Annotated in this window: 48 protein-coding genes, 1 tRNA gene and 3 rRNA genes (2 of these 52 only partly in view); 32 read left to right on the plus strand and 20 right to left on the minus strand. The window is 54.4% G+C overall.

The features are described 5' to 3' along the window. The 5 genes from yihS to ompL all read left to right on the plus strand — a co-directional run. Positions 1 to 506 carry the final stretch of a sulfoquinovose isomerase gene (yihS, locus tag ACR42C_RS22725; RefSeq protein ID WP_320721006.1) on the plus strand. The gene continues 736 nt to the left of window position 1, outside the view, so only the last 506 of its 1,242 coding nucleotides appear in the window; the start codon falls outside the window, past its left edge; it ends in the stop codon at positions 504 to 506. 16 nt (positions 507 to 522) lie between these two features. Continuing rightward, a complete protein-coding gene (locus tag ACR42C_RS22730) occupies positions 523 to 2,547 on the plus strand; it encodes an alpha-glucosidase (RefSeq protein ID WP_479984596.1) in 2,025 nt (674 codons plus the stop codon). 45 nt (positions 2,548 to 2,592) lie between these two features. Next, positions 2,593 to 3,975 carry an MFS transporter gene (locus ACR42C_RS22735; RefSeq protein WP_316380686.1) on the plus strand — a complete coding sequence of 461 codons (1,383 nt, stop codon included), beginning with the start codon at positions 2,593 to 2,595 and terminating at the stop codon, positions 3,973 to 3,975. Between the two features lie 43 nt (positions 3,976 to 4,018). After that, positions 4,019 to 5,443 carry an MFS transporter gene (locus ACR42C_RS22740; RefSeq protein WP_006808724.1) on the plus strand — a complete coding sequence of 475 codons (1,425 nt, stop codon included), beginning with the start codon at positions 4,019 to 4,021 and terminating at the stop codon, positions 5,441 to 5,443. A gap of 74 nt (positions 5,444 to 5,517) precedes the next feature. After that, positions 5,518 to 6,204 (plus strand): porin OmpL, encoded by a 687-nt coding sequence (gene ompL / locus ACR42C_RS22745; protein WP_003861929.1) that lies wholly within the window; start codon positions 5,518 to 5,520, stop codon positions 6,202 to 6,204. A 51-nt stretch (positions 6,205 to 6,255) separates the two neighbouring features. On the opposite strand, the gene typA is transcribed toward ompL, so the two are convergent. Continuing rightward, complete coding sequence (gene typA / locus ACR42C_RS22750; protein ID WP_028014891.1) at positions 6,256 to 8,079, minus strand: ribosome-dependent GTPase TypA; 1,824 nt, start codon at positions 8,077 to 8,079, stop codon at positions 6,256 to 6,258. Positions 8,080 to 8,457: 378 nt separating this feature from the next. On the opposite strand from typA, the gene glnA reads away from it, so the two are divergent. The 4 genes from glnA (at position 8,458) to ACR42C_RS22770 (ending at position 12,731) form a co-directional block, all read left to right on the plus strand. Further along, positions 8,458 to 9,867, plus strand: a complete 1,410-nt coding sequence (gene glnA, locus ACR42C_RS22755) for a glutamate--ammonia ligase (RefSeq protein WP_008501856.1) — start codon at positions 8,458 to 8,460, stop codon at positions 9,865 to 9,867. A 169-nt stretch (positions 9,868 to 10,036) separates the two neighbouring features. Continuing rightward, on the plus strand, positions 10,037 to 11,086 hold the full coding sequence (glnL, locus tag ACR42C_RS22760; RefSeq protein WP_116343739.1) for a nitrogen regulation protein NR(II): 1,050 nt from the start codon (positions 10,037 to 10,039) through the stop codon (positions 11,084 to 11,086). Positions 11,087 to 11,097: 11 nt separating this feature from the next. Then, positions 11,098 to 12,510, plus strand: coding sequence for a nitrogen regulation protein NR(I) (gene glnG, locus ACR42C_RS22765; protein WP_028014893.1), 1,413 nt, complete (start codon positions 11,098 to 11,100; stop codon positions 12,508 to 12,510). A gap of 110 nt (positions 12,511 to 12,620) precedes the next feature. Beyond that, positions 12,621 to 12,731, plus strand: a complete 111-nt coding sequence (locus ACR42C_RS22770; RefSeq protein ID WP_023331639.1) for a YshB family small membrane protein — start codon at positions 12,621 to 12,623, stop codon at positions 12,729 to 12,731. A 67-nt stretch (positions 12,732 to 12,798) separates the two neighbouring features. On the opposite strand, the gene hemN is transcribed toward ACR42C_RS22770, so the two are convergent. Then, on the minus strand, positions 12,799 to 14,172 hold the full coding sequence (gene hemN / locus ACR42C_RS22775) for an oxygen-independent coproporphyrinogen III oxidase (protein ID WP_479984597.1): 1,374 nt from the start codon (positions 14,170 to 14,172) through the stop codon (positions 12,799 to 12,801). A 188-nt stretch (positions 14,173 to 14,360) separates the two neighbouring features. Then, positions 14,361 to 14,876, minus strand: coding sequence for a Der GTPase-activating protein YihI (gene yihI, locus ACR42C_RS22780; RefSeq protein WP_116343735.1), 516 nt, complete (start codon positions 14,874 to 14,876; stop codon positions 14,361 to 14,363). 577 nt (positions 14,877 to 15,453) lie between these two features. Between yihI and yihA the strand changes: the two genes are divergently transcribed. Continuing rightward, positions 15,454 to 16,083, plus strand: a complete 630-nt coding sequence (gene yihA, locus ACR42C_RS22785; protein ID WP_116343734.1) for a ribosome biogenesis GTP-binding protein YihA/YsxC — start codon at positions 15,454 to 15,456, stop codon at positions 16,081 to 16,083. A 98-nt stretch (positions 16,084 to 16,181) separates the two neighbouring features. Here the strand turns inward: yihA and spfP are convergent, their stop codons facing one another. Together spfP and polA are read right to left on the minus strand one after the other, a co-directional pair. Beyond that, the gene (spfP, locus tag ACR42C_RS22790; protein WP_071892919.1) at positions 16,182 to 16,229 is read right to left on the minus strand and encodes a small protein SpfP; all 48 of its coding nucleotides are present in this window, start codon (positions 16,227 to 16,229) and stop codon (positions 16,182 to 16,184) included. 166 nt (positions 16,230 to 16,395) lie between these two features. Continuing rightward, positions 16,396 to 19,188 carry a DNA polymerase I gene (polA, locus tag ACR42C_RS22795; protein WP_163330995.1) on the minus strand — a complete coding sequence of 931 codons (2,793 nt, stop codon included), beginning with the start codon at positions 19,186 to 19,188 and terminating at the stop codon, positions 16,396 to 16,398. 440 nt (positions 19,189 to 19,628) lie between these two features. Between polA and ACR42C_RS22800 the strand changes: the two genes are divergently transcribed. After that, positions 19,629 to 20,537, plus strand: coding sequence for an acyltransferase (locus ACR42C_RS22800; RefSeq protein WP_166712640.1), 909 nt, complete (start codon positions 19,629 to 19,631; stop codon positions 20,535 to 20,537). Positions 20,538 to 20,560: 23 nt separating this feature from the next. On the opposite strand, the gene dsbA is transcribed toward ACR42C_RS22800, so the two are convergent. The 3 genes from dsbA to ACR42C_RS22815 all read right to left on the minus strand — a co-directional run bounded on the left by dsbA (position 20,561) and on the right by ACR42C_RS22815 (position 22,543). Continuing rightward, the gene (gene dsbA / locus ACR42C_RS22805; RefSeq protein ID WP_028014899.1) at positions 20,561 to 21,184 is read right to left on the minus strand and encodes a thiol:disulfide interchange protein DsbA; all 624 of its coding nucleotides are present in this window, start codon (positions 21,182 to 21,184) and stop codon (positions 20,561 to 20,563) included. A 27-nt stretch (positions 21,185 to 21,211) separates the two neighbouring features. Then, positions 21,212 to 22,198, minus strand: a complete 987-nt coding sequence (locus ACR42C_RS22810; protein ID WP_233003669.1) for a serine/threonine protein kinase — start codon at positions 22,196 to 22,198, stop codon at positions 21,212 to 21,214. Positions 22,199 to 22,273: 75 nt separating this feature from the next. Beyond that, entirely contained in the window at positions 22,274 to 22,543 is a 270-nt protein-coding gene (locus ACR42C_RS22815) for a YihD family protein (protein ID WP_008501866.1), read from the minus strand. 68 nt (positions 22,544 to 22,611) lie between these two features. On the opposite strand from ACR42C_RS22815, the gene mobA reads away from it, so the two are divergent. Continuing rightward, entirely contained in the window at positions 22,612 to 23,196 is a 585-nt protein-coding gene (gene mobA / locus ACR42C_RS22820) for a molybdenum cofactor guanylyltransferase MobA (RefSeq protein WP_116343730.1), read from the plus strand. Continuing rightward, complete coding sequence (gene mobB / locus ACR42C_RS22825) at positions 23,193 to 23,696, plus strand: molybdopterin-guanine dinucleotide biosynthesis protein MobB (protein WP_479984598.1); 504 nt, start codon at positions 23,193 to 23,195, stop codon at positions 23,694 to 23,696. Before mobA ends, mobB begins: the two co-directional genes overlap by 4 nt. 99 nt (positions 23,697 to 23,795) lie before the next feature. Here mobB and rrf read toward each other — a convergent pair. The 4 genes from rrf to ACR42C_RS22845 form a co-directional block, all read right to left on the minus strand. Next, positions 23,796 to 23,911, minus strand: a 5S ribosomal RNA gene (gene rrf / locus ACR42C_RS22830). A gap of 70 nt (positions 23,912 to 23,981) precedes the next feature. Next, positions 23,982 to 26,886: ribosomal RNA gene (locus ACR42C_RS22835) — 23S ribosomal RNA — on the minus strand. A gap of 182 nt (positions 26,887 to 27,068) precedes the next feature. Then, positions 27,069 to 27,144, minus strand: a tRNA-Glu gene (locus ACR42C_RS22840). Positions 27,145 to 27,229: 85 nt separating this feature from the next. Next, a 16S ribosomal RNA gene (locus ACR42C_RS22845) occupies positions 27,230 to 28,769 on the minus strand. Together the 16S, 23S and 5S rRNA genes with 1 tRNA gene alongside form the textbook arrangement of a ribosomal RNA operon. Positions 28,770 to 29,221: 452 nt before the next feature. Between ACR42C_RS22845 and ACR42C_RS22850 the strand changes: the two genes are divergently transcribed. Continuing rightward, positions 29,222 to 29,929, plus strand: coding sequence for a FadR/GntR family transcriptional regulator (locus tag ACR42C_RS22850; protein WP_116343677.1), 708 nt, complete (start codon positions 29,222 to 29,224; stop codon positions 29,927 to 29,929). Further along, a complete protein-coding gene (gene mdtD, locus ACR42C_RS22855) occupies positions 29,926 to 31,359 on the plus strand; it encodes a multidrug transporter subunit MdtD (protein WP_116343676.1) in 1,434 nt (477 codons plus the stop codon). Before ACR42C_RS22850 ends, mdtD begins: the two co-directional genes overlap by 4 nt. On the opposite strand, the gene rbsR is transcribed toward mdtD, so the two are convergent. From rbsR to kup, 7 genes are all read right to left on the minus strand, one after another. Then, positions 31,325 to 32,317, minus strand: a complete 993-nt coding sequence (rbsR, locus tag ACR42C_RS22860) for a ribose operon transcriptional repressor RbsR (RefSeq protein WP_116343675.1) — start codon at positions 32,315 to 32,317, stop codon at positions 31,325 to 31,327. The two genes, mdtD and rbsR, sit on opposite strands and share 35 nt — an antisense overlap. A 3-nt stretch (positions 32,318 to 32,320) precedes the next feature. Then, complete coding sequence (gene rbsK, locus ACR42C_RS22865; RefSeq protein WP_395313964.1) at positions 32,321 to 33,250, minus strand: ribokinase; 930 nt, start codon at positions 33,248 to 33,250, stop codon at positions 32,321 to 32,323. Between the two features lie 108 nt (positions 33,251 to 33,358). After that, positions 33,359 to 34,249 (minus strand): ribose ABC transporter substrate-binding protein RbsB, encoded by an 891-nt coding sequence (rbsB, locus tag ACR42C_RS22870; RefSeq protein WP_013099394.1) that lies wholly within the window; start codon positions 34,247 to 34,249, stop codon positions 33,359 to 33,361. Positions 34,250 to 34,276: 27 nt separating this feature from the next. Then, on the minus strand, positions 34,277 to 35,242 hold the full coding sequence (rbsC, locus tag ACR42C_RS22875) for a ribose ABC transporter permease (protein ID WP_047360514.1): 966 nt from the start codon (positions 35,240 to 35,242) through the stop codon (positions 34,277 to 34,279). Positions 35,243 to 35,246: 4 nt separating this feature from the next. Next, entirely contained in the window at positions 35,247 to 36,752 is a 1,506-nt protein-coding gene (gene rbsA, locus ACR42C_RS22880; RefSeq protein ID WP_479985221.1) for a ribose ABC transporter ATP-binding protein RbsA, read from the minus strand. Between the two features lie 7 nt (positions 36,753 to 36,759). Further along, positions 36,760 to 37,179: a D-ribose pyranase gene (gene rbsD, locus ACR42C_RS22885; protein WP_116343673.1), complete on the minus strand. Its 420-nt coding sequence runs from the start codon at positions 37,177 to 37,179 to the stop codon at positions 36,760 to 36,762. Positions 37,180 to 37,460: 281 nt separating this feature from the next. Beyond that, positions 37,461 to 39,329 (minus strand): low affinity potassium transporter Kup, encoded by a 1,869-nt coding sequence (gene kup, locus ACR42C_RS22890; RefSeq protein WP_116343672.1) that lies wholly within the window; start codon positions 39,327 to 39,329, stop codon positions 37,461 to 37,463. Between the two features lie 221 nt (positions 39,330 to 39,550). On the opposite strand from kup, the gene ravA reads away from it, so the two are divergent. Together ravA and viaA are read left to right on the plus strand one after the other, a co-directional pair. Beyond that, a complete protein-coding gene (gene ravA / locus ACR42C_RS22895) occupies positions 39,551 to 41,047 on the plus strand; it encodes an ATPase RavA (RefSeq protein WP_479984599.1) in 1,497 nt (498 codons plus the stop codon). After that, entirely contained in the window at positions 41,041 to 42,492 is a 1,452-nt protein-coding gene (gene viaA / locus ACR42C_RS22900; protein ID WP_479984600.1) for an ATPase RavA stimulator ViaA, read from the plus strand. Before ravA ends, viaA begins: the two co-directional genes overlap by 7 nt. On the opposite strand, the gene asnA is transcribed toward viaA, so the two are convergent. Beyond that, positions 42,493 to 43,485, minus strand: a complete 993-nt coding sequence (asnA, locus tag ACR42C_RS22905; RefSeq protein WP_116343669.1) for an aspartate--ammonia ligase — start codon at positions 43,483 to 43,485, stop codon at positions 42,493 to 42,495. Between the two features lie 151 nt (positions 43,486 to 43,636). Between asnA and asnC the strand changes: the two genes are divergently transcribed. The 15 genes from asnC to glmS all read left to right on the plus strand — a co-directional run. After that, entirely contained in the window at positions 43,637 to 44,095 is a 459-nt protein-coding gene (gene asnC / locus ACR42C_RS22910) for a transcriptional regulator AsnC (protein ID WP_008500198.1), read from the plus strand. A gap of 90 nt (positions 44,096 to 44,185) precedes the next feature. Further along, on the plus strand, positions 44,186 to 44,635 hold the full coding sequence (mioC, locus tag ACR42C_RS22915; protein WP_116343668.1) for an FMN-binding protein MioC: 450 nt from the start codon (positions 44,186 to 44,188) through the stop codon (positions 44,633 to 44,635). A gap of 374 nt (positions 44,636 to 45,009) precedes the next feature. Further along, on the plus strand, positions 45,010 to 46,899 hold the full coding sequence (mnmG, locus tag ACR42C_RS22920; protein ID WP_032644275.1) for a tRNA uridine-5-carboxymethylaminomethyl(34) synthesis enzyme MnmG: 1,890 nt from the start codon (positions 45,010 to 45,012) through the stop codon (positions 46,897 to 46,899). Positions 46,900 to 47,006: 107 nt separating this feature from the next. Continuing rightward, on the plus strand, positions 47,007 to 47,630 hold the full coding sequence (rsmG, locus tag ACR42C_RS22925) for a 16S rRNA (guanine(527)-N(7))-methyltransferase RsmG (RefSeq protein ID WP_316380845.1): 624 nt from the start codon (positions 47,007 to 47,009) through the stop codon (positions 47,628 to 47,630). A gap of 616 nt (positions 47,631 to 48,246) precedes the next feature. Beyond that, on the plus strand, positions 48,247 to 48,627 hold the full coding sequence (atpI, locus tag ACR42C_RS22930; protein ID WP_008500194.1) for a F0F1 ATP synthase subunit I: 381 nt from the start codon (positions 48,247 to 48,249) through the stop codon (positions 48,625 to 48,627). An 8-nt stretch (positions 48,628 to 48,635) separates the two neighbouring features. Then, positions 48,636 to 49,451 (plus strand): F0F1 ATP synthase subunit A, encoded by an 816-nt coding sequence (atpB, locus tag ACR42C_RS22935; protein WP_014881883.1) that lies wholly within the window; start codon positions 48,636 to 48,638, stop codon positions 49,449 to 49,451. Between the two features lie 49 nt (positions 49,452 to 49,500). Beyond that, the gene (gene atpE / locus ACR42C_RS22940; RefSeq protein WP_000429386.1) at positions 49,501 to 49,740 is read left to right on the plus strand and encodes a F0F1 ATP synthase subunit C; all 240 of its coding nucleotides are present in this window, start codon (positions 49,501 to 49,503) and stop codon (positions 49,738 to 49,740) included. A gap of 48 nt (positions 49,741 to 49,788) precedes the next feature. Continuing rightward, positions 49,789 to 50,259, plus strand: coding sequence for a F0F1 ATP synthase subunit B (gene atpF, locus ACR42C_RS22945; protein ID WP_003862370.1), 471 nt, complete (start codon positions 49,789 to 49,791; stop codon positions 50,257 to 50,259). Positions 50,260 to 50,273: 14 nt separating this feature from the next. Beyond that, the gene (gene atpH / locus ACR42C_RS22950; protein WP_003862369.1) at positions 50,274 to 50,807 is read left to right on the plus strand and encodes a F0F1 ATP synthase subunit delta; all 534 of its coding nucleotides are present in this window, start codon (positions 50,274 to 50,276) and stop codon (positions 50,805 to 50,807) included. A gap of 12 nt (positions 50,808 to 50,819) precedes the next feature. After that, positions 50,820 to 52,361 (plus strand): F0F1 ATP synthase subunit alpha, encoded by a 1,542-nt coding sequence (gene atpA / locus ACR42C_RS22955; RefSeq protein WP_006808751.1) that lies wholly within the window; start codon positions 50,820 to 50,822, stop codon positions 52,359 to 52,361. A gap of 51 nt (positions 52,362 to 52,412) precedes the next feature. Beyond that, entirely contained in the window at positions 52,413 to 53,276 is an 864-nt protein-coding gene (atpG, locus tag ACR42C_RS22960) for a F0F1 ATP synthase subunit gamma (protein ID WP_003862364.1), read from the plus strand. 31 nt (positions 53,277 to 53,307) lie between these two features. Next, a complete protein-coding gene (atpD, locus tag ACR42C_RS22965) occupies positions 53,308 to 54,690 on the plus strand; it encodes a F0F1 ATP synthase subunit beta (protein ID WP_003862362.1) in 1,383 nt (460 codons plus the stop codon). Between the two features lie 20 nt (positions 54,691 to 54,710). Then, positions 54,711 to 55,130 carry a F0F1 ATP synthase subunit epsilon gene (locus ACR42C_RS22970; protein ID WP_006177560.1) on the plus strand — a complete coding sequence of 140 codons (420 nt, stop codon included), beginning with the start codon at positions 54,711 to 54,713 and terminating at the stop codon, positions 55,128 to 55,130. Positions 55,131 to 55,268: 138 nt separating this feature from the next. Beyond that, positions 55,269 to 56,639 carry a bifunctional UDP-N-acetylglucosamine diphosphorylase/glucosamine-1-phosphate N-acetyltransferase GlmU gene (gene glmU / locus ACR42C_RS22975; protein WP_316380812.1) on the plus strand — a complete coding sequence of 457 codons (1,371 nt, stop codon included), beginning with the start codon at positions 55,269 to 55,271 and terminating at the stop codon, positions 56,637 to 56,639. Between the two features lie 242 nt (positions 56,640 to 56,881). After that, positions 56,882 to 57,671: the beginning of a glutamine--fructose-6-phosphate transaminase (isomerizing) gene (glmS, locus tag ACR42C_RS22980; RefSeq protein ID WP_233003449.1), read on the plus strand. Its footprint extends 1,040 nt past the window's final position; the window shows 790 of its 1,830 coding nt (coding positions 1-790); its start codon is at positions 56,882 to 56,884; its stop codon lies off the right edge, out of view.

Here is a 57,671-nt window from a genome sequence, read left to right on the forward strand (position 1 = left end):
CGGGGCACTGGATCGAATGGGGCCGTCTGATGCTGCACCTGCGCGCCGCGCTGGAGGCTTGCTTTGAAACCCCACCGGAGTGGCTGCTGGAAGATGCGAAAGGGCTGTTCCACGCCACCATCCGCGACGCCTGGGCACCCGACGGGGCCGATGGGTTTGTCTACTCCGTGGGCTGGGACGGTAAGCCAATCGTGCGTGAACGCGTGCGCTGGCCAATCGTCGAGGCGATGGGCACGGCTTATGCGCTTTACACCGTGACCGGCGAGGCGCAGTACGAAGCCTGGTATCAGAAATGGTGGGATTACTGCATCAAGTACCTGATGGACTACGAAAACGGTTCCTGGTGGCAGGAGCTGGACACCAATAACGAAGTGACCACCAAAGTCTGGGACGGCAAGCAGGATATTTACCACCTGCTGCACTGCCTGGTAATCCCCCGCCTGCCGCTGGCACCGGGCTTAGCCCCTGCCGTAGCCGCTGGTTTACTGGATAGCCTGGCTAAATAATAAAGACGGAGTGTTTATGCGTACCCTACACAATATTGACCTGAAAAATAACGAAAGTGGCTTCACCCTGCGCTGGCAGGACCGTCTGATTTTATCCCACACCGGGGATGCCCCTTGCCTGTGGATTGGCGCAGGCGAGGCCGATATCGAGATGTTTCGCGGCAACTTCAGCATCAAGGACAAGCTCAACGAAAAGATTGCCCTGACGGACGCGACCGTCACGCAGCAAAGCGCAGGCTGGGCGATCCGCTTTACCCGCGGCGACGCGGTGAGCGCGACGCTGCTGGTGGGCGTCGATGCGCAAGGCCGTCTCGAGCTGAAGCTTAAAAATGACGCCCCCCGCTATAACCGCATCTGGCTGCGGCTGGCGGCGCAGCCGGAAGATCATATCTACGGCTGCGGCGAGCAGTTCTCGTACTTCGATCTGCGCGGCAAGCCGTTCCCGCTGTGGACCAGCGAGCAGGGCGTTGGCCGCAATAAGCAGACCTATGTCACCTGGCAGGCCGACTGCAAAGAGAACGCGGGCGGCGACTACTACTGGACCTTCTTCCCGCAGCCCACCTTCGTGAGCACCCAGAAGTACTATTGCCACGTGGACAACAGCTGCTACATGAACTTCGACTTCAGCGCGCCGGAGTTCCACGAGCTGGCGTTCTGGGAAGATAACGCCACGTTGCGCTTCGAATGTGCGCAAACTTACGTCGATCTGCTGGAAAAACTCACCGGCCTGCTGGGGCGTCAGCCTGAACTACCGGACTGGGTTTACGACGGCGTGACGCTGGGTATTCAGGGCGGCACCGAGGTGTGCCAGCAAAAGCTCGACGCTATGCGCCGGGGCGGTGTGAAGGTAAACGGCATCTGGGCGCAGGACTGGTCCGGCATTCGCATGACCTCCTTCGGCAAACGCGTAATGTGGAACTGGAAGTGGAACAGCGAACTTTATCCGCAGCTTGACGAGCGTATTGCGCAGTGGAAACAGGAAGGCGTGCAGTTCCTCTCCTATATCAACCCATACGTCGCCAGCGATAAAGATCTCTGCGAAAAAGCGGCAACGCGCGGCTATCTGACCAAAAACGCCGACGGTAAGGACTACCACGTCGAGTTCGGCGAGTTCTACGCGGGCGTTATCGACCTGACCAACCCGGAAGCCTACGGCTGGTACAAAGAGGTCATTAAAAACAACCTGATCGCGCTGGGCTGTGGCGGCTGGATGGCCGATTTCGGTGAGTATCTGCCGACTGATACCTTCCTGCACAACGGCGTTAGCGCGGAGATCATGCATAACGCCTGGCCTGCCCTGTGGGCAAAATGTAACTACGAGGCGCTCCAGGAGACCGGCAAGCTCGGCGAGATACTGTTCTTTATGCGTGCGGGCTACACCGGTAGCCAGAAGCACTCGGTGATGATGTGGGCGGGGGATCAGAACGTCGACTGGAGCCTGGACGACGGTCTGGCGTCCGTCGTACCTGCGGCCCTTTCGCTGGCGATGACCGGGCACGGCCTGCACCACAGCGACATCGGCGGCTATACGACGCTTTTCGAGATGAAGCGCAGCAAAGAGCTGCTCCTGCGCTGGTGCGACTTCAGCGCCTTTACGCCAATGATGCGCACCCACGAGGGCAACCGCCCTGGCGATAACTGGCAGTTCGACGGCGACGCGGAAACCATCGCGCACTTCGCGCGCATGACCACCGTCTTCACCACCCTGAAGCCGTACATCAAAGCCGCCGTCACGCAGAATGCGAAAAGCGGCCTGCCGGTAATGCGCCCACTCTTCCTGCACTACGAAGACGACGCGCGTGCCTACACGCTGAAATATCAGTATCTGTTTGGCCGCGATCTGCTGGTGGCGCCGGTTCATGAAGAGGGTCGCCACGACTGGACGCTCTATCTGCCGCAGGACAGCTGGGTCAACGCGTGGACCGGGGAAACCTGCGATGGCGGTGACGTGACCGTTGATGCCCCGCTCGGCAAGCCGCCGGTGTTCTACCGCCAGCACAGCGACTGGGCAGATCTGTTTAGCACCTTACGTCATATCTGATAAGGCTCGCCCGCAGGGAAACCTGCGGGCAGACGGAGAATAATAATGAGTCAACATACTTCCGATCCGGCAACCCTACGCCTGCCGTTTAAAGAAAAACTCGCCTACGGGATGGGCGACCTCGGATCTAACATCCTGCTGGATATCGGCACGCTGTATCTGCTGAAGTTTTACACCGACGTGCTGGGCCTGCCGGGCACCTACGGCGGGATCATCTTCCTGATTGCGAAGTTCTTTACCGCCTTCACCGACATGGGGACCGGGATCATGCTCGACTCCCGGCGCAAGATTGGCCCGAAAGGGAAATTCCGCCCGTTCGTGCTCTACGCGGCGTTCCCGGTGACCCTGCTGGCGATTGCCAACTTCGTCGGCACGCCGTTTGAAATCACCGGTAAAACGGTGATGGCGACGGTGCTGTTTATGCTGTACGGCCTGTTCTTCAGCATGATGAACTGCTCCTACGGCGCGATGGTGCCGGCCATTACCAAAAACCCGGACGAGCGCGCCTCGCTGGCCGCCTGGCGTCAGGGTGGCGCCACGCTGGGCCTGCTGCTCTGTACCGTGGGCTTTGTGCCGGTGATGAACCTGATCGAGGGCAACGACCAGCTTGGCTATATCTTTGCCGCGACCCTCTTCTCGCTGTTCGGCCTGTTCTTTATGTGGTGGTGCTATAAGGGCGTGACCGAGCGTTACGTCGAGACGCAGCCTGCAAATCCGACGCAAAAGCCGGGGCTGCTGCAGTCGTTTCGCGCCATCGCCGGGAACCGTCCGCTGTTTATCCTGTGCATCGCCAACCTGTGCACGCTGGGCGCCTTTAACGTCAAACTCGCCATCCAGGTCTACTACACGCAGTACGTGCTGAACGACCCGATCCTGCTGTCGTACATGGGCTTCTTCAGCATGGGCTGTATTTTTATCGGCGTCTTTATGATGCCCGGCGCGGTGCGGCGCTTCGGCAAGAAAAAGGTCTACATCAGCGGGCTGATGATCTGGGTGGCGGGCGATCTGCTCAACTACTTCTTCGGCGGCGGCTCGGTGAGCTTTGTGGCGTTCTCCTGCCTGGCGTTCTTTGGCTCCGCGTTTGTGAACAGCCTGAACTGGGCGCTGGTATCCGATACCGTGGAATACGGCGAGTGGCGCACCGGCGTGCGCTCAGAGGGGACGGTCTATACCGGCTTTACCTTCTTCCGGAAGGTATCCCAGGCGCTGGCGGGCTTTTTCCCGGGGATCATGCTCACCCAGATCGGCTATGTGCCCAACGTGGTGCAATCCGCCGGAACGGTTGAAGGGCTGCGGCAGCTGATATTTATCTACCCGAGCCTGCTGGCGATCATCACCATCGTGGCGATGGGCTGCTTCTATAACCTCAACGAGAAGATGTATGTGCGCATTGTTGAAGAGATCGAACTGCGCAAACGTACGGCCTAAATGACGAGATAGAGCGCCCGGCTGGGCGCTCTGAGGATCGACCATGACACATAACAGTGATCCGTTAACCCTGAAATTGAGCCTGCGAGAGAAGTGCGCCTACGGGATGGGCGATTTTGGCTCGAACCTGATGCTGTGTATTGGCACGCTGTATTTGCTGAAGTTTTACACGGACGAACTGGGCATGCCTGCGTTCTATGGCGGCATTATTTTCCTGGTGGCAAAGTTTTTTACCGCGTTCACCGACATGCTGACCGGCGTGCTGCTGGACTCCCGACGTAACATCGGCGCGCGGGGAAAATTCAGGCCGTTCATTCTTTACGCCTCCGTTCCGGTGGCGCTGGTGGCGACGGCGCAGTTTATGGCCAACGACTTTAGCCTGACGGTGAAAACGGCCCTCGCCACCGTGCTCTTCATGATGTTTGGTCTCTGCTATAGCCTGATGAACTGCGCCTACGGAGCGATGGTCCCGGCCATCACCAAAAACCCGAACGAGCGCGCGCAGCTTGCGGCATGGCGTCAGGGCGGCGCTACGGTGGGGCTGTTGCTCTGCACCGTCGGCTTTATGCCCATCCAGGCGCTGTTCGTCAGCCAGCCCTCCCTCGGTTATCTGGTGGCCGCGCTGGTGTTCGTTACCGGCGGCCTGTTCTGCATGTGGTGGTGCTACAGCGGCGTGAAAGAACGCTACGTGGAGCTTACGCCCGATCACCATAAGCCCGGCATTCTGAAATCGTTCTGCGCGATTTTCCGCAATCCACCGCTGCTGGTGCTGTGCATCGCCAATCTGTGTACCCTCGCCGCCTTCAACATCAAGCTGGCGATCCAGGTTTATTACACCCAGTACGTGCTGAACGATCTGCATCTGCTGTCGTGGATGGGCTTTTTCAGCATGGGCTGCATTCTGATTGGCGTGTTTCTGGTCCCCGGCGCGGTGAAGCGCTTTGGCAAGAAGCCGGTCTATCTGGGCGGGCTGACGCTGTGGGCAGTGGGCGACGTGCTGAACTTCTTCTGGGGGACCAGCTCCCTGCTGTTCGTGCTGTTTTCCTGCATGGCCTTCTTCGGCACGGCATTTGTGAACAGCCTGAACTGGGCGCTGGTGCCGGATACCGTCGATTACGGCGAGTGGAAAACCGGCATTCGCGCCGAAGGGTCGGTTTACACCGGCTATACCTTCTCGCGCAAAATCTCCGCCGCGCTCGCAGGTTTCCTGCCCGGCATCATGCTGACCCAGATTGGCTACGTTCCCCATGCGGTACAGAGCGCGGGCACGCTGCTGGGTTTGCGTCAGCTGATTTTCCTCTGGCCGTGCGGTCTGGCGATTGTCGCCGCCGTGACCATGGGGCTGTTTTATAAACTCAACGAAGCGCGCTTCGCCTTTATTATCGAGGAGATTGGAAAACGGAAAAAACAAACCGCGAATACCCCTGAGATAACCACCAACAATAAAGCGTCAGCAGTCACTTTATAACTATAAATCCGGCCATTATGTCCTTCCTGTTTATCAGGAGGGAGGCCTTTCTGTACCTGATACATGGACAAATTATGAAAAGAATCATCACTGTACTGATCGTGTCGTCTGTGTCCTGCCCGGTATTTGCCGGGGCCTATGTCGAAACCCGCGAAGCCTACAATACGGCTTCTGAGCTGCACGAGGTGATCCTGCGTGCGGGCTATAACTTCGATATGGGCGCGGGGCTGATGTTTACCAACGCCTATAACGTGGGCAAATGGGATGAGCTTAAGCACAGCTATAACGAAATAGAGGGGTGGTATCCGCTCTTTAAACCGACCGACAAACTCACCTTCCAGCCCGGCGGGTTGATTAACGACAGCAGCGCGGGGTCCGGTGGCGCAGTTTATTTAGATACCAACTACAAATTTACGGACTGGTTTAATCTGACGTTCCGCTATCGCTATAACCATAACAATTACGATACGCCGGACTATAACGGGCAGATGGATAAAAACGACACGCACGAATTTGCCAACTACTGGAATTTCAAAGTGACGGATGCGTTTTTCTACACCTTTGAACCGCACTTTTTCCAGCGGGTGAATGATTACCACAGCAAAAATGGCAAAGATCATCACTGGGAAATTACCAATAAATTCAGCTATAAGATCGACAGAAACTGGCTGCCGTACCTCGAATTACAGTGGCTGGATAGATGGAATGACTACAACCGGGAGCAGTACCGAATCCGCCTGGGGTTACGGTATTCGTTCTAATAAAAAAGCCGCTGAGGGATCAGCGGCTTTTTTTACTACGGATTGACCGTATTAGTCTTCTTTCGCACCGCGCATAGCACGTTTACGATCGTTCTCGGTCAGGTGACGCTTACGGATACGAATTGACTGTGGCGTCACTTCTACCAGTTCGTCATCATCGATGAACTCCAGAGCCTGCTCCAGCGTCATCTTGATCGGCGGAACCAGAACCGTTGCTTCGTCAGTACCGGACGCACGCATGTTGGTCAGTTTCTTACCGGTCAGGCAGTTTACGGTCAGGTCGTTAGAACGACTGTGAATACCGATGATCTGGCCTTCGTAAACTTCAGCACCGTGACCCAGGAACAGCTTACCGCGATCCTGCAGGCCGAACAGCGCAAACGCAACCGCTTTACCCTGACCGTTGGAGATCAGCACGCCGTTGTTACGCTGGCCCACTTCGCCCGGACGAACGTCGTCGTAGTGGCTGAAGGTGGAGTACAGCAGGCCGGTACCGGAGGTCATGGTCATGAACTCAGAACGGAAGCCGATCAGGCCGCGGCTTGGGATCACGTAGTCGAGACGTACGCGGCCTTTGCCATCTGGATTCATGTTTTTCAGGTCGCCTTTACGCTCGCCCAGCGCCTGCATCACAGAACCCTGGTGCTGCTCTTCAACGTCCAGCGTGACGTTTTCGAACGGCTCTTGTTTACGGCCGTCGATTTCGCGGAAGATAACTTTCGGACGGGAAACCGCCATCTCGAAACCTTCACGACGCATGTTTTCGATCAGAACAGACAGGTGCAGCTCACCACGACCAGAAACGCGGAACGCATCAGCGTCTTCGGTTTCTTCAACGCGCAGCGCAACGTTGTGCACCAGCTCTTTGTTCAGGCGGTCAAGGATCTGACGAGAGGTAACGAACTTACCTTCTTTGCCACAGAACGGAGAGGTGTTGACGTTGAAGAACATAGAAACGGTTGGTTCATCAACGGACAGGGCTGGCAGCGCTTCGACGTTCTGCGGATCGCAGATGGTGTCGGAGATGTTCAGTTCACCCAGACCGGTGATCGCGATGATGTCGCCCGCTTCAGCGATGTCGCTCTCGATACGCTCAAGACCCAGGTGAGTCAGTACTTTACCGACTTTACCGTTACGGGTTTTGCCTTCGCTATCGATGATAGTGACCTGCTGGTTAGGCTTCACTTTACCGCGCTTGATACGGCCAATGCCGATAACGCCAACGTAGTTGTTGTAGTCGAGCTGGGAGATCTGCATCTGCAGGGTGCCTTCCAGGTCAACGTTTGGCGCAGGGACACGGTCAACAATCGCCTGATACAGCGGGGTCATGTCTTCAGCCATGTCTTCGTGGTCCAGACCTGCGATACCGTTCAGTGCAGAAGCGTAAACGATAGGGAAGTCCAGCTGCTCGTCGGTCGCGTCGAGGTTAACGAACAGGTCGAATACCTGGTCAACAACCCAGTCAGGACGCGCGCCAGGGCGGTCAACTTTGTTGATAACAACGATTGGCTTCAGACCATGGGCAAAAGCTTTTTTGGTCACGAAGCGCGTCTGTGGCATTGGGCCATCCATTGCGTCAACGACCAGCAGAACGGAGTCTACCATGGACATTACACGTTCAACTTCACCACCGAAGTCGGCGTGCCCTGGGGTATCAACGATGTTGATACGGTAGTCATTCCATTTAATCGCGGTGTTTTTCGCGAGGATAGTAATCCCACGCTCTTTCTCCAAATCGTTGGAGTCCATCACGCGTTCTTGGGTTTCGGCACGTGCATCAAACGTACCGGATTGCTGCAGCAGCTTATCAACCAGGGTAGTTTTACCATGGTCAACGTGCGCGATGATGGCGATGTTACGCAAATTTTCGATCACAACTTTGCCTCAGGCATTTAGAAATAGCGCGTTATTGTACACGGATTAATCGCACTACAAAACAGGATCACAAACATCCCCCGCAAACAAGTATTGCAGAGATGCTTTGTGATCGCTTTCACGGAGCGGTAAAAGGGCACTTTAACGTAAATTGCACCAATATGGTGCTCAATGTTCACAATGAAGCACTATACTGGTGCAACAAATCCATCATGGTGCAGCCCTTTTGCACTATGGTGCGCATGATAACGCCTTTTTGGGGTGTTTTAAAAGTTGGCACAGATTTCGCTTTATAAAAAATACATGGCAACAGCCAGTACAAACAGAAATTGAAGACCTCGTTACCACGACGACAATGACCAATCTGGAGAGTTAAGTATGTCCGCTGAACACGTTTTGACGATGCTGAACGAACATGAAGTGAAGTTTGTTGATCTGCGCTTCACCGATACCAAAGGTAAAGAACAGCACGTCACAATCCCTGCTCATCAGGTGAACGCCGAATTCTTTGAAGAAGGCAAAATGTTTGACGGCTCCTCCATTGGTGGCTGGAAAGGCATTAACGAATCCGACATGGTTCTGATGCCAGACGCAACCACTGCGGTCATTGATCCGTTCTTCGAAGAACCAACCCTGATCATCCGCTGCGACATCCTCGAGCCAGGCACGCTGCAGGGCTACGACCGCGACCCACGTTCTATCGCTAAACGCGCTGAAGAGTACCTGCGTTCTACCGGCATCGCGGACACCGTTCTGTTCGGGCCAGAGCCAGAGTTCTTCCTGTTCGACGACATCCGCTTCGGTGCCTCTATTTCCGGTTCCCACGTGGCTATCGACGACATCGAAGGTGCATGGAACTCTTCCACCAAATACGAAGGTGGTAACAAAGGTCACCGTCCTGGTGTGAAAGGCGGTTACTTCCCTGTTCCTCCGGTCGACTCTGCACAGGACATCCGTTCCACCATGTGTCTGGTGATGGAAGAGATGGGCCTGGTTGTTGAAGCGCACCACCACGAAGTGGCGACTGCTGGTCAGAACGAAGTGGCAACCCGCTTCAACACCATGACCAAAAAAGCGGACGAAATTCAGATCTACAAATACGTTGTGCACAACGTTGCGCACCGTTTCGGTAAAACCGCGACCTTCATGCCAAAACCAATGTTTGGCGATAACGGTTCCGGTATGCACTGCCACATGTCTCTGTCCAAGAACGGTACCAACCTGTTCTCTGGCGACAAATACGCTGGTCTGTCCGAGCAGGCGCTGTATTACATCGGTGGTGTTATCAAACACGCTAAAGCGATCAACGCCCTGGCGAACCCAACCACCAACTCCTACAAGCGTCTGGTCCCGGGCTACGAAGCACCAGTAATGCTGGCCTACTCTGCGCGTAACCGTTCTGCTTCTATCCGTATCCCGGTGGTAGCTTCTCCGAAAGCGCGTCGTATCGAAGTGCGCTTCCCGGACCCAGCGGCTAACCCATACCTGTGCTTCGCAGCACTGCTGATGGCCGGTCTGGACGGTATCAAGAACAAGATCCACCCGGGCGAAGCGATGGACAAAAACCTGTACGACCTGCCGCCAGAAGAAGCGAAAGAGATCCCACAGGTTGCGGGTTCTCTGGAAGAAGCCCTGCAGGCGCTGGACGCAGACCGCGAGTTCCTGACCGCAGGTGGCGTATTCACTGACGACGCTATCGATGCCTACATCGCTCTGCGTACTGAAGAGAACGACCGCGTGCGTATGACTCCGCATCCGGTTGAGTTCGAACTGTACTACAGCGTTTAATTTAGTTGTTTTACCCGGCGTGAAAAGCGCCGGGGGTAGTTGCCGTGGAAACTTTTAGCCCATCTCCGGATGGGCTTTTTTCTCCACCAACAACCTGATCTCACGCGCTTTTTACGCCGAAACCGCTATACTGCACTAAAATAGTGCAACTACTCCAGGAGACTGCTGAATGGCAACTGGCACGCTGCCCGATGCTGGGCAGATCCTCAATTCTTTAATTAACAGTATTTTGCTGGTCGACGACGAGCTGGCCGTCCATTACGCCAACCCGGCGGCGCAACAGCTGCTCGCCCAGAGTTCACGCAAACTGTTTGGCACCCCGCTTCCTGAGTTGTTGAGCTATTTTTCGCTGAATATTGGCCTGATGCAGGAAAGCTTGCAGGCCGGCCAGGGGTTTACCGATAACGAAGTGACGCTGGTGATCGACGGGCGCTCGCACATTCTGTCGCTTACCGCGCAACGACTTCCCGAGGGAATGATCCTGCTCGAAATGGCGCCGATGGATAACCAGCGTCGCCTGAGCCAGGAACAGCTGCAGCATGCGCAGCAAATTGCCGCCCGTGACCTGGTGCGTGGTCTGGCGCATGAAATCAAAAACCCGCTGGGTGGGTTACGCGGCGCGGCACAGCTTCTGACCAAAGCGCTGCCCGACCCTGCGCTGGCGGAGTACACCAACGTCATCATTGAGCAGGCGGACCGCCTGCGTAACCTGGTTGATCGTCTTCTTGGGCCGCAGCAACCCGGCATGCACGTTTCAGAAAGCATTCATAAAGTGGCTGAACGGGTGGTGAAGCTTGTCTCCATGGAACTGCCGGAGAACGTCACGCTGGTGCGTGATTACGACCCCAGCCTGCCGGAACTGGCGCATGACCCCGATCAGATTGAGCAGGTACTGCTGAATATTGTGCGCAATGCCCTGCAGGCGCTGGGGCCGGAAGGCGGCGAGATTATTTTACGCACCCGCACCGCCTTCCAGCTCACGCTGCACGGCGTGCGCTATCGTCTGGCGGCCCGTATCGACGTTGAGGATAACGGTCCCGGTATTCCTGCGCATCTGCAGGACACCCTGTTCTACCCGATGGTAAGCGGGCGCGAAGGCGGTACGGGTCTGGGCTTATCTATCGCCCGCAGCTTGATCGATCAGCACTCCGGAAAAATTGAATTTACCAGTTGGCCGGGACATACCGAGTTTTCGGTTTTCCTGCCGATTAAAAAATAAAGGTGACGTTTATGCAACGAGGGATAGTCTGGGTAGTCGATGACGATAGCTCCATCCGTTGGGTGCTTGAACGCGCGCTCACAGGGGCAGGATTAAGCTGCACGACGTTTGAGAGCGGCAGCGAAGTGCTCGACGCACTCACCACCAAAACGCCAGATGTTCTGCTTTCGGATATCCGTATGCCGGGCATGGACGGGCTGGCGCTGTTAAAGCAGATCAAACAACGCCACCCGATGCTTCCGGTCATCATAATGACCGCGCACTCCGATCTGGATGCCGCGGTGAGCGCCTATCAGCAAGGGGCGTTTGATTACCTGCCCAAACCGTTTGATATCGACGAAGCGGTGGCGCTGGTTGAGCGCGCGATTAGCCACTACCAGGAGCAGCAACAGCCGCGCCACGCGCCCGATTTTGGGCCAACGACGGACATCATCGGCGAAGCGCCGGCGATGCAGGACGTGTTTCGCATTATTGGCCGTCTGTCCCGCTCGTCCATCAGCGTATTGATTAACGGTGAATCGGGAACCGGTAAAGAGCTGGTGGCGCATGCCTTGCATCGCCATAGCCCACGGGCAAAAGCGCCGTTCATCGCCCTGAATATGGCGGCTATCCCGAAGGATTTGATTGAATCCGAGCTGTTCGGCCATGAAAAAGGGGCATTTACCGGCGCGAATACCATTCGCCAGGGGCGCTTCGAACAGGCTGACGGGGGCACGCTTTTCCTGGACGAGATCGGCGATATGCCGCTGGACGTTCAGACCCGCCTGCTGCGCGTGCTGGCCGACGGGCAGTTTTATCGCGTGGGCGGCTATGCGCCGGTGAAGGTGGACGTGCGCATTATCGCCGCGACGCACCAGAACCTGGAGCTGCGCGTGCAGGAGGGGAAATTCCGTGAGGATTTATTCCACCGTCTGAACGTCATTCGCGTTCATCTGCCGCCGCTGCGCGAGCGTCGGGAAGATATTCCCCGCCTGGCGCGTCATTTCCTGCAGGTTGCCGCCCGCGAGCTGGGCGTGGAAGCCAAGCAGCTGCACCCGGAAACCGATGCCGCCCTCACCCGCCTGGCGTGGCCGGGCAACGTCCGTCAGCTGGAAAATACCTGCCGCTGGTTAACCGTGATGGCCGCCGGACAGGAAGTGCTGATTCAGGATTTACCGGCCGAGCTGTTTGAGGCCACCGCGCCAGAAAGCAGTACCGGACACGCGCTGCCGGACAGCTGGGCGACGCTGCTGGCGCAGTGGGCCGACCGCGCGCTGCGTTCCGGTCATCAAAACCTGCTGTCTGAGGCTCAGCCCGAGATGGAGCGTACGCTGTTGACCACCGCGCTTCGTCATACGCAGGGCCATAAGCAGGAAGCCGCTCGCCTGCTGGGATGGGGACGTAATACCCTGACGCGCAAGCTTAAAGAGCTGGGAATGGAGTAAGATTCCCCGAAGTGTAAAGGTTATTAATTGAGCGCAAATTGCCGTTATTTTGCGCTTTACTGTTCCGATGAGTTTTGTATGATCGTGCCCGGAAATCGAGGGTGGAGATCATGCTGGAAACATTAGTCAATATGCTCTCTAGCGGAGCAGTTGAAAGCCACACGCCACAAACCGCCGTTGCGGCTGTTTTGTGTGCGGCGCTGGTGGGGCTGTTTAGCTAGCGGGGTTGAACGTAAAAGCCGGGTGGCGGCTTCGCCTTACCCGGCCTACGTTTCGTGCTTTTGCGATTTAAATCACCCGCGAGAACTGCTGTAGTCGCGCTTTCTGGCGCAGATACGCGTCAAAGCACATGCAGATGTTACGGATCAACAGACGCCCTTTCGGCGTGACCTCAATTGAACTCTCCGACACATCCACCAGCCCGTCTTTCGCCAGCGGCGCCAGAAGCTCCAGGTCTTGTGCAAAATAATCGCTGAATTTCAGATCCCACTGTGCTTCCACGTCGCTAAAGTCGAGACGGAAGTTGCAGATAAGCGCTTTAATCACATCACGACGAATGCAGTCGTCACGGGTCAGCGCGATGCCGCGCCACAGCGCGTTGCCGGTTTCATCTACCTGCTGGTAGTAGAGCTTCAGCTCTTTCTGGTTCTGCGCGTAGCAGTCACCAATCATGCTGATGGCAGAGACGCCCATGCCGAGCAGATCGGTATCGCCCTGGGTGGTGTAACCCTGGAAGTTGCGGTGCAGTACCCCTTCGCGCTGGGCAATGGCCAGCTCGTCGTCCGGACGGGCAAAGTGATCCATGCCGATAAACTGATAGCCGCTCTTGGTCAGCGAGGTGATGGTTTCCTGCAGGATATCCAGCTTCTGCTGGGCAGAAGGCAGATCCGCATCTTTAATTTTGCGCTGAGCGGCGAATAGCGTCGGCAGGTGCGCGTAGTTAAAGACGCTGAGGCGGTCCGGGCTGAGTTCAGCCACGCGCTTCAGCGTAAAGGCGAAGCTCTCCGGCGTCTGCTTTGGCAGGCCGTAAATCAGGTCGATGTTGGTCGAGGTAAAGCCGATGTCACGTGCGTGGTTGAGTAAGGCGAAGATAAACTCTTCGTCCTGCTCGCGGTTCACCAGACGCTGGACCTCTTTATTGAAATCCTGCACGCCCATGCTCAGCCGGTTGAAGCCTTCCGCGCGTAAATGATCCAGGACATTCAGCTCAATTTCACGCGGATCGACTTCGATCGAGATTTCGGCGTCGTCGTTAAAATTGAAATTTCCGCGCAGCAGCGTCATCAGACGGCTTATTTGCGCCTTATTCAGATAGGTTGGCGTGCCGCCGCCCCAGTGAAGCTGGCTAACGTGACGGCCAGCAAAAAGCGGCGCGCGGTGCACAATTTCCTGTTCGAGCGCATCCAGGTATTGGTCGGCCTTATGCTGCTGACGGGTCACGATTTTATTGCAGCCGCAGAAGTAGCAGAGCTTATGGCAGAACGGAATATGGACGTAGAGCGACAGCGGGCGCTCAGGATAGCGCGCGACGGCCTGCTGAAAATCCGCCTCGCCGAAGGCATCGGAGAACTCCAGCGCGGTGGGGTATGACGTGTAACGCGGCCCGGAATAGTTATACTTCTGGATTAGGGCCAAATCCCAGTCGATAGTTGGTGCTGACATGCTCACTCCTTCCGTTGGTGTCGCGTTCGTATACGGCGGCCCGTTCTGGCCCCATCGCGAGCCATCATTCGGGTGCGCAGCCACTTCTGTCGCCGCGACAACCGCCGTAGTTTAACGAATAACCACACCAGATAACATATAACCGGAAGGGTTATAAGCAGGACTATCGTGCCTGCCGGGTGCAAATGTTAGTTTCCACCTTTCAGAAGACGCATCATATCTTCCTGCTTTTCGTCTTCTTCTTCGTCGTCTTCGTCATCGTAAGACAGACCGAGTTTCTGCATCAGCTCATCAATGCGGTCCAGTTTAGCATCCACCCATGACTGCTCTTCTGCGGTCAGGGTTTCACCCTCTTCAAGACGTTCCAGCAGCGCGTCCAGGCGCTCATCGTTCTCCAGCATATCCAGCTCAGCCTGCGGTGAAAGCATAGGTTTCTCGCTCTTTGGTTTGTGCTGCTTAGTGACCGGGGTGTCTGTCACGCCCAGCGGAATGGGAGTTTTACTGCCGATACGAGGATCTTTCTGCTGTTTGCTTTTTGCAGAAGCGCCCGCTGCACCACCGCCGTTTGCACGGCTACCCGCAGCATGGCCACGATGTTTCTTATCGCGTTTGCGATCGCGCGCTTCCTGGTTCAGTTCTTCGCGCGTTTTGCGGCGTGCTTTTGCAGGGCGTTTAGCACCCGCAGCGGAGGTTGGTTTTTTCATGATGTTTTATCTTTAAGTCGTTTTCTTCAGTATAGAATTGCGGCGAAATCTAGCAGAAAGCAAGCAAAGAAAAAAGGCGACAGAGCAATCTGTCGCCTTTTTTCCTGACTCACAACCCTTAGCGGGTCAGACATTCCATGTTTACCAACAACACACCCTGTTTATCCTTTGGCTGATACCGTCCGTGTATGGTTCCATTTCCTGTTAAAACGCCTCCAGGCGCTGGTCGTCCTGACTGTCCTGCGTCTTCGCCTCCTGGCGCTCCTGACCCTAATCCTTAGGTCAAATTCCTGTTGGCTTCCTCGCCCTGACGCATACTTTACCTTGTTCGCTTAAACTGACAAGCAACGAAACGGTACAAAAAGAGATTTTCAGACAATTACCCGGAAATAAGCTTATGATTTAAAACAGTTTGACTTTTTTGGCACCTGCGAATTCTCTGAAATCTCCCATAGCAACATTAGCCGATCTCTCACAACGCTTCGGGCTTTCGCCTGCAGGCGCCGTGCAATGAGAAAAGCCTTTTGCCCGCATTCGGGTATAATCCCCCCAGATTACGATTTTTGGAGACGACCACGTGACTACCTGGAATTACCAACAGACGCATTTTGTCACCAGTGCGCCCGATATTCGCCACCTGCCTTCTGATACCGGTATTGAAGTGGCATTTGCTGGCCGCTCAAATGCGGGGAAGTCCAGCGCCCTGAATACGCTGACCAATCAGAAGAACCTGGCGCGTACCTCAAAAACACCTGGCCGTACCCAGCTGATTAACCTTTTTGAAGTCGCTGAAGGCAAACGCCTGGTCGACTTGCCGGGATACGGTTATGCGCAGGTGCCAGAAGAGATGAAGATCAAATGGCAGCGTGCGCTGGGCGAATACCTGGAAAAACGCATGTGCCTGAAAGGTCTGGTGGTGTTGATGGATATTCGCCATCCGCTAAAAGATCTCGATCAGCAGATGATCGACTGGGCCGTAGCAAGCGATATTGCCGTGCTGGTGCTGCTGACGAAAGCCGATAAGCTGGCAAGCGGCGCGCGTAAAGCGCAGGTGAATATGGTTCGCGAAGCGGTACTGGCCTTTAATGGCGATGTACAGGTAGAGCCCTTCTCTTCGCTGAAAAAACAGGGCGTTGACAAACTGCGTCAGAAGCTCGATAGCTGGTTTAACGAGCTGGAACCCGCAACAGAAGCGGAAGCAGAGTAAAACCGAGCGCGGCAATGTCCGCGCTTTTTTTTGACGAAACTTTTCTTTGCCGCAATAAAAAACGCCCCAGTCATTACTGACTGGGGCGGCTAAAATATTCAGCCAAATCCGATTACGTGAAGTAAAAGGTCTGAAAGATAGAACATCTTACCTCTGTACCCTACGTCGATAACTCTACCCCTTTTTTTGCTGTAGAAAAAGCACTTTTTGTAGTTTTTTTTCATTCTTTACATAGGGAATTCTAATGATCGTCACAAAACGCGCTTTGTTATGTTGCTAACTTACATAAAAAGCGCGTTATTCATTGAACCTTTAGTGAGCCTGATCCCAGTTTTCACCACTTCCCACTTCCACCAGCAACGGCACGTCTAGCGTCATGCTGCTTTCCATGAGTTCGTGGATTTTTTTCGACACAGTATCGAGATCGTCTTTGTGGACTTCAAACACCAGTTCATCGTGTACCTGCATGATCATTTTCACGCGCGGCTTCTCTTTCTCCAGCCAGGCATCCACGGCAATCATGGCGCGCTTGATGATGTCCGCTGCGGTTCCCTGCATCGGGGCGTTGATCGCCGCACGTTCTGCGCCAGCGCGGCGGGCCGCGTTGCTGGATTTGATGTCCGGGAGATAGAGACGACGGCCATCCAGGGTTTCAACGTAACCTTTCTCTTTCGCCTGCGCGCGGGTACGTTCCATATATTCCAGCACGCCCGGGTAGCGTTCGAAGTAGAGATCCATATACTTCTGCGACTCTTTACGCGGAATATTGAGCTGGCGAGAAAGACCAAACGCGCTCATGCCGTAGATCAAACCGAAGTTGATTGCTTTTGCACTGCGGCGCTGTTCGTTGGTCACGCTCTCCAGCGGCAAACCAAAGACCTCCGCCGCGGTCGCACGGTGGATGTCTTTCCCTTCCGCAAATGCCGTCAGCAGACCTTTGTCACGGGACAGGTGCGCCATAATGCGCAGTTCGATTTGCGAGTAGTCAGCCGAGACAATCAGGTAATCCTCCGGGGCGATGAAAGCCTGACGAATGCGGCGCCCTTCTTCATTACGCACCGGGATGTTCTGCAGGTTAGGATCGGTTGACGAGAGGCGTCCCGTGGCCGCGACAGCCTGATGATACGACGTGTGCACGCGACCCGTTTTCGGGTTGATCATCAGCGGAAGTTTGTCCGTGTAGGTAGACTTAAGCTTCGCGAGACCGCGGTACTCCAGAATCACTTTTGGCAGCGGGTAGTCCAGCGCCAGCTCTTCCAGCACCTCTTCTGAGGTTGACGGTGCGCCGCCAGGGGTTTTCTTCAGCGGCTTGATGCCCTGCTTTTCAAACAGGATGGTTTGCAGCTGCTTCGGTGAAGAAAGGTTAAACGGCTCGCCTGCAAGATCGTGCGCTTTCTGCTCAAGCTCGGTCAGACGCTGCGCCAGCTCCCCGGAGTGGTTATGCAGCACCGTTGGGTCGATTTTCACGCCGTTACGTTCAATCCGTGACAGCACGGGCACCAGCGGCATCTCGATATGCTGGAACACGTTCAGCGGACCTTCATGCTTCTGCAGTTTTGGCCACATCTTCAGGTGCAGCTGCAGCGTGACGTCGGCGTCTTCCGCCGCGTAGCGCCCTGCTTCTTCAAGAGCGATCTGGTTAAATGTGAGCTGATTTTTCCCTTTACCGGCAATCTCTTCAAAGGTGATGGTTTTGTGCTTGAGCCAGCGGTCAGATAAGGAATCCATATCATGACGACCCGCGACGCTGTCCAGAATGTAAGATTCGAGCATAGTATCGAAGGCAATCCCGCGCAGTTCAATGCCATAGTTCTGCAGAATACCGCGGTCGTACTTGAGGTTTTGCCCGACCTTGAGCGCCTTTTCATCTTCCAGAATCGGCTTCAGCAGCTCAAGCACGCGCTCGCGGGAGATCTGCTCCGGCGCATCCAGGTAGTCGTGCGCCACAGGAACGTAGGCGGCAATACCCGGCTCTGTCGCGAAGGACAATCCCACCATATTGGCTGAGATGTTGTCGAGGCTGTCAGTTTCGGTGTCAAAGGCAAAGACCGGCGCTTTTTTCAGTTTCTCGATCCAGGCGATCAGCTGTGACTCTTCCAGAACGGTTTCGTAGTTGTCGAAGGAGAGCGCAGCGGCTTCTTCTTCCGCCTGCTCTTCGGCATCAACGACAATCGTCTCCTTCGGCTTCGCAGCTGGTTTGGCCCCTTTTGCCTGCAGCCATTTACCGGCTTCCACGTCAGTGGTCCAGCGCTTGAATTCGTATTTCTTAAACAGGCTCAGCAGGTCGTCAGCGGAAGGCTGTTGCACTTCCAGCTGCTCACAGCCCAGCTCCAGTTCCACATCGGTTTTAATCGTTGCCAGCTTATAGGACAGATAAGCCACCTCTTTGTTCTCTTCCAGCTTCCCGGCCATGGTTTTTGCGCCACGGAAGGAAAGGCTGGCGATTTTGTCTGATTCCGCGTAGAGCGTGTCCAGACCACCCAGCCCCTGGAGCAGCGCCTGCGCGGTTTTTTCACCAACGCCGGGGACGCCAGGGATGTTATCCGAGGAGTCACCCATCAACGCGAGGAAGTCGATAATGAGCTCTGGCGGCACGCCATACTTAGTGACCACTTCTTCCGGCCCCAGAATGGTGTTGGTCATGGTGTTTATCAGGGTGATACCTGGCGTCACCAGCTGGGCCATATCTTTATCGCCGGTGCTGATCAGTACCGGACGGCCCATTTTTTCAGCTTCACGCGCCAGCGTACCGATGACGTCGTCGGCTTCCACGCCAGAGACGGCCAGCAGCGGCAGGCCCATTGCTTTCACCATGGCGTGCAGCGGTTCAATCTGCGCACGCAGATCGTCAGGCATTGGCGGACGATGGGATTTGTAATGCTCAAACAGCTCATCGCGGAAGGTTTTGCCTTTCGCATCAAAAACGACAGCCGCATGGGTGGGCTGGTACTGAAGGATCAGGCTGCGCAGCATGTTCAGCACGCCGTACATTGCGCCGGTAGGTTCCCCTGCGCTATTGGTCAGAGGAGGAAACGCATGGTACGCCCGATACAGGTAAGAAGAGCCGTCGACGAGAATAAGTGGGTTTTCTGGGATCTGAACCATAATGTCCGTGCCTTTAATCAATTTATGCGTAAAGGATGCCACAGAAGGATGAAAACATCAGTTATTCAGGTTCGATACAGGAAAAGATTTTGCGATCGTGAGGATCGCTCGCAAAACTCAAACTGTGGATAAGTTTGTGAATATTTTCACTTCAAATGAAAAACAGGTGCTAAATGCAGGTATGCGTTGAGAATAAATCATTACATATCAGCTTGTTAAACACTAACACTGTATGATAATAGCCTGATGGTGACAATTTAGTCTATGTGGATATAAGTCCTGAATAGCGCACAGTATTAGAGAAATCTTCTGCGTCAGGGGAAAAGCCGTCAATTGAAGACATGAAAGCGCCATTATTTTGTCATTTTTCTGATAAAATCAGCGCCCAGCGCCGAATTATCGGCCGCTTCATTACAGCTAACCACCTGAAAAAGCTCATCATGTCGAAATTGCTCGCTGCAATAACATTACCGCTAAGCATCATTTTAACTATTCTGGTGACGATTGCCTGTTCTGTGCCGATCATTATTGCCGGGATCGTTAAACTGCTGCTGCCTGTGCCTGCGGTGTGGCGATCCGTCTCTGCGTTTTGTAATTTCATGATGTATTGCTGGTGTGAAGGACTGGCGATCCTGCTGTGCCTGAACCCGCATCTGAAGTGGGATATCGAAGGGCTGGAGAGCCTGAACAAAAAGAACTGGTACCTGCTGATTTGCAATCACCACAGCTGGGCAGACATCGTGGTGTTATGCGTGCTTTTCCGCAAGCATATCCCGATGAACAAATACTTCCTGAAGCAGCAGCTCGCCTGGGTGCCTTTTATCGGGCTGGCCTGCTGGGCCCTCGATATGCCGTTTATGAAACGCTATTCGCGCAGCTATTTGATTCGTCATCCGGAGCGTCGCGGTAAGGATGTGGAGACCACGCGCCGTTCCTGTGAAAAGTTTCGCGCGCATCCAACAACCATCGTGAACTTTGTTGAAGGCTCCCGGTTTACGGAAGAGAAGCGTCAACAAACTCGCTCTCCTTATCGGCATTTGCTCCCGCCAAAGGCGGCGGGTATTGCGATGGCGCTTAACGTGCTGGGTGCACAGTTCGATAAACTTCTGAACGTTACGCTCTGCTATCCGGAAAATGACAGGACGCCGTTCTTCGATATGCTAAGCGGCAAGCTGACGCGCATTGTTGTTCGGGTGAATTTAGTGCCAATCGATGTCGAGCTGCACGGTGACTACGTTAACGATAAGAATTTCAAACGTGGTTTCCAGCAGTGGCTTAATACGCTCTGGAAAGAGAAAGACCAACAGATAGACAGCATTAAATCCTCATACAAAAACGCCGGTCAGTGACCGGCGTTTTCATATCAACGAAATTACTTCTTCTCAACCAGGTATTTCACGGTATCGGCATACTGCTGTACAAAGATATCCATGCTGCTGGTGTCCATGCCCTGCATGTTCAGCTGATATTTGCCGTTAACAAACATCGCCGGAACGCCCTGAAGCTGCAGGTCCGCGGCCGCTTTTTCCTGCTGAGCCACCAGAGATTTCACCACAAAGCTGTTCCACGCGGCGTCGTACTCTTCACCTTTCACGCCGGCATCAACGAACACTTTACGGATATCCGCAGTGGTCTGAACGGTCTGAGTTTTCTGTACGGCTTCGAACATTGGAGCAGTGATTTTATCTTCCACGCCCAGCGCCATAGCTACCGCCCACGCCTGAGTTAGGTCTTTACCCAACGGGCCCAGGAACTCAACGTGGTACTTGGTCATTTTGGTGCCTTCCGGCAGCTTTTTCTTCACGTTGTCAGAAACATGCAGCACCTCTTCGAATTGATAGCAGTGCGGGCAGTAGAACGAGAAGAATTCCAGAACCTGTGGCTCGCCAGCTACCGGCTTTTCCAGCGTGATGAACTGTTTACCGTCGGTAAACTGCGCAGCAGAAGCGCTAAATGCCAGAATCATACCTGCCAGCGCCAGCCAAATTTTTTTCATGATTAACTCTCTCCTGGGTGTGTCCAATTAATACATCGGCGTTAATTGCAGAGGGGGTTCCTGAAGAACCTTAACCTGCTGAGTGAATGTAGATATCTGGCTGCGCCAGTAATCTTCTCCGGTAAGCCACGGGAAATTACGGGGAAATGCGGGATCGTCCCAACGCCTGATTAACCATGCGAGATAATAAACAAAACGCATAGAACGTAAAGGCTCAATCAGGGCAATTTCGTCTGAATTAAACGGGCTAAATTCTTCATAGGCTTCAATAATCGTTTCAAGCTGCATGCGCTGCTCGGCTTTGTCGCCATTGAGCAGCATCCACAGATCCTGAACCGCAGGTCCCATGCGCGCATCGTCGAGATCGACAAACAGCGGGCCATCGCGCCAGAGGATATTTCCGGCGTGACAATCGCCATGCAGGCGCAGAACGGAAATATCATCACGCCAGCAGGCTTTCACCGCAGCAATAAGCTTATCGGTGGCGTTGAGGAAATTATCCTTTAGCGCAGTGGGGATCAGCGCAGACGTTTCAAATACCTGACGTGGTTCGGTGAGATATTCCTGAATCCCGAGCGTTGGTCGGGCAGTGAACGCTGTTTTACGTCCCGTCTGATGAATGCGTCCCAGATAGCGAGCAACCCACTCCATCTGATCGATACTATCCGCTTCAAACTGGCGGCCACCCAGACTGGGGAATACGGCGTAGTAAAACCCTTCATGCGTGTGCAGCGTTTGGTTATTGAACTTTATCGGCGCGGCAACAGGGACGTCATCACCCAGCAGATCGTGAGCAAACTGGTGCTCTTCCTGAATTTGCTGTGCAGACCAACGTTCAGGGCGATAGAACTTTACGACGAAGCGCTGACGATCCTCGTCCTGAAATTGATAGACGCGGTTTTCGTAGCTATTTAACGGGGTTAGCCCTGAATCCACACGAATACCCTGTTCAAACAGGGCATCCATAATGGTATCCGGGTGTAGTGTCTGGAAAGTAAAAGCCTGGTCGTTCATCCGATCATCCGGAAATTATACGAATGATTCAGGATATCATCTTGTGGCGATTTCGGTGGCTCCGCTTACAAGCTTTTACTCTTTAATTACGCCTCGGGCGCGCAGCAGCGCAGTTTTAAAATCTTCCTCATAATCCTTCTGAATACCAGGAATAACAGCATCTTTGGCCGAGTCGCGCATTTTGAGGTGGTAGATCAGGATGTCGTCAGAAAGGTCTGCCAGATCGCCGTCAAAACCTGACTCTTTCGCCAGTTTTTGTAAGAATTGCATCAGATTCAGCTCTGGCTCTTTTTGCCAGGCTGGCTGGAGGAGTTCAATGACTTCATTCAGACGTTTACATTTCATGGTGGTGCTCCTTTCATTTAGAGTGACACGTTAGCAGGGTCAATCCCACAATAAAAGAGGCGATATTAGTGAATGAGAGCCAGAAAATCATCGGTGTCGTTCTGGCCGGTGGCAGAGCGACGCGAATGGGCGGAGAAGATAAGGGGTTACAGCGCCTGAATGGCAAGCCCTTATGGCAGCACGTCGCTGATACGCTTGTCAATCAGGTATCGGCCATGGCGCTCAGCGCTAATCGCCACATTGATATTTACCAACGTAGCGGGTTTCCCGTTTATCAGGATAATCTCGCAGATTATCCGGGACCGCTGGCCGGCATGCTTTCGGTGATGCAGCAGTCGCAGGGCGAGTGGTTTCTCTTTTGTTCGTGTGATACGCCATTTATACCCGCTTGCCTGGTAGAGCGAATGGTGCAACAGCGAGGTGAATCGCCCGTGGTCTGGGTGCATGACGGCGAGCGCGACCATCCAACTATCGCGCTCGTTAACAGATCGTTGATTCCGGACATGAGCGGCTATCTGGCTGCCGGTGAACGAAGAGTTATGGTGTTTATGCGCAAGGTTGGCGGACATGCTGTTGATTTTAGCGACATGAAAACATCCTTCGTGAATGTGAACACGACAGAAGATTTACAGGCCATGCAGGAGAAGAGATGACACCTGTTTTAGCAATCTCTGCCTGGAGCGGTACGGGAAAAACTACGCTGCTGAAAAAACTGATACCCGCGCTGTGCGCCCGCGGCATCCATCCTGGCTTGATTAAACACACGCACCATAATATGGATGTCGATAAGCCGGGCAAAGATAGCTATGAACTGCGTAAAGCGGGTGCGGCGCAAACGATGGTGGCAAGCAACCAGCGCTGGGCGTTGATGACAGAAACGCCGGATGAGGCACCGCTGGATCTTGCGTATCTGGTCAGCCGGATGGATCATTCCACGCTGGATCTGGTGCTGGTTGAGGGATTTAAGCATGAGGCCGTACCTAAGATCCTGCTGTTCAGAAACGATGCCGGGCATGATTTCAGCGAGTTAACGCTGGATGAGCATGTGATTGCGGTGGCCAGTGATGTTGTATTGCCGCTTGAAGTTCCGTTACTGAATTTGAATGATGTGGATGGGATTGCAGAGTTTGTTGTGAAGTGGAGTGCGGTCTGACTTGCCGGGTGGCGGCTTTGCCTTACCCGGCGCCTACCGTTTTTTAGTCTATAAACGCAAAAAGGCCATCCTTGCGGATGGCCTCTTTACTTAATTGATGCCTGGCAGTTCCCTACTCTCACATGGGGAGACCCCACACTACCATCGGCGCTACGGCGTTTCACTTCTGAGTTCGGCATGGGGTCAGGTGGGACCACCGCGCTAAAGCCGCCAGGCAAATTCTGTTAATCTGTATCAGGCTGAATATTGTTTGCGTCTCTTCCGCCAAAACACCTTCGGCGTTGTAAGGTTAAGCCTCACGGTTCATTAGTATCGGTTAGCTCAACGCATCGCTGCGCTTACACACCCGACCTATCAACGTCGTCGTCTTCAACGTTCCTTCAGGAGACTTAAAGTCTCAGGGAGAACTCATCTCGGGGCAAGTTTCGTGCTTAGATGCTTTCAGCACTTATCTCTTCCGCATTTAGCTACCGGGCAGTGCCATTGGCATGACAACCCGAACACCAGTGATGCGTCCACTCCGGTCCTCTCGTACTAGGAGCAGCCCCCCTCAATTCTCCAGCGCCCACGGCAGATAGGGACCGAACTGTCTCACGACGTTCTAAACCCAGCTCGCGTACCACTTTAAATGGCGAACAGCCATACCCTTGGGACCTACTTCAGCCCCAGGATGTGATGAGCCGACATCGAGGTGCCAAACACCGCCGTCGATATGAACTCTTGGGCGGTATCAGCCTGTTATCCCCGGAGTACCTTTTATCCGTTGAGCGATGGCCCTTCCATTCAGAACCACCGGATCACTATGACCTGCTTTCGCACCTGCTCGAGCCGTCACTCTCGCAGTCAAGCTAGCTTATGCCATTGCACTAACCTCCTGATGTCCGACCAGGATTAGCTAACCTTCGTGCTCCTCCGTTACTCTTTGGGAGGAGACCGCCCCAGTCAAACTACCCACCAGACACTGTCCGCAACCCGGATTACGGGTCCACGTTAGAACACCAGCCATTAAAGGGTGGTATTTCAAGGACGGCTCCACGCAGACTGGCGTCCACGCTTCAAAGCCTCCCACCTATCCTACACATCAAGGACCAGTGTTCAGTGTCAAGCTATAGTAAAGGTTCACGGGGTCTTTCCGTCTTGCCGCGGGTACACTGCATCTTCACAGCGAGTTCAATTTCACTGAGTCTCGGGTGGAGACAGCCTGGCCATCATTACGCCATTCGTGCAGGTCGGAACTTACCCGACAAGGAATTTCGCTACCTTAGGACCGTTATAGTTACGGCCGCCGTTTACCGGGGCTTCGATCAAGAGCTTCGCGTTGCCGCTAACCCCATCAATTAACCTTCCGGCACCGGGCAGGCGTCACACCGTATACGTCCACTTTCGTGTTTGCACAGTGCTGTGTTTTTAATAAACAGTTGCAGCCAGCTGGTATCTTCGACTGATTTCAGCTCCACCCGCAGGGGCTTCACCTACATATCAGCGTGCCTTCTCCCGAAGTTACGGCACCATTTTGCCTAGTTCCTTCACCCGAGTTCTCTCAAGCGCCTTGGTATTCTCTACCTGACCACCTGTGTCGGTTTGGGGTACGATTTCGTGTTACCTGATGCTTAGAGGCTTTTCCTGGAAGCAGGGCATTTATCACTTCAGCACCGTAGTGCCTCGTCATCACGCCTCAGTGTTAGAGTGAACCGGATTTGCCTGGAACACACACCTACACGCTTAAACCGGGACAACCGTCGCCCGGCTGACATAGCCTTCTCCGTCCCCCCTTCGCAGTAACACCAAGTACAGGAATATTAACCTGTTTCCCATCGACTACGCCTTTCGGCCTCGCCTTAGGGGTCGACTCACCCTGCCCCGATTAACGTTGGACAGGAACCCTTGGTCTTCCGGCGAGCGGGCTTTTCACCCGCTTTATCGTTACTTATGTCAGCATTCGCACTTCTGATACCTCCAGCAGCCCTCACAGGCCACCTTCGACGGCTTACAGAACGCTCCCCTACCCAACAACGCATAAGCGTCGCTGCCGCAGCTTCGGTGCATGGTTTAGCCCCGTTACATCTTCCGCGCAGGCCGACTCGACCAGTGAGCTATTACGCTTTCTTTAAATGATGGCTGCTTCTAAGCCAACATCCTGGCTGTCTGTGCCTTCCCACATCGTTTCCCACTTAACCATGACTTTGGGACCTTAGCTGGCGGTCTGGGTTGTTTCCCTCTTCACGACGGACGTTAGCACCCGCCGTGTGTCTCCCGTGATAACATTCTTCGGTATTCGTAGTTTGCATCGGGTTGGTAAGCCGGGATGGCCCCCTAGCCGAAACAGTGCTCTACCCCCGAAGATGAGTTCACGAGGCGCTACCTAAATAGCTTTCGGGGAGAACCAGCTATCTCCCGGTTTGATTGGCCTTTCACCCCCAGCCACAGGTCATCCGCTAATTTTTCAACATTAGTCGGTTCGGTCCTCCAGTTAGTGTTACCCAACCTTCAACCTGCCCATGGCTAGATCACCGGGTTTCGGGTCTATACCCTGCAACTTAACGCCCAGTTAAGACTCGGTTTCCCTACGGCTCCCCTATACGGTTAACCTTGCTACAGAATATAAGTCGCTGACCCATTATACAAAAGGTACGCAGTCACACCACGAAGGTGCTCCCACTGCTTGTACGTACACGGTTTCAGGTTCTTTTTCACTCCCCTCGCCGGGGTTCTTTTCGCCTTTCCCTCACGGTACTGGTTCACTATCGGTCAGTCAGGAGTATTTAGCCTTGGAGGATGGTCCCCCCATATTCAGACAGGATACCACGTGTCCCGCCCTACTCTTCGAGTTCACAGCCTGTGCATTTTCGTGTACGGGACTGTCACCCTGTACCGTGCGACTTTCCAGACGCTTCCACTAACACACAAGCTGATTCAGACTCCGGGCTGCTCCCCGTTCGCTCGCCGCTACTGGGGGAATCTCGGTTGATTTCTTTTCCTCGGGGTACTTAGATGTTTCAGTTCCCCCGGTTCGCCTCGTTAACCTATGTATTCAGTTAACGATAGTGTGTCGGAACACACTGGGTTTCCCCATTCGGACATCGCCGGGTCAAAGGTTCATATCACCTCGCCGGCGCTTTTCGCAGATTAGCACGTCCTTCATCGCCTCTGACTGCCAGGGCATCCACCGTGTACGCTTAGTCGCTTAACCTCACAACCCGAAGATGTTTCACTTCTGATTGCGAAAATTTGAGAGACTCGAACACACATAACATGTGTGTCGTTTCAATTTTCAGCTTGATCCAGATTTTTAAAGAGCAAATATCTCAAACATGACTCGTAAGTCAGTTTTGAGATATGACGGCAGGTGACTTTCACTCACGCACCAGCAAGTGGCGTCCCCTAGGGGATTCGAACCCCTGTTACCGCCGTGAAAGGGCGGTGTCCTGGGCCTCTAGACGAAGGGGACACTGAAGTCTCAATCGCAAGACGCCTTGCTGCTTACTTTTCATCAGACAATCTGTGTGAGCACTGCAAAGGCAGGTTCTTTAAGGTAAGGAGGTGATCCAACCGCAGGTTCCCCTACGGTTACCTTGTTACGACTTCACCCCAGTCATGAATCACAAAGTGGTAAGCGCCCTCCCGAAGGTTAAGCTACCTACTTCTTTTGCAACCCACTCCCATGGTGTGACGGGCGGTGTGTACAAGGCCCGGGAACGTATTCACCGTGGCATTCTGATCCACGATTACTAGCGATTCCGACTTCATGGAGTCGAGTTGCAGACTCCAATCCGGACTACGACGCACTTTATGAGGTCCGCTTGCTCTCGCGAGGTCGCTTCTCTTTGTATGCGCCATTGTAGCACGTGTGTAGCCCTACTCGTAAGGGCCATGATGACTTGACGTCATCCCCACCTTCCTCCAGTTTATCACTGGCAGTCTCCTTTGAGTTCCCGGCCTAACCGCTGGCAACAAAGGATAAGGGTTGCGCTCGTTGCGGGACTTAACCCAACATTTCACAACACGAGCTGACGACAGCCATGCAGCACCTGTCTCAGAGTTCCCGAAGGCACCAAAGCATCTCTGCTAAGTTCTCTGGATGTCAAGAGTAGGTAAGGTTCTTCGCGTTGCATCGAATTAAACCACATGCTCCACCGCTTGTGCGGGCCCCCGTCAATTCATTTGAGTTTTAACCTTGCGGCCGTACTCCCCAGGCGGTCGACTTAACGCGTTAGCTCCGGAAGCCACGCCTCAAGGGCACAACCTCCAAGTCGACATCGTTTACGGCGTGGACTACCAGGGTATCTAATCCTGTTTGCTCCCCACGCTTTCGCACCTGAGCGTCAGTCTTTGTCCAGGGGGCCGCCTTCGCCACCGGTATTCCTCCAGATCTCTACGCATTTCACCGCTACACCTGGAATTCTACCCCCCTCTACAAGACTCTAGCCTGCCAGTTTCGAATGCAGTTCCCAGGTTGAGCCCGGGGATTTCACATCCGACTTGACAGACCGCCTGCGTGCGCTTTACGCCCAGTAATTCCGATTAACGCTTGCACCCTCCGTATTACCGCGGCTGCTGGCACGGAGTTAGCCGGTGCTTCTTCTGCGGGTAACGTCAATCGACAAGGTTATTAACCTTATCGCCTTCCTCCCCGCTGAAAGTACTTTACAACCCGAAGGCCTTCTTCATACACGCGGCATGGCTGCATCAGGCTTGCGCCCATTGTGCAATATTCCCCACTGCTGCCTCCCGTAGGAGTCTGGACCGTGTCTCAGTTCCAGTGTGGCTGGTCATCCTCTCAGACCAGCTAGGGATCGTCGCCTAGGTGAGCCGTTACCCCACCTACTAGCTAATCCCATCTGGGCACATCTGATGGCAAGAGGCCCGAAGGTCCCCCTCTTTGGTCTTGCGACGTTATGCGGTATTAGCTACCGTTTCCAGTAGTTATCCCCCTCCATCAGGCAGTTTCCCAGACATTACTCACCCGTCCGCCACTCGTCACCCGAGAGCAAGCTCTCTGTGCTACCGTTCGACTTGCATGTGTTAGGCCTGCCGCCAGCGTTCAATCTGAGCCATGATCAAACTCTTCAATTTAAGTTTGATGCTCGTGAATTAAACTTCGTAATGAATTACGTATGTTCACTCAGAGACTTGGTATTCATTTTTCGTCTTGCGACGTTAAGAATCCATGTCACTTTGAGTGCCCACACAGATTGTCTGATAAATTGTTAAAGAGCAGTGCCGCTTCGTTTTCGCTGCGGCGCGGGGTGTGCATATTACGCTTTCCCGCTTCAGAGTCAAGCGTTTGTTTTGCTTTTCTCTGCTGACCCGGCGGCGTGTGTGCCGTTGTTCCGTGTCAGTGGAGGCGCATTATAGGGAGTTATTCTTAAGTGACAAGAGGAAACTTAAAAAAAGTTTCTGTCCGCGTTTTTTTTCACCAACAGCGGTGAAATCAAGCTACAAATTGTTCTATTTGATGTATCTGCAACCACAATCACATTCGAGGTGGCATAATTATCAGCATGAAACATTAAGGAATAAAAGCGATGCCATTAAGCGCACAACAGCTAGCCGCCCAAAAAAATCTGTCCTATGTGCTGGCAGAAAAGCTGGCGCAGCGGATTTTAGCGGGTAAATATGCCCCGGGCAGCATCTTGCCGGGTGAAATGGAGCTGGGTGAGCAGTTCGGGGTGAGCCGTACTGCCGTTCGCGAAGCGGTGAAAACGCTGACGGCAAAAGGCATGGTGCTTCCACGCCCTCGTATTGGCACGCGCGTGATGCCACAGAGTAACTGGAATTTTCTCGATCAGGAGCTGCTCTCCTGGTGGATGACTGAAGATAACTTTAATCAGGTTGTCGATCACTTTCTGGTGATGCGCAGCAGTCTGGAACCCCAGGCATGTCTGCTTGCCGCCTCGCTCGGAACGGCAGAGCAGAAAGCGCAGCTTAACGCACTGATGGAAGAGATGGTGTTCCTGAAAAAACACTTCAACCGGGAACGCTGGGTTGAGGTCGATATGGCCTGGCATGAACACATCTATATGATGAGCGCCAATCCGTTCCTGACCTCCTTTGCCTCGTTATTCCATTCGGTGTACCACACCTACTTTACCTCTATTACACAAGACGAAGTGGTAAAGCTGGATTTGCATCAGGCGATAGTGGATGCCATTCAGGAGAGCGACGGGCAGCGAGCCCTGACTGCATGCCAGGCATTGCTGACCGCGCCAACCCACCAGCAGGTAAATAAATGACAGAGAAAAAAGCACGCAGCATGGCCGGATTGCCGTGGATTGCAGCCATGGCGTTCTTTATGCAGGCACTGGATGCCACCATCCTCAATACGGCGCTTCCCGCTATCGCGCAAAGCCTTAACCGCTCCCCACTGGCAATGCAGTCCGCCATCATCAGCTATACCCTGACGGTTGCGATGTTGATCCCGGTTAGCGGCTGGCTGGCCGATCGCTTCGGCACCCGCAGAGTTTTCATGCTGGCCGTAACGCTATTTACGCTCGGTTCGCTGGCCTGCGCGCTTTCAACATCCTTAACGGAGCTGGTTATCTTCCGCGTGCTGCAGGGAATTGGCGGCGCGATGATGATGCCGGTGGCGCGCCTTGCCTTGCTGCGTGCCTATCCACGCAGCGAACTGCTTCCCGTACTCAACTTCGTCACCATGCCGGGGCTGGTCGGCCCAATACTAGGCCCGGTTCTCGGCGGGGTACTGGTTACCTGGGCAAGCTGGCACTGGATTTTCCTGATTAATATTCCGATTGGCGTGGCAGGGCTGATCTATGCCCGCAAATATATGCCGAACTTCACCACGCCAAGGCGCAGCTTCGATATGGGCGGCTTTTTCCTGTTTGGCCTGAGCCTGGTGCTGTTCTCCAGTGGGATGGAGCTCATTGGCGAGAAGATCGTTGAAACGTGGCTGGCACTCGCCGTCATCCTCAGCGGTATTCTGCTGTTCCTTCTTTATATACGTCATGCGCGTCGTCATCCGACACCGCTTATCTCTTTATCTCTCTTTAATACCCGAACCTTTTCCGTCGGGATCGCGGGCAATATTGCCTCACGTCTGGGCACGGGCTGCGTACCGTTCCTGATGCCATTGATGCTGCAGGTAGGTTTCGGCTACCCGGCGCTGATTGCCGGCTGCATGATGGCGCCCACGGCAATGGGTTCCATTCTGGCGAAATCGACGGTCACTCAGGTACTGCGCTGGTTTGGCTATCGTAAGACGCTGGTTGGCGTGACGGTCTTTATCGGTCTGATGATTGCGCAATTCTCGCTACAATCCGCCGCGTTACCGGTCTGGATGCTGATCCTGCCGCTGTTTGTGCTGGGGATGGCGATGTCAACGCAGTTCACATCGATGAATACCATTACCCTTGCGGACCTGACCGACGAGAACGCCAGCAGCGGCAACAGCGTACTGGCGGTGACCCAACAGCTGTCGATCAGCCTCGGGGTAGCCGTGAGTGCGGCGGTACTGCGGTTCTACGAAGGGTTTGACGGTACCAATACCGTTGAGCAGTTCCACTATACCTTTATCACCATGGGCGTGCTGACGGTGGTGTCGGCGCTGGTCTTTATGCTGTTAAAACCGAAAGACGGCCGCAACCTGATCAAAGAGCGACACAAAGCAAAGGCTAAACCGAACCCCGTTCCATCAGAACAGGAGTAAGCTGCAGACGTTGCTGCTGCAGCGTGGGCTGCGCCATTCGGTGAATCAACACATCAATGGCCAGCTCACCCAGTTCATCTTTAGGCTGATGAATGGTGGTCAGCGGCGGCGTCATGTAGCGCGCCAGTTCGATATCATCGTAGCCCACTATCGCCATATCGTCCGGCACGCGCAGTCCCGCCTGATACAGCGCCTGATAGGCACCAAACGCCATTGCATCGTTACCGATAAACACCGCCTGCGGGCGAGGATCCTGCGCCAGCAGCTTCTGCATAGCCTCGAAACCGCCGTTAAATTCAAAATCACCGGTGATTCGGTAGCCATCAGGAATGGCAAGCCCAGCTCTCTCCATTGCAGAGAGATACCCTTCCAGACGCAGGCGCGCCGGGGTTTTATCCAACGGGCCGGTAATGCAAGCAATGCGAGTATGACCTTTATCGATCAGATGCTGAGTCGCCATATCGCCGCCCAGCAGGGAGTTATCCTGAATCAAATCGCTGGTACCGTCGAAGGGGGCCCAGTCCATCATCACCGTGGGAATAGAGGGATAGCGCTGGATGATCTCTTTCGAGGGTTGATGCGTTTCGGTACAGAGCAGCAGCAGCCCGTCGACGCGTTTTTGCATCAGCGTTTCCAGGTTGCGGTTCATGCGCTGCTCGTCGCCTTCGGTATTGCACAGCACCAGGCTGTAGCCACGCTCAAAGCAGCTGCGTTCTACGCCACGAACAAGTTCAGAATAAAAAGGGTTGGTACTGGCGGTGATCAGCATACCGATGGTGCGCGTCTGGTTAAGCTTCAGACTGCGCGCCAGCGCCGACGGCGCATAGTTGAGATCTTTTACTGCGGCTTCGACTTTCTCACGAATCGCCTCGCTGACGAAGCGGTCGTTATTAATAACGTGAGAGACAGTCGAAGTAGAAACGCCCGCCATGCGGGCGACATCTTTCATCGTAGCCAAACGTTACCCCTGCTGACTTAAGAATTCATCGATCTCTTTGCGCCACGGAACGGAAGGCTGTGCGCCTTTGCGCGTCACCGCAATCGCGGCGGCGGCATGCGCAAAGCGGATGGCATCATCCATTACGTTTCCTTCCAGCAGCGCCGTCACCAGCGCACCGTTAAAGGTGTCTCCTGCGGCGATAGTATCAATGGCTTTGACCTTAAAGCCCGGCACGCGACGCCCTTCGCCGTTTACGCTTGCCCACACCCCACGGCTGCCAAGAGTAATGATAACGGTCCCGATGCCTTTTGCATGCAGCACTTTCGCCGCACGCGCGGCATCGTCGTCATTTTCAACGCGAATGCCCGTCAGCTTTTCGGCTTCGGTTTCGTTCGGCGTAATGATGTCCACCAGCGCCAGCAGCTCGTCTGATAATACACGGGCTGGGGCCGGGTTAAGTACGACAGTGGTATGATTTTCATGCGCAATTTTCGCCGCAGCCAGCACGCTTTCAACCGGTGATTCCAGCTGCATCAGCAGGGCTTCCGCTCCAGCGATGATTCCGCGTTGCGCTTCAACGCGTTCTGTCGTTAACGCAGCATTAGCCCCCGCATGAATACCGATGACATTCTCACCTTCCGCATTGACGAAAATCAGCGCCACGCCGGTAGATTCCCCTTCGACTACGCTCACTGGCGCAATATCAATGTTGTCGCTCGCCAGCTGTTTGCGTACGCGCTCACCGGTGTCGTCATCCCCCGTACAGGCGATAAATGCGATATTCGCCCCACTTCGTCCGGCGGCGACGGCCTGGTTTGCGCCTTTACCACCAAAGGCCACCTGGTACTGGTTACCCGTGACGGTTTCGCCCGGCGTGGGGAAGGTTTCAAGGTTAAGAATGTGATCGGCATTGATACTGCCAAGGACGACGAGGTTGCCTGCGGTTTTCATGGTTGAGCTGTCCATCTGAGAGCGCCACCGGTGTTACCCGGTGGCGTATGCCACACTTTTCTTTTATTTGGTGTCCCTCAGGCAGCCAGCGACTGCCTGAATCGCCTTTTACTGCTTAATGACCAGCTTCAGGTCAACCGGATATTTGGCCTGAACTTTTTCGCCCTTCAGCACTTTATCGGCAGTTTGCACGCCAGTGGCGCCAATCTGCTCAGGCAGCTGAGCGATGGTCGCAGCCAGTTTGCCATCATTTACTGCTTTTTCACCATCCGGCGTGCCGTCAAATCCGACAACCATCACATCAGATTTACCTGCAGTCTGCAGGGCACGCAGCGCGCCCAGCGCCATTTCGTCGTTCTGGGCGAACACTGCCTGCACATCAGGATGCGCAGTCAGCAGGTTCTGCATGACGTTCAGACCTTTAGTACGGTCGAAGTCTGCCGGCTGGCTAGCCAGCACGTTGAATTTATGTGCTGCTACAGCCTGCTGGAAGCCTTCACCACGCTCGCGGGCAGCGGACGTACCGGCAATGCCCTGCAGTTCGATAACTTTCGCGCCTTCACCGGCTTTCTTCGCAATGTAGTCACCGGCGATTTTACCGCCCAGCACGTTATCAGAAGCAATGTGGCTGACCACGTCGCCTTTCGTCGCCTGACGGTCCAGGGTAATGACCGGGATTTTTGCCTGGTTTGCCATCTTCACGGCGTTACCTACGGCATCAGAATCGGTTGGGTTGATCAGCAGAATCTTGGTACCACGAACGGTTAAGTCCTGAACGTTAGCCAGCTCTTTCGCCGGGTTGTTCTGAGAATCCAGCACCACCAGGTTGTAGCCCAGCTTGTCCGCTTCTTTCTGCGCTCCGTCCTTCAGGGAGACGAAGAACGGGTTGTTCAGCGTGGAGATAACCAGCGCGATGGTGTCTTTAGCCATGGCGTTAGCACTTACGGTTGCGCTCAGCGCGACAGCGGAAACCAGGGTAGCCAGTTTTTTCATGTTCATATCTAAGATGTCCTGTAGTGTCGTCAGTTACTGTTTTTTGTTGTCTACCAGTACCGCCAGCAAAATCACCACTGCCTTAACGATCATCTGGTAATAGGAGGAAACACCTAACAAATTCAAACCATTATTCAGGAAACCAAGAATCAGTGCGCCGATCAATGTCCCAACAATGCGACCTTTACCGCCCGCAAGACTCGTACCGCCCAAAACCACTGCTGCAATGGCGTCCAGCTCATAACCCGTACCCGCCGTCGGCTGCGCGGAGGAGAGGCGCGCCACTTCGATGATGCCCGCCAGGGAGGCCAGCAGGCCACACAGGGAGTAAACGATAATTTTGACTTTATTAACGCTGATACCGGACAGGCGCGTTGCCGCTTCGTTACCACCCAGCGCATAGATATAACGGCCCAGACGGGTGTGATGCAGCATGTACCACGCCGCCAGGAAGACGATAGCCATGATCCAGACCGGCGTTGGAATGCCCAGCGGGCGGCCAATACCGAACCAGCCAAACAGATCCGCGTTATCGGTAAAGCCGGTATTAACCGGGCTGCCGTTGGTGTAAACCATGGTCACACCGCGCAGCAACAGCATCATCACCAGCGTGGCGATAAACGCCTGAACGCGGCCCTTTGCCACAATCACGCCAGTTACAGCGCCTATCGCCGCGCCAGCTGCCAGGGCCGCAGCAACAGCCACCAGCGCGTTAACTTCAATACCAACAATCGAAGCGGCGATCGCACCGGTGAGCGCCAGCAGGGAACCGACGGACAGATCGATACCCGAGGTCAAAATCACCAGCGTCATGCCGACCGCCATAATAGCGTTCACCGACGTCTGCTGCAGAATGTTGAACAGGTTATTCACGGTGAAGAAATTCGGGCTCATGGTCGACACAATCGCGATCAGCACCAGCAGGGCAATCAGCGATTTTTGTTCCATCAGCCATGCCTTTGTGAAATAGCGGCGACCAGAAACAGCCTGGGTAGTCATCTTCTTACTCCTGATTCACGCGATTAAGCTTGCCCACAGCGGCAGCCATCAGAACTTCCTGGGTGGCCTGCTCGCGAGTGAATTCACCGCCGAGATGCCCTTCATGCATGACGATAATGCGATCGCTCATGCCTAATACCTCTGGCATCTCGGAAGAGACCAGAATGATGCTCAGACCGTCGGCCTTAAACTGGTTAATCAGCTGATAGATCTCTTTCTTCGCGCCCACGTCCACGCCGCGGGTTGGCTCGTCGAGGATCAATACTTTCGGGCGCGTCATCAGCCCGCGGGCAATAGCCACTTTCTGCTGATTCCCGCCGGACAACAGGCCAATCGCCTGCTCCATCGACGGGGTTTTGACGTTGAAGAGACGGATAAAATCGCTGACCGCCTGCTGCTCGTCTTTATGCTTCAGGCTCCCACCGCTATGGCTGAAATAGCGCAGCGCGGTAAGCGACATGTTCTCTTTTACCGACATACCCAGCACTAAGCCGTCGCGCTTACGGTCTTCGGATATATAGACGATGCCGTTCGCCAGGCCGTCCTGCGGCGAGCGGGTCACCACTTCATGACCGTCGAGGGTGACATAACCGCTGGTGCGCGGCAGTGCGCCGTAGAGCACTTTCATCAGCTCGGTACGGCCTGCGCCCATCAGGCCCGCCACGCCCAGGATCTCCCCCTGACGCAGGGTAAAGGTCACGTCGTTCACACCCGGACCGCAGAGGTTGTCCACCTTCAGGCGGATCTCACCTGGCGCTTTGTCCAGACGCGGATACTGATCTTCAAGCTTGCGTCCCACCATCATTTCGATGAGCATATCTTCGGTCAGCGTCGCCACTTCGCGCTCGGCAATAAACTGCCCGTCGCGGAAGACGGTGACGTCGTCGCAGATTTCGAAGATCTCTTTCATGCGGTGAGAAATATAGACAATCCCACGTCCCTGCGACTTCAGCTCGCGGATAACGCGGAACAGGGATTCGGTTTCGGTATCGGTCAGGGCGTCGGTCGGTTCATCCATAATGATGACCTTCGACTCAAAGCTCAGCACCTTCGCGATTTCCACCATCTGCTGATCGCCGATGGAGAGATCGCCCACCAGGCGGTCGCTTTTAAAGCGCAGGTTCAGCTTCGCCAGGAGTTTATCCGCTTCGGCGTACATGGTTTTCCAGTCGATTTTGCCGAACCTGTTCACAAACTCGCGGCCGAGGAAGATATTCTCTGCAATAGTGAGCTGCGGGATAAGGTTCAGCTCCTGGTGAATAATGCCGATGCCCGCTTCCTGTGAAGATTTCGGGCCGTTAAAGGTGGTCTCTTTGCCCAGCCATAGCAACGAACCGGCATCGCGCTGGTAGATCCCGGTCAGCACTTTCATCATGGTGGATTTGCCGGCGCCGTTTTCCCCCACCAGCGCCATCACGCGCCCGGGGTAGACGTTCAGCGCCGCGCCGGAGAGGGCTTTTACGCCCGGGAACGACTTATCGATCCCTTTAAGTTGCAGTAATGCGTCCATGATGGCCTCAGAAGGTGACGCCAGCACAGAGAATGATATTCGCATACGGGGAACACTCCCCGCTGCGAATCACCGCCTGACTGTCTGCGGTTTGTTGTTTGAACTGCTCGTGCGTTGTGTAACGAATTTCTATGGTGTTTCCCTGGTGTTGTTGCAGTTGCTCAATGTGGCTGAGCAACGTTTCGTGGAGTTGCGGATTATGTTGTTTGATTTCCGCCGCGAGAATGACCGCCTCAACCTGCATCTCCGTCGTCACGACTTCCAGTACCTGCATAAACGAGGGAACACCCTGCGTTAACGCCATATCAATACGGGTTGTGCTGCGCGGAACCGGTAAGCCTGCATCGCAAACCACCAGCGTATCGGTATGCCCAAGGCGGGAAATAACCGATGAGATTTCTGAGTTGAGAACCGTGCCTTTCTTCATTTTCTTGCTCCACTAGCGAAACGTTTCGCTAAAAAGAGTGTAGACGCAAGAGTGTTCAGAAAACCACCATGACGTAACGGAATTGTGATCAACGTCGAAACGTTTCGCTAAGTGAAATGTAGTGGAGGTAAATGCAAAACGGTAACCCCAGGGTTACCGTTTTTTATGTTTGCCCCCTCTCCCTCAAGGGAGAGGGGGTCGTCCATGCAAACATTATTTTGTGGGAATCCCTCAGCCCTGTGGGAGAGGGTCGGGCTGAGGGCATCAGGCCGCACAAAGACTTAAATCTCGACCTGCGTTCCCAGCTCAATCACGCGGTTAGGCGGGATCTCAAACTGGTCAGGCGCGCGCAGGGCGTTACGCTGCAGGATCAGGTACAGCTTGCCGCGCAGGCGCAGATACCACGGGCGCTTGCCGATGATCAGCGACTCGTGCGACATAAAGAACGACGTCTCCATCATCCGGCAGCTCAGACCTTCCAGGCCGCAGCGGTGGAACACCTCTTCCACGTTAGGCGTTTCGCGCCAGCCGTAGCTTGCCACCACGCGCCAGAAGGTCGGGGACAGCTGCTCAATCTGAACGCGACGCACGTTGTGAACGTACGGCGCATCTTCTGTACGTAGCGTCAGCAGGATCACGCGCTCGTGCAGAACCTTGTTGTGCTTGAGGTTATGCATTAGCGCGAACGGGATTACATTCAGGGCACGAGACATATAAACCGCGGTGCCCGGCACGCGAACCGGCGGTGATTTCTCCAGCGATGCGATCATCGCCTCAAGAGAATTGCCGTGCTCGTGCATGCGACGCAGCAGACGGAAGCGCTCGCTCTTCCACGTGGTCATGACAATGAACATCACCAGGCCCAGCGTCAGCGGCAGCCAGCCGCCGGAAACAATCTTGTCGAGGTTGGCAGAGAACAGCGGCACGTCGATACACAGGAAGCCCACCAGAATCATTGCTACAAGGAATTTATTCCAGTGCCAGTTTCGGTACGCCACCGTGGTGGAGAGAAGCGACGTCAGCACCATAGTACCTGTGACCGCAATACCGTAGGCCGCGGCCAGGTTACTGGAGTGCTCGAAGCTGACAATCACAATCACAACAGCAAAATAGAGCAGCCAGTTAACGAACGGGATGTAGATCTGGCCCGACTCCATTTCTGAAGTATGGATGATGCGCATTGGCGAGAGATAGCCCAGACGAACGGCCTGACGGGTCAAAGAGAACACCCCGGAAATCACCGCCTGAGAGGCAATAACGGTCGCCAGCGTGGCCAGAATGAGCATCGGCACCAGCGCCCAGTCAGGCGCCAGCAGGAAGAACGGGTTCTTAATCGCTTCCGGGTTCTTAAGCAGCAGCGCGCCCTGACCGAAGTAGTTCAGCACCAGCGAAGGGAGCACCACAATAAACCATGCCACGCGGATCGGCAGTTTTCCGAAGTGCCCCATGTCAGCATACAGCGCTTCCACACCGGTGATGGAGAGCACGACCGCCCCCAGCGCCACGAAGGAAACCACTTTGTATTCCAGGAAGAAATGCACCGCCCAGTAAGGGTTTAGCGCATGCAGCACGTCCGGATTCGCGATAATGCTGCGTAAGCCGAGCGCCGCCAGGATCACGAACCAGGCCAGCATAATCGGCGCAAACAGTTTGCCCACCAGCCCGGTACCGTGTTTCTGGATCATGAACAGCAGCGTCAGGACAATTATGGCCAGCGGAACCACCCATGAATCGAGCTGTGGCGCGATAATTTCCAGCCCCTCTATCGCCGAGAGCACTGAGATAGCCGGTGTTATCACCACTTCCCCATAGAAGAAGCTACCGCCAATCAGGCCGATAATCACCAGCACGGACGTCATTCTGGCCGAGGTATTGCGACCGGCAAGAGACATCAGGGTCAGGATCCCGCCTTCGCCCGCGTTATCTGCACGCATAACGAAGGAGAGATATTTAACGGAAACGACCAGGATCAGCAGCCAGAAGATGAGGGACAGGAAGCCAAACACGGCATCGCGCTCAACACCAAAGCCAAACTGGCCGGACAAACATTCACGAAGCGTATAAAGCGGGCTGGTGCCAATATCACCGTAGACAACCCCGATCGCCGCAAGCGTAATTGCGGGTAATGATTGCTTATTATCAGTGCTCATAGACTAGTCTTTTCGTTTAAATAACAAATGTGTTCCTGTCCCTTGGTCCACAAAAAGCGCACAGTATGCACGATTCATTGCAAAATCGTACCCCTAAATGCAACCGCATTAATGTAGCGCAAAGAAAATTGCGCCGCACTTCAGCCTATTACCAGCCCTGACTGAAACGTCTATACTCGCTTCAATTGGCCGCCACAACGGCGAAAGGATGCAAAACTATTATGGCTCACTCACATTTATTAGCAGAAAGAATTTCCCGCCTCAGCAGCGCGCTGGAGAAAGGCCTTTACGAGCGTAGCCACGCCATTCGCCTTTGCCTGCTGGCGGCGCTGAGCGGTGAAAGCGTGTTTCTGCTGGGTCCGCCGGGCATTGCTAAAAGTTTGATTGCACGCCGCCTGAAGTTCGCTTTTCAGAACGCCCGTGCATTTGAATATTTGATGACGCGCTTCTCCACCCCCGAAGAAGTTTTCGGCCCGCTTTCTATTCAGGCACTGAAGGACGAGGGGCGCTATGAGCGTCTGACGGCGGGCTATCTTCCGGAAGCGGAAATCGTCTTTCTCGATGAGATCTGGAAAGCCGGCCCGGCCATTCTGAACACCCTGCTGACGGCAATTAACGAACGTCGTTTCCGCAACGGGGCCAGTGAAGAGAAAATCCCCATGCGCCTGCTGGTGGCCGCGTCAAACGAACTTCCCGAAGCAGACAGCAGCCTGGAAGCGCTGTATGACCGTATGCTGATCCGCCTGTGGCTGGATAAAGTACAGGATAAATCAAACTTCCGCTCCATGCTGGTGAGCCAGCAGGATGAGAACGAAAACCCGGTGGCTGCTTCACTGCAGGTGACGGACGAGGAGTACCATCAGTGGCAGGAAGAGATCGGCAAAATAAAACTGCCCGATGCCGTTTTTGAGCTGATCTTCATGCTGCGCCAGCAGCTTGATTTACTGCCTTCCGCCCCGTATGTCTCTGACCGTCGCTGGAAAAAAGCGATCCGTCTCCTCCAGGCCAGCGCGCTGTTCAGTGGTCGCGACGCGGTCGCCCCTATCGATCTGATCCTGCTAAAAGACTGCCTCTGGCACGACGCAGAAGGCATGAACCTGATGCAGCAGCAGCTGGACGTTTTGATGACCGGACACGCCTGGGGGCAGCAGGCGATGCTCAACCAACTGGGGGCGATTGCCCAACGGCGCTTACAGCTCAAGCAGCAGCAAAGCGATAAAACCGCGCTTAAAGTGAATCGCCTGGGGGGCATGTTCGCCCGCAAACCGCATTACGAGCTACCCGCCGATCTGACCGGCACGACGCTGACATTGCTGCTCCAGCAGCCGCTCAAGCTGCATGATATGCAGGTGGTGCACATTACGATTGAGCGCGAGCCGCTGGCGCAGTGGCTGGATAAGGGCGGAGAGATCCGCGGTAAGCTCAACGGCATCGGTTTCGCGCAGCCGCTGAATATGGAAGTGGACAGCAGTCAGCACCTGGTGATCCGCGACGTGAGCCTTCAGGGATCGCGTCTTGCGCTTCCCGGCACCGCCTCTGACAGCGTGCCGGAAGAGATCAAACAGCAGCTGGAAGCGCTGGATACCGAATGGCACCAGCAGCACACCCGCTTCAGCGAGCAGCAAAAATGCCTCTTTATTCATAGCGACTGGTTAGGCCGCATTGAAGCCAGCCTGCAGGACGTCAGCGCGCAGATCAAACAGGCACGGCAATGCTAACGCTGGACACGCTCAACGTCATGCTGGCGGTCAGCGAGGAAGGGTTAATTGAGGAGGTGGTGATAACACTTCTGGCGTCCCCACAGCTGGCGGCGTTTTTTGAAAAATTCCCGAAGCTCAAAAAAGCAATGACGGACGATCTCCCACGCTGGCGCGATAACCTGCGTCAGCGGTTTAAGGAGACGGAAGTCCCGCCAGAACTGACGGAGGAAGTCGCAGCCTATCAGCAGTGCCAGCGGCTATCGACGCCGCAGTTTATCGTCCAGATCCCGCAAGCCCTGGCGCTGCTCGATAAAGTCCATTCTCCGTTTGCCAGCCAGGCCAGAACGCTGGTCACGGAAAATGCCACCATTACCCCGGCGCTGCACACGCTATTTTTACAGCGCTGGCGCCTGAGCCTGGTCGTCCAGGCCACCTCGCTGAACCAACAGCTGCTGGATGAAGAGCGCGAGCAGCTGCTCAGTGAAGTCCAGGAACGTATGACCCTGAGCGGTCAGCTCGAAGAGGTGCTGGTAGAAAATGAAAACGCCGCCGGTCGCCTCTGGGATATGAGCGCCGGGCAGCTGCGGCGCGGGGATTATCAGCTGATCGTGAAGTACGGCGACTTTTTAACCCAGCAGCCGGAGCTGATGAAACTCGCGGAACAGTTGGGTCGGTCCAGGGAGGCAAAGTCTGTCCCAAAGAAGGATGCCCCGATGGAAACCTTCCGCACCCTGGTACGCGAACCGGCCACCGTGCCGGAACAGGTCGACGGACTTCAGCAAAGCGACGACATCCTGCGCCTGCTGCCCACGGAGCTAAGCACGCTGGGAATGACCGAACTGGAGTATGAGTTTTACCGTCGGCTGGTGGAAAAACAGCTTCTCACCTATCGACTGCACGGCGAAGCCTGGCGCGAGAAGCTAAGCCAGCGCCCTGTCGTTCATCAGGATTTTGATGAACAGCCGCGCGGGCCGTTTATTGTTTGCGTGGATACGTCCGGCTCAATGGGCGGTTTTAACGAGCAGTGTGCGAAGGCGTTCTGTCTGGCGCTGATGCGCGTTGCGCTCGCCGATCGCCGTCGCTGCTTTATTATGCTCTTCTCCAGTGAAGTCGTGGGCTATGAGCTGACGAACCAGCAGGGCATCGAGCAGGCCATCCGCTTTTTAAGCCAGCGTTTTCGCGGCGGCACCGATCTGGCCAGTTGTTTTCGAAGCATTGTGGAGCGTATGCAGGGCGGCGACTGGTACGACGCTGACGCAGTAGTGATTTCAGATTTTATTGCCCAGCGGCTGCCGGATGATGTGGTAAATAAAGTGAAGGAGCTGCAGCGGGTGCATCAGCACCGTTTTCATGCGGTGGCGATGTCCGCCCATGGAAAGCCCGGCATCATGCGCATCTTCGATCATATCTGGCGCTTTGATACCGGGTTGCGGAGCCGCCTGCTCAGACGCTGGCGACGTTAATTAAAGAAGAGAACCGACGCTTTCACGAACCTGCTGCGGCCAGACTCCACACTGCACCTGACCGATATGGGACAGCTGCAGCAGCAGCATGGTCAGACGGGACTGGCCGATACCGCCGCCAATCGTCTGAGGCATTTCGCCGCGCAGCAGCGCCTGGTGCCACTCGAGTTTGAGACGATCTTCATCACCGGTCACCGCCAGCTGGCGCTTCAGCGCGTCAGCATCCACGCGGATCCCCATAGAAGAGAGCTCAAACGCATCTTCCAGAACCGGGTTCCAGACCAGAATATCGCCGTTCAGACCGGCATATTCGCTTTCGGCCACGGTGCTCCAGTCATCATAATCCGGCGCACGAACGTCGTGACGCTTGCCATCAGACAGTTTACCGCCGATGCCAATCAGAAATACCGCGCCCAGCTCTTTGGCGATCGCCCGCTCGCGGCCTTTGGCATCCAGATCCGGAAAACGGCTCAGCAGTTCCTGGCTGTGGACAAAGTGGATCGTTTCCGGCAGGAACGGTGCCAGACCAAACTCTTTGCTCACGGCCGCTTCGGTCGCTTTGATCCCGGCGTAGATCGCCTCAACGGTCGATTTCAGCGTGCCGACGTGGCGTTCACCATCTCCCATTACGCGCTCCCAGTCCCACTGGTCAACGTAGACAGAGTGAATCGGGGAGAGACGGTCTTCATCGGGGCGAAGAGCTTTCATGTGCGTGTAAAGCCCTTCGCCCGCGCTGAAGTCGTGTTGTCCCAGGGTTTGACGCTTCCACTTCGCCAGTGAATGAACCACTTCGAACTGTGCGTCAGGCAATGTTTTCACTTTCACCTGTACCGCTTTTTCGCATCCAGACAGGTTATCCTGCGTCCCGTCACCCACGCGGCTCAGAATTGGCGCCTGAACTTCAATAAGACCAAGCTTCTCTTCCAGCTGGCGGGAAAAATGGGATTTTACGAAACTGATCTGGCGTTGTTTTGCGATGTAAGCGGTTTTCATTATTTATACTCCTGCGTCCTGTTGGTAATGATTAAGCAACAGAACCGGTACTTAATTCAATAACTCATCAACAAAAAGCCGCCTTCACTTTTGATTCGTTAAAATATGACGCTAGAATAGAGGTATTCATTAATCTTCATAAGAAAAAGCTATGGAAAATTATCAGATCGACAATCTGGACCGCGGCATTCTGGAGGCCTTAATGGCCAATGCCCGTACAGCCTACGCCGAACTGGCAAAACAGTTTGGCGTCAGCCCGGGAACCATTCACGTTCGCGTAGAGAAAATGAAGCAGGCAGGGATCATTACCGGCGCGCGCATTGACGTCAGCCCGAAGCAGCTGGGTTACGACGTCTGCTGCTTCATCGGCATTATTCTTAAAAGCGCAAAAGACTACCCCTCCGCGCTGGCGAAGCTTAACGCGCTCGATGAAGTCACCGAGGCGTACTACACCACCGGGCACTACAGCATCTTTATAAAGGTGATGTGCCGATCCATCGATGCTCTCCAGCAGGTACTTATCAACAAGATCCAAACAATCGATGAAATTCAGTCCACCGAGACACTGATCTCCCTGCAAAACCCGATCATGCGTACCATCCGCCCGTGATCGGGCAAATTCATTCCCACATTTTCCACAGGTAGATCCCAGCTCGTTCACAGCGTACAATGATCCCCTCTTTATCTGAGCGAGCGATCAATGGCGGACATTACCCTTATCAGCGGCAGCACCCTTGGCGGTGCGGAATATGTAGCGGAACACCTGGCTGAGAAGCTGGAAGATGCGGGCTTTTCCACGGAAACCCTGCATGGGCCGCTGCTTGAAGATCTCCCGAATGACGGGGTCTGGCTGCTGATCACCTCCACGCACGGCGCGGGCGATCTGCCGGATAACCTGCAACCTTTATATGACGAACTGCTTGAACAGCAGCCCGACCTGTCAAACGTCCGTTTTGGCGCGGTGGGGATCGGCAGTCGTGAATATGACACCTTCTGCGGGGCAATAGAGAAAGTCGAAGCCGCTGTTACCTCTTGTGGGGCAAAACAGCTGGGTGAAACGCTCAAGATCAACATCCTCGATCATGACATTCCGGAGGATCCGGCCGAGATCTGGCTCGCGGAATGGAAAAATTTACTCAAAAACGATTAAAGATCGCGCGAACAGATGTGGATAACTCTGGTTAAAAGCTCGTATTAACCCGTAGTTATCCAAATAACAACCGTGGCTTAGTTTTTAGCCTGTGTATAAACTCGCGATCTGATCCCAGCTTATACGGTCCAGGATCACCGATCATTCACAGCAAACGATCCTTCCTAACTGCATGATCTTATTTGCGGGATCGGACTTATCCACATGGGTCCGCGATCCTAATAAGAGATCACAATAGAACAGATCTCTAAATAAAAAGATCTTCTTTTTAATAGCCCAGGATCCCAATGCTTTCTCGAAAGACTAAAGTTGAGTAGAATCCACGGCCCGGGCTTCAATCCATTTTCATACCGCTTTACGCGAGGCAGACCACCATGTTTTATCAGGATCCTTTTGACGTCATCATCATTGGCGGGGGTCACGCAGGCACTGAGGCCGCAATGGCCGCAGCGCGTATGGGTCAGCAGACCCTGCTTTTGACACACAATATCGACACGCTGGGACAGATGTCCTGTAATCCGGCGATTGGCGGCATTGGGAAAGGACACCTGGTAAAAGAAGTGGATGCACTTGGCGGCCTGATGGCGAAAGCGATCGATCGGGCTGGCATCCAGTTTAGGATACTAAACGCAAGTAAAGGCCCCGCTGTTCGTGCCACCCGTGCACAGGCAGACCGCGTGCTTTACCGTCAGGCCGTACGCACCGCACTGGAGAACCAGCCGAACCTGATGATCTTCCAGCAGGCGGTAGAAGATCTTATCGTTGAAAACGATCGCGTTGTGGGCGCCGTGACCCAGATGGGCCTCAAGTTCCGTGCTAAAGCCGTAGTGCTGACAGTCGGGACATTCCTGGACGGCAAAATTCATATCGGTCTGGATAACTACAGCGGTGGCCGTGCCGGCGATCCGCCGTCTATTCCACTGTCTCGTCGTCTGCGTGAGCTGCCGCTGCGCGTTAGCCGCCTGAAAACCGGTACGCCGCCGCGTATTGATGCGCGGACCATTGATTTCAGCGTGCTGGCGCAACAGCACGGTGATAACCCGATGCCGGTCTTCTCGTTCATGGGCAACGCGGCGCAGCATCCGCAGCAGGTACCGTGCTACATCACGCATACCAACGAGAAAACCCACGACGTGATCCGCAATAACCTCGATCGCAGCCCCATGTACGCTGGCGTGATCGAAGGGATAGGCCCACGCTACTGCCCGTCGATCGAAGACAAAGTGATGCGCTTTGCCGATCGTAACCAGCACCAGATCTTCCTGGAGCCGGAAGGGCTGACCTCAAACGAAATTTACCCGAACGGCATCTCCACCAGCCTGCCGTTCGACGTGCAGATGCAGATTGTTCGCTCAATGCAGGGGATGGAGAATGCGAAAATCGTTCGCCCTGGCTACGCTATTGAGTACGATTTCTTCGACCCGCGTGACCTGAAGCCGACGCTGGAGAGCAAATTCATCCACGGTCTGTTCTTCGCGGGCCAGATTAACGGCACCACCGGCTACGAAGAAGCCGCAGCGCAGGGTTTGCTGGCCGGTCTGAATGCCGCTCGCTTCTCTGCCGAGAAAGAGGGATGGGCGCCGGCGCGTTCTCAGGCCTATCTGGGCGTGCTGGTTGACGATCTGTGCACCCTGGGCACCAAAGAACCGTACCGCATGTTTACCTCTCGCGCGGAATATCGTCTGATGCTGCGCGAGGACAACGCCGACCTGCGTCTGACCGAGATGGGCCGCGAGCTGGGTCTGGTGGATGACGAACGCTGGGCGCGCTTCAACGAGAAGCTGGAGCGCATTGAACAGGAACGCCAGCGCCTGAAAACCACGTGGGTAAATCCGCAGGCGGAAACTGCTGCCGAAGTGAACGCTCACTTAACTGCGCCACTCTCGCGGGAAGCCAGCGGCGAAGATCTGCTGCGTCGTCCGGAAGTGACCTATGAGAATCTGGTGAAACTCACCGCGTTCGCCCCGGGTCTTGAAGACGCGGAAGCCGCTGAACAGGTCGAAATACAGGTGAAGTACGAAGGTTACATCGCGCGTCAGCAGGATGAGATCGAAAAACAGCAGCGCAACGAAAACACGCTGCTTCCGGAAATGCTGGACTACCGTCAGGTGACGGGCCTGTCCAACGAAGTGATCGCTAAGCTGAACGATCACAAACCGGTATCGATTGGCCAGGCTTCACGGATCTCCGGCGTCACGCCTGCCGCGATTTCGATTCTGCTGGTGTGGCTGAAAAAGCAGGGTATGTTGCGCCGCAGCGCGTAATTGCAATCGTTTTGGCGGGTGGCGCTTTGCTTACCCGCCCAACATCGTTCGTAGGCCCGGTAAGCGTTAGCGCCACCGGGCAAATTGTTTCTAAACAGGTATTCACCGTGCTCAATAAACTCTCTCGTCTGCTGGATCAGGCAGGTATTTCGCTCACCGATCACCAGAAAAACCAGCTGGTGGCGTATGTCGATACGCTGAACAAATGGAATAAAGCGTACAACCTGACGTCTGTTCGCGACCCCAACGAGATGCTGGTACGCCATATTCTCGACAGCATCGTGGTCGCGCCGTATCTGAAAGGTGAGCGTTTTATCGACGTGGGGACGGGGCCTGGTTTACCGGGCGTTCCGCTGTCGATTGTCCGACCTGAGAGCCATTTCACGCTGCTGGACAGCCTGGGCAAGCGCGTGCGCTTTTTACGTCAGGTCCAGCATGAACTTAAGCTGGATAACATCACGCCCGTACAGAGCAGGGTAGAGGAGTTCCCGGCGGAGCCGCCGTTTGACGGTGTTATCAGCCGCGCGTTTGCTTCGCTCAATGACATGGTGAGCTGGTGTAAGCATCTGCCGGCAGTCGATGGCCGTTTTTATGCGCTTAAAGGACAGCTGCCCGGTGATGAAATTGAACAGCTTCCGGACGGTTTTAGCGTTGAAACCATCGAGAAATTAAACGTTCCTCAGCTCGATGGTGAACGTCATCTGGTGATAATTAAGCCAAACAATTTTTAAAAAATTAATAAAAAATGTGGAATTTGTGCTGTTCTGAGCATGTTAAAAAACAGCACATCTACCCGGGATTTATCAGAGAGCGTTTAACCACTTTTTTACTATGGGTTTTCTTGCAGTTAACCTCGCGCTGATTATTCATCGTGAAGATAGTCAACTATGAAAATATCAGCCTGCTAAAAGTGGAAGACTGTAACCAGAACACAATGTTAAATATTTATTAAGAATGTCAATAAAAGGTTTTTATTGTGTACGGGGCTGTTTTGAAAATAGTTGCGATATTTTATCTTTAATTTCAGAAAGATAATTCTGGGCGAATTACGGCTTTGATAAATACAACCTTATCGCAAATGTGTGTTTTGTGATCTCGTGCACGCTTTGTAGTCAACGTTTTCGCGCTGTTTGCAGTTTTGCTCGAAGGTCGATGCTTTCTACGAAAGTTAAAAAATAGCGGTGGGGAAAAATATTTAAACATTTATTCACCTTTTCGCTACTTAATGTTTGAAATCACGGGTACGCACCGTATAATTTGTCCGCTTTTTGATGCTTGACTCTGAGCCTTAAAGGACGTTTTATACGACACGCGGCATACCTCGAAGGGAGCAGGAGTAAAAACGTGATGTCTGTGTCGCTCTTGAGTAGAAACGTTGCTCGTAAGCTTCTGTTCATTCAGTTTCTGGCTGTGATAGCAAGTGGACTGCTGTTTAGCCTCAAAGACCCCTTCTGGGGCATCTCCGCCGTGTGCGGGGGTTTGGCGGTCGTGCTGCCAAACGTGTTGTTTATGATTTTTGCCTGGCGTCATCAGGCGCATACACCCGCCAAAGGCCGCGTGGCCTGGTCCTTCGCCCTCGGCGAAGTGTGTAAGGTGTTGCTGACCTTTGCTCTACTGGTGATGGCGCTGGCGGTTTTGAAAGTGGTATTCATGCCGCTGATAGCAACGTGGGTTTTGGTGCTGGTGGTACAAGTTCTGGCTCCAGCTGTAATCAATAACAAAGGGTAAAAGGCATCATGGCTTCAGAAAATATGACGCCGCAGGATTACATAGGTCACCATCTGAATAACCTTCAGCTGGACCTGCGTACATTCTCGCTGGTGGATCCACATAACCCCCCGGCCACCTTCTGGACGATCAACATCGACTCCATGTTCTTCTCGGTGGTTTTGGGTCTTCTGTTCCTGGCCATGTTCCGCAGCGTTGCTAAAAAAGCGACCAGCGGTGTTCCAGGGAAATTCCAGACGTTCGTTGAGATGATCATCGGCTTCGTCCATGGCAGCGTGAAAGATATGTACCATGGTAAGAGCAAGCTGATTGCTCCGCTGGCCCTGACCGTGTTCGTTTGGGTCTTCCTGATGAACCTGATGGACCTGCTGCCAATTGACCTGCTGCCGTTCATCGGCGAGCACATCTTCGGCCTGCCTGCGCTGCGTGTGGTACCGTCCGCGGACGTGAACATCACCCTGTCGATGGCGCTGGGCGTGTTTATCCTGATTCTTTTCTACAGCATCAAAATGAAAGGCGTAAGCGGCTTTGTGAAAGAGCTTACCTTGCAGCCGTTCAACCACTGGGCGTTTATTCCGGTCAACCTGATCCTGGAAGGCGTTAGCCTGCTGTCCAAACCTGTTTCACTGGGTCTGCGACTGTTCGGCAACATGTATGCGGGTGAGCTGATTTTCATTCTGATCGCGGGTCTTCTGCCGTGGTGGTCACAGTGGATTCTTAATGTGCCGTGGGCCATTTTCCACATCCTGATCATTACGCTGCAAGCCTTTATCTTCATGGTTCTGACGATCGTCTATCTGTCGATGGCGTCTGAAGAGCACTGATTTTTTACCAACACTACTACGTTTTAATTGAAACAAACTGGAGACTGTCATGGAAAACCTGAATATGGATCTGCTGTACATGGCTGCCGCTGTGATGATGGGTCTGGCGGCTATCGGTGCTGCGATCGGTATCGGCATCCTCGGAGGTAAATTCCTGGAAGGCGCAGCGCGTCAACCTGATCTGATTCCTCTGCTGCGTACTCAGTTCTTTATCGTTATGGGTCTGGTGGATGCAATCCCAATGATCGCTGTAGGTCTGGGTCTGTACGTGATGTTTGCTGTCGCGTAGTAGTTGTTTTAAAACCCCAAGCCACAGAAATTTAAGAGGTATTGTGCTGTGAACATGAACGCAACAATCCTCGGCCAGGCCATCGCGTTTATTCTCTTTGTCTGGTTCTGCATGAAGTATGTATGGCCGCCTTTAATGGCTGCCATCGAAAAACGTCAGAAAGAAATTGCTGACGGTCTGGCTTCCGCAGAACGCGCTAAGAAAGATTTGGACCTTGCACAGGCCAACGCGACAGACCAGCTGAAAAAAGCGAAAGCTGAAGCTCAGGTAATCATTGAACAGGCTAACAAACGCCGTTCTCAGATCCTGGACGAAGCCAAAGCTGAAGCAGAACAGGAACGTACTAAGATCGTGACACAGGCTCAGGCTGAAATTGAAGCTGAGCGTAAACGTGCTCGTGAAGAACTGCGTAAGCAGGTTGCGATTCTGGCTGTTGCTGGCGCCGAGAAGATCATCGAACGTTCCGTGGATGAAGCTGCTAACAGCGACATCGTGGACAAACTTGTCGCTGAACTGTAAGGAGGGAGGGGCTGATGTCTGAATTTGTTACGGTAGCTCGCCCCTACGCCAAAGCAGCTTTTGACTTTGCTGTCGAACACCAAAATGTCGATCGCTGGCAGAATATGCTGGCGTTTGCCGCTGAGGTGACGAAAAACGAACAAATGGCCGAGTTGCTTTCCGGTGCGTTAGCACCTGAAACCCTCGCCGCGTCGTTTATCGCCGTGTGCGGAGAGCAACTGGATGCCAACGGCCAGAACCTGATTAAGGTGATGGCAGAAAATGGTCGTCTCCGTGTGCTCCCGGATGTTCTCGAGCAGTTTGAGCACTTACGTGCCCTTAGTGAAGCTACTGCAGAAGTCGAAGTGACTTCCGCGACTGAACTGAGTGACGAACAGCTTGCGAAAATTACCGCCGCGATGGAAAAACGTCTGTCACGCAAAGTTAAGCTGAATTGCAAAATCGATAAGTCTGTAATGGCAGGCGTAATCATCCGCTCGGGTGATATGGTCATTGATGGCAGCGTACGCGGCCGTCTTGAGCGCCTTGCAGACGTCTTGCAGTCTTAAGGGGACTGGAGCATGCAACTGAATTCCACCGAAATCAGCGAACTGATCAAGCAGCGCATTGCTCAGTTCAGTGTTGTGAGTGAAGCTCACAACGAAGGTACTATTGTTTCTGTAAGTGACGGTGTTATCCGCATCCACGGCCTGGCCGATTGTATGCAGGGTGAGATGATTTCCCTGCCGGGTAACCGTTACGCTATCGCACTGAACCTGGAGCGCGACTCCGTAGGTGCAGTTGTGATGGGTCCATACGCTGACCTCGCCGAAGGCATGAAGGTTAAGTGTACTGGCCGTATTCTGGAAGTGCCGGTTGGCCGTGGCCTGCTGGGTCGCGTTGTTAACACCCTGGGTGCGCCAATCGACGGTAAAGGTCCGGTTGAGCACGATGGCTTCTCCCCAATCGAAGTTATCGCACCGGGCGTTATCGACCGTCAGTCCGTTGATCAGCCAGTGCAGACTGGTTATAAGTCCGTTGACGCCATGATCCCAATCGGTCGTGGTCAGCGTGAACTGATCATCGGTGACCGTCAGACCGGTAAAACCGCGATGGCAATCGACGCCATTATCAACCAGCGTGACTCCGGCATCAAATGTGTGTACGTGGCTATCGGCCAGAAAGCGTCCACCATTTCTAACGTGGTTCGTAAACTGGAAGAGCACGGCGCGCTGTCTAACACCATCGTTGTTGTGGCTACCGCTTCTGAATCTGCTGCACTGCAATACCTGGCGCCATACGCTGGTTGCGCAATGGGCGAATACTTCCGTGACCGCGGTGAAGATGCGCTGATCGTATACGATGACCTGTCTAAACAGGCTGTTGCTTATCGTCAGGTTTCCCTGCTGCTCCGTCGTCCACCAGGACGTGAAGCATTCCCGGGCGACGTATTCTACCTCCACTCTCGTCTGCTGGAGCGTGCTTCCCGCGTTAACGCGGAATACGTCGAGAACTTCACCAAAGGTGAAGTGAAGGGTAAAACAGGTTCTCTGACCGCTCTGCCGATCATTGAAACCCAGGCGGGTGACGTTTCTGCGTTCGTTCCGACCAACGTAATCTCCATTACCGATGGTCAGATCTTCCTGGAAACCAACCTGTTTAACTCCGGTATTCGTCCGGCGGTTAACCCGGGTATCTCCGTATCCCGTGTGGGTGGTGCTGCTCAGACCAAGATCATCAAGAAACTGTCCGGTGGTATCCGTACCGCGCTGGCACAGTATCGTGAACTGGCTGCGTTCTCTCAGTTCGCATCCGATCTGGACGAAGCAACCCGTAAACAGCTGAGCCACGGTCAGAAAGTGACCGAACTGCTGAAGCAGAAACAGTACGCTCCAATGTCTGTTGCTCAGCAGGGCCTGGTACTGTTCGCGGCTGAACGCGGTTACCTCGAAGATGTGGAACTGGCGAAAATCGGTAGCTTCGAAGCCGCTCTGCTGGCTTACGTCGACCGTGATCACGCTCCGCTGATGCAAGAGATCAACCAGACCGGTGGCTATAACGACGAAATCGAAGGCAAGCTGAAAGCTATCCTCGATTCCTTCAAAGCAACCCAATCCTGGTAATCGTCCGGCGGCTTGTCTCAGGGCAAGCCGCCTGGCATTGAGGAGAAGCTCATGGCCGGCGCAAAAGAGATACGTAGTAAGATCGCAAGCGTCCAGAACACGCAAAAGATCACTAAAGCGATGGAGATGGTCGCCGCTTCCAAAATGCGTAAATCGCAGGATCGCATGGCGGCCAGCCGTCCTTATGCAGAGACCATGCGCAAAGTGATTGGTCACCTTGCAAACGGTAATCTGGAATATAAGCACCCTTACCTGGAAGAACGCGACGTTAAGCGCGTGGGCTACCTGGTGGTGTCGACTGACCGTGGTCTGTGTGGCGGCTTGAACATTAACCTGTTCAAAAAACTGCTGGCGGATATGAAAGGCTGGTCTGATAAAGGCGTTCAGTGCGATCTGGCACTGATTGGCTCTAAAGGCGTCTCTTTCTTTAACTCCGTTGGTGGCAACATTGTCGCTCAGGTGACCGGTATGGGTGATAACCCGTCCCTGTCTGAACTGATCGGCCCGGTTAAAGTGATGTTGCAGGCCTACGATGAAGGCCGCCTGGACAGACTGTACGTTGTCAGCAACAAATTCATTAACACCATGTCTCAGGTTCCAACGCTCACTCAGATGCTGCCGTTACCGGCATCAGAAGATGACGAGCTGAAGCAGAAAGCCTGGGATTACCTGTATGAACCCGATCCGAAACCGCTGCTGGATACCCTGCTGCGTCGTTACGTTGAATCTCAGGTTTATCAGGGCGTTGTAGAAAACCTGGCCAGCGAGCAGGCCGCACGAATGGTGGCGATGAAAGCCGCGACCGATAATGGCGGCAGCCTGATTAAAGAGCTGCAGTTGGTTTACAACAAAGCTCGTCAGGCCAGCATTACTCAGGAACTCACCGAGATCGTCTCGGGGGCCGCCGCGGTTTAACCAGGTTTACGAATTACGTAGAGGATTCAAGATGGCTACTGGAAAGATTGTCCAGGTAATCGGCGCCGTGGTGGACGTCGAGTTCCCTCAGGACGCCGTACCACGCGTGTACGACGCGCTTGAGGTACAGAATGGTAACGAGAGCCTGGTGCTGGAAGTTCAGCAGCAGCTCGGCGGCGGTATCGTGCGTACCATCGCGATGGGTTCTTCCGACGGTCTGCGTCGTGGTCTGGAAGTTAAAGACCTTGAGCACCCGATCGAAGTCCCGGTAGGTAAAGCAACACTGGGTCGTATCATGAACGTATTGGGTCAGCCAATCGACATGAAGGGCGACATCGGTGAAGAAGAGCGTTGGGCTATCCACCGCGCGGCACCTTCCTACGAAGAGCTGTCCAGCTCTCAGGAACTGCTGGAAACCGGTATCAAAGTTATCGACCTGATGTGTCCGTTTGCGAAGGGCGGTAAAGTTGGTCTGTTCGGTGGTGCGGGTGTAGGTAAAACCGTAAACATGATGGAGCTGATCCGTAACATCGCGATCGAGCACTCCGGTTACTCCGTGTTTGCGGGTGTAGGTGAACGTACTCGTGAGGGTAACGACTTCTACCACGAAATGACCGACTCCAACGTTCTGGACAAAGTATCCCTGGTTTACGGCCAGATGAACGAGCCACCAGGAAACCGTCTGCGCGTTGCGCTGACTGGCCTGACGATGGCTGAGAAATTCCGTGACGAAGGCCGTGACGTTCTGCTGTTCGTTGATAACATCTATCGTTACACCCTGGCCGGTACGGAAGTATCTGCACTGCTGGGTCGTATGCCTTCAGCGGTAGGCTACCAGCCGACCCTGGCGGAAGAGATGGGTGTTCTTCAGGAACGTATCACCTCTACCAAAACCGGTTCTATCACCTCCGTTCAGGCGGTATACGTACCTGCGGATGACTTGACTGACCCATCTCCAGCAACCACCTTTGCGCACTTAGACGCAACCGTGGTACTGAGCCGTCAGATCGCGTCTCTGGGTATCTACCCGGCCGTTGACCCGCTGGACTCCACCAGCCGTCAGCTGGATCCACTGGTTGTTGGTCAGGAACACTACGACACCGCGCGTGGCGTACAGTCCCTGCTGCAGCGTTACCAGGAACTGAAAGACATCATCGCCATCCTGGGTATGGATGAACTGTCTGAAGAAGACAAACTGGTGGTAGCACGTGCGCGTAAGATCCAGCGCTTCCTGTCCCAGCCGTTCTTCGTTGCGGAAGTATTCACCGGTTCTCCGGGTAAATACGTTTCCCTGAAAGACACCATCCGTGGCTTTAAAGGCATCATGGAAGGCGAATACGATCACCTGCCAGAGCAGGCGTTCTACATGGTTGGTTCCATCGAAGAAGCCGTGGAAAAAGCCAAAAAACTTTAACGCCTTAATCGGAGGGTGATATGGCAATGACTTACCACCTGGACGTCGTCAGCGCAGAGCAACAAATGTTCTCTGGTCTGGTCGAGAAAATCCAGGTAACGGGTAGTGAAGGTGAACTGGGTATTTTCCCGGGTCACGCACCGCTGCTCACCGCCATTAAGCCTGGTATGATCCGCATCGTTAAACAGTTCGGTCACGAAGAGTTTATCTATCTGTCCGGCGGCATTCTTGAAGTGCAGCCAGGCAGTGTGACCGTTCTGGCCGATACCGCTATTCGTGGCCAGGATCTCGACGAAGCGCGAGCCCTGGAATCGAAGCGTAAGGCTGAAGAGCACATTAGCAGCTCTCATGGTGACGTGGATTACGCTCAGGCGTCTGCGGAGCTGGCCAAAGCGATCGCGAAACTGCGCGTTATCGAGTTGACCAAAAAAGCGATGTAACACCGGCTTGAAAAGCACAAAAGCCAGTCTGGATACCAGGCTGGCTTTTTTTTTGATCCTTAATTCATGATGTAAAAGATGTAGAATTTTAGGCATCAAACGTTTTTACTTCTCTCTCAAACTACCGTCAGGATGCGTATGTCAAACAGTGCGATGAGCGTGGTGATCCTTGCCGCAGGCAAAGGTACCCGCATGTATTCCGATCTGCCTAAGGTGCTCCACACGCTGGCAGGAAAGCCAATGGTGAAGCATGTCATTGATGCAGCGAATGAACTGGGCGCCCGTCAGGTCCACCTTGTCTACGGCCACGGTGGCGATCTGCTTAAAAAGACGCTGGGCGATGACAAGCTCAACTGGGTGCTTCAGGCCGAACAGCTGGGCACAGGCCATGCGATGCAGCAGGCCGCCCCTTTCTTTGCGGATGACGAAGACATCCTGATGCTCTACGGCGATGTTCCGCTGATCTCCGTTGAAACGCTGACTCGCCTGCGTGCTGCCAAACCACAGGGCGGCATTGGTTTGTTGACCGTCGTGCTGGACGATCCAAGCGGTTATGGCCGTATCACCCGTGAAAACGGCAACGTCACGGGTATTGTTGAGCATAAAGATGCCAGCGACGAACAGCGTCAGATTCAGGAGATCAACACCGGTATCCTGATTGCCAATGGCGCGGACATGAAGCGCTGGCTATCGCAGCTCAACAACAACAACGCGCAGGGTGAGTACTACATCACCGACATCATTGCGATGGCGTACCAGGAAGGACGTGAGATTGCGGCGGTTCATCCGGCGCGTATTAGCGAAACCGAAGGGGTGAATAACCGTCTTCAGCTTTCCCGCCTGGAGCGCGTGTATCAGTCAGAACAGGCCGAAAAACTGCTGCTGGCGGGCGTGATGCTGCGCGATCCGGCGCGTTTCGATCTGCGCGGCACCGTGTCTCACGGGCGCGACGTTGAGATCGATACTAACGTTATCCTTGAAGGCAACGTTACGCTGGGTAACCGCGTCAAAATTGGCGCCGGCTGCGTGATTAAAAACAGCGTCATCGGTGACGACTGCGAAATCAGCCCGTACAGCGTGGTGGAAGATGCCCGTCTGGATGCCGCCTGTACCATCGGCCCGTTTGCGCGTCTGCGCCCGGGTGCTGAGCTGCTGGAAGGCGCGCACGTGGGCAACTTCGTGGAAATGAAAAAAGCGCGTCTGGGTAAAGGCTCGAAAGCCGGTCATCTGACCTATCTGGGCGATGCGGAAATTGGCGACAACGTGAACATTGGCGCAGGCACCATTACCTGCAACTATGACGGTGCCAACAAGTTTAAAACCATCATCGGTGATGATGTGTTTGTCGGTTCCGATACACAGCTGGTGGCACCGGTTACCGTGGGTAACGGGGTAACGATTGCAGCCGGAACAACCGTTACGCGCGATATCGCCGATAACGAGCTGGTATTAAGCCGTGTGCCGCAGGTACACAAGCAGGGCTGGAAACGCCCGGTGAAGAAGAAGTAACAACAATATACGCCCCTCACCCTGACCCTCTCCCCATAGGGGAGAGGGGAATTGAACGGTGCGGTGTTTTTCTCCCTCGCCCCTTTGGGGAGAGGGTCGGGGTGAGGGGATAACATAATCCTCCCCCCACAGGCAGTACCCATAAAAATAACCCCACTCTCTACAAGGCTCGGGGCGCCCGGAAAGGGCAAATACAGGTCAGCGACAACGCAGGCATCATGCCTAAATTCGGAATCTAAAATATGTGTGGAATTGTTGGCGCAGTTGCGCAGCGTGATATTGCTGAAATCCTTCTCGAAGGTTTACGTCGTCTGGAATACCGTGGTTACGACTCTGCCGGTCTGGCTGTCGTGGATGCAGAAGGGCACATGACCCGCCTGCGTCGCCTCGGTAAAGTGCAGATGCTGGCTCAGGCCGCGGAAGAACATCCGCTGCACGGTGGTACCGGTATCGCGCACACCCGTTGGGCGACGCACGGCGAACCGTCTGAAGGTAACGCGCACCCGCATGTGTCTGAACACATTGTGGTGGTGCACAACGGCATTATCGAAAACCACGAACCGCTGCGCGAAGAACTGAAAGCGCGCGGCTATACCTTCGTCTCTGAAACTGACACCGAAGTGATTGCTCACCTGGTGCACTGGGAGCTGGCACAGGGCGGTACGCTGCGTGATGCGGTGCTGCGCGCTATCCCTCAGCTGCGCGGTGCGTACGGTACGGTGATCATGGACTCACGCGATCCATCCACGCTGCTGGCAGCGCGTTCCGGTAGCCCGATGGTTATCGGTCTGGGCATGGGTGAAAACTTTATCGCCTCCGATCAGCTGGCACTCCTGCCGGTCACCCGTCGCTTTATCTTCCTGGAAGAGGGGGATATTGCGGAAGTGACTCGCCGCAGCGTGACCGTCTTCGACACCAAAGGCGAGCAGGTGAAGCGCCAGGAGATCGAATCGAATCTGCAGTACGACGCGGGCGACAAAGGCGCTTACCGTCACTACATGCAGAAAGAGATCTACGAGCAGCCAAACGCCA

The sequence above is a fragment of the Enterobacter sp. MG-EB028 genome, assembly GCF_056673305.1.

Coding starts and splice junctions, on each gene's coding strand:
- ACR42C_RS22810 (WP_233003669.1), bottom strand. CDS start 22,198: ATGAACGACCAGGCTTTTACTTTCCAGACACTACACCCGGATACCATT.
- glnG (WP_028014893.1), top strand. CDS start 11,098: ATGCAACGAGGGATAGTCTGGGTAGTCGATGACGATAGCTCCATCCGT.
- ACR42C_RS22850 (WP_116343677.1), top strand. CDS start 29,222: ATGCCATTAAGCGCACAACAGCTAGCCGCCCAAAAAAATCTGTCCTAT.
- mdtD (WP_116343676.1), top strand. CDS start 29,926: ATGACAGAGAAAAAAGCACGCAGCATGGCCGGATTGCCGTGGATTGCA.
- mobB (WP_479984598.1), top strand. CDS start 23,193: ATGACACCTGTTTTAGCAATCTCTGCCTGGAGCGGTACGGGAAAAACT.
- atpH (WP_003862369.1), top strand. CDS start 50,274: ATGTCTGAATTTGTTACGGTAGCTCGCCCCTACGCCAAAGCAGCTTTT.
- ravA (WP_479984599.1), top strand. CDS start 39,551: ATGGCTCACTCACATTTATTAGCAGAAAGAATTTCCCGCCTCAGCAGC.
- ACR42C_RS22740 (WP_006808724.1), top strand. CDS start 4,019: ATGACACATAACAGTGATCCGTTAACCCTGAAATTGAGCCTGCGAGAG.
- mioC (WP_116343668.1), top strand. CDS start 44,186: ATGGCGGACATTACCCTTATCAGCGGCAGCACCCTTGGCGGTGCGGAA.
- ACR42C_RS22815 (WP_008501866.1), bottom strand. CDS start 22,543: ATGAAATGTAAACGTCTGAATGAAGTCATTGAACTCCTCCAGCCAGCC.
- atpI (WP_008500194.1), top strand. CDS start 48,247: ATGTCTGTGTCGCTCTTGAGTAGAAACGTTGCTCGTAAGCTTCTGTTC.
- polA (WP_163330995.1), bottom strand. CDS start 19,188: ATGGTTCAGATCCCAGAAAACCCACTTATTCTCGTCGACGGCTCTTCT.
- atpA (WP_006808751.1), top strand. CDS start 50,820: ATGCAACTGAATTCCACCGAAATCAGCGAACTGATCAAGCAGCGCATT.
- atpG (WP_003862364.1), top strand. CDS start 52,413: ATGGCCGGCGCAAAAGAGATACGTAGTAAGATCGCAAGCGTCCAGAAC.
- atpB (WP_014881883.1), top strand. CDS start 48,636: ATGGCTTCAGAAAATATGACGCCGCAGGATTACATAGGTCACCATCTG.
- ompL (WP_003861929.1), top strand. CDS start 5,518: ATGAAAAGAATCATCACTGTACTGATCGTGTCGTCTGTGTCCTGCCCG.
- mnmG (WP_032644275.1), top strand. CDS start 45,010: ATGTTTTATCAGGATCCTTTTGACGTCATCATCATTGGCGGGGGTCAC.
- atpD (WP_003862362.1), top strand. CDS start 53,308: ATGGCTACTGGAAAGATTGTCCAGGTAATCGGCGCCGTGGTGGACGTC.
- rbsB (WP_013099394.1), bottom strand. CDS start 34,249: ATGAACATGAAAAAACTGGCTACCCTGGTTTCCGCTGTCGCGCTGAGC.
- hemN (WP_479984597.1), bottom strand. CDS start 14,172: ATGTCAGCACCAACTATCGACTGGGATTTGGCCCTAATCCAGAAGTAT.
- atpE (WP_000429386.1), top strand. CDS start 49,501: ATGGAAAACCTGAATATGGATCTGCTGTACATGGCTGCCGCTGTGATG.
- dsbA (WP_028014899.1), bottom strand. CDS start 21,184: ATGAAAAAAATTTGGCTGGCGCTGGCAGGTATGATTCTGGCATTTAGC.
- ACR42C_RS22970 (WP_006177560.1), top strand. CDS start 54,711: ATGGCAATGACTTACCACCTGGACGTCGTCAGCGCAGAGCAACAAATG.
- ACR42C_RS22735 (WP_316380686.1), top strand. CDS start 2,593: ATGAGTCAACATACTTCCGATCCGGCAACCCTACGCCTGCCGTTTAAA.
- ACR42C_RS22800 (WP_166712640.1), top strand. CDS start 19,629: ATGTCGAAATTGCTCGCTGCAATAACATTACCGCTAAGCATCATTTTA.
- rbsK (WP_395313964.1), bottom strand. CDS start 33,250: ATGAAAACCGCAGGCAACCTCGTCGTCCTTGGCAGTATCAATGCCGAT.
- ACR42C_RS22770 (WP_023331639.1), top strand. CDS start 12,621: ATGCTGGAAACATTAGTCAATATGCTCTCTAGCGGAGCAGTTGAAAGC.
- rbsA (WP_479985221.1), bottom strand. CDS start 36,752: ATGGACGCATTACTGCAACTTAAAGGGATCGATAAGTCGTTCCCGGGC.
- yihI (WP_116343735.1), bottom strand. CDS start 14,876: ATGAAAAAACCAACCTCCGCTGCGGGTGCTAAACGCCCTGCAAAAGCA.
- kup (WP_116343672.1), bottom strand. CDS start 39,329: ATGAGCACTGATAATAAGCAATCATTACCCGCAATTACGCTTGCGGCG.
- viaA (WP_479984600.1), top strand. CDS start 41,041: ATGCTAACGCTGGACACGCTCAACGTCATGCTGGCGGTCAGCGAGGAA.
- asnC (WP_008500198.1), top strand. CDS start 43,637: ATGGAAAATTATCAGATCGACAATCTGGACCGCGGCATTCTGGAGGCC.
- asnA (WP_116343669.1), bottom strand. CDS start 43,485: ATGAAAACCGCTTACATCGCAAAACAACGCCAGATCAGTTTCGTAAAA.
- rbsC (WP_047360514.1), bottom strand. CDS start 35,242: ATGACTACCCAGGCTGTTTCTGGTCGCCGCTATTTCACAAAGGCATGG.
- glnL (WP_116343739.1), top strand. CDS start 10,037: ATGGCAACTGGCACGCTGCCCGATGCTGGGCAGATCCTCAATTCTTTA.
- ACR42C_RS22730 (WP_479984596.1), top strand. CDS start 523: ATGCGTACCCTACACAATATTGACCTGAAAAATAACGAAAGTGGCTTC.
- glnA (WP_008501856.1), top strand. CDS start 8,458: ATGTCCGCTGAACACGTTTTGACGATGCTGAACGAACATGAAGTGAAG.
- rbsD (WP_116343673.1), bottom strand. CDS start 37,179: ATGAAGAAAGGCACGGTTCTCAACTCAGAAATCTCATCGGTTATTTCC.
- glmU (WP_316380812.1), top strand. CDS start 55,269: ATGTCAAACAGTGCGATGAGCGTGGTGATCCTTGCCGCAGGCAAAGGT.